This window comes from Marinobacter maritimus (assembly GCF_007671675.1).
Taxonomy (GTDB): Bacteria; Pseudomonadota; Gammaproteobacteria; order Pseudomonadales; family Oleiphilaceae; genus Marinobacter; species Marinobacter maritimus.
This window is the reverse complement of record NZ_VCGW01000002.1, coordinates 172,475-228,521: the sequence shown is the minus strand read 5'-3', so window position 1 is coordinate 228,521 and position 56,047 is coordinate 172,475. Positions and strand designations below refer to the sequence as shown.

Genomic DNA, 56,047 nt, shown 5'->3' with positions numbered 1-56,047 from the left:
ATGGCGTCCAGATACTGGCGGCCTTCATCCGTCAGCGCGAGCGTGCGGCCACTGCGCCAGAACAGTTTTTCACCCAGATAGGTTTCCAGCTGTTTGATCTGATGGCTCACCGCGCTCTGGCTTACCGCCAGCTCCTCGGCAGCCATGGAAAAGCTGTTGAGGCGGGCAACCGCTTCGAATACGGGCAGGGCTTTGAGAGGTGGCAGCTTCATTATCTATTTATCTAATAGGTGAAGAATAAACATCATTTTATCGGATATTAAAACTCAAATAGACTCAATCTGTCACTTGTGTCATTCCAACTCGAGATTGAGATTCGATCTCACGAAGAGTGGTATTGCTCCAGGCCAGCGCTACCAAGCCTTGGGCGACCATTTCTGTCATATCAGGATAAGTGCCTCACAATTTTAACGTGAGATTCAGGCTGTTTTTGTCTCGTTTTGGCTTGTGTCAGTCCGCTGTTGTGAACCGGATTATCTGACAGTAAGCGGCACTAAATTACATTCACCCAGGCTCGATACAGCTCACACCTGTCGAAGTTGGAACATCAGAGGTCATCATGTCAGGGAAAACCGTCAACAGCGCCATACTGCTTCTAGTGATCGGCAATGCCATGGCACTGGTCTCCGACGTGTTCATCAAGCTTCTGGAGCCGGGCGCGCCGATTTTTCAGTTTGCGTTTGTACGCTGCATGCTCACTCTTGTGCTCCTGCTGCCACTGGCGCGCAAGATCGACCGAACCAACCTGTTTGCCGGCATAAAGGTACATGCCATAAGGGCTCACGTGCACCTGGTGGGACTGTTGTGCATGATAGTAGCCCTGAGCAACCTGCCACTCGCCACCGCCAACGCCGTATTTTATGCAGCCCCGATTCTGGTGATGGTGTTCTCGGTGTTTATCTTCCGGGAAGTCCTGTCACCCCTGAATGTGTTTGCGGTGTTCAGTGGTTTTGCCGGCATTATCGTTATCCTTCGCCCGGTGGAGTTCAACTGGGCGGCTGTTGCTGCGCTTGGGTCGGCGATCACACTGGCCATAAATGCGGTCATGGTCCGCAAACTGCCAAAAACCCAGACCACGGTACACAAGCTGTTTCTCAACTACTTGCTGGTGATTCCGGCATCGGGACTGCTTGCCTTGTGGGAGTGGCAGCAGGGCGCGTCCTGGGATCCGGCAATCCTGTTTACCGCAGCTGCGTCTGCATTTTTCATTTTGGGTTACAACATCGCTGTGCTGCTGGCCTACCATCAAGTAGACGCCAATCAGGTCACCAGCGCCGAATACACTGGCCTGATCTGGGCGGTGCTGATTGGCTGGATAGGTTTCAATGAGGTGCCAGACCTTTGGTTCGCTGTAGGCAGCGTCATGATTATAGTGCCGCTGATTATGGTGGGGATGCGTTCCCGTCAGCGGAGCCACCGAGTATTACGAGCTCAACCGCTGAATGGTTGATACCCTCGGCACATAGAGATGCCAAGGAATAACCTGCTACTAACTGGCAGGACCTGATACGGGGTCCGGATCACTTCTCAGCGTAGGAGGTGACACCAAAGCTGAATGCAACGTGCCAAAGGTTGATTTGCGGAGGCACACAACTGAAGCTACGGTCGCTAAAGCGAACGTTCAGATTTGGGAATAACGCCGTGGCTTTGCGGCGTGCCGGAGCGCTAGCTAAGGCGCGTCCGACAGCAGCCGTTGGTTAAATACTTGAATGCGCATTGGCGTGCGCATACAATAAGTCGTGCATTAAACAGTTACCTGGAGGCTCTGATGGCCGAACTCTACAATGCAACCGCACCCAAAAAGGCAGCTAACCTCTCCATCAATAGCGATCTACTGCGCAAAACTCGGGAACTCAACATCAACCTGTCTGCTACTCTGGAGCGAGCCCTGAAAGAAGAGCTTTCCAAACGCGAAGCAGCACAATGGGTTGAAGAAAATCGCGCTGCAATAAAAAATTACAACGATTTTGTCGAACAACATGGATGCTTCGGCGACGAATTCAGGGAGTTCTAATGTCACAGTTCGATGTGTACCCCAACCCAAGCAAAGTCAGCAAAGCTCATTATCCTTACCTTGTCGATATTCAAAGCAGCCTCCTGAGCGAATTGGCAACTCGAATCGTTATCCCTTTGGGCAAACGCTCCGCCTTTGGTGGCGAATCCATGCAAGGACTCACGCCGGGAATCAGCTTTGCCAATCAAGAACTTTTACTGCTAACCCCACAAATTTCCTCTGTGCCAAAAAAGCATCTCAAAAACCCGGTTGGTTCCCTCTCGCATTTCAGAGACCAGGTTGTCGGAGCTCTGGACCTTGCTGTCACTGGCATTTAACATTTTTGTTTAGCTGAGGTCAGTCAATCGTCTTGGTCGCAAAACGAACATTCAGATCCGAGTCCGAAGGCCTCGGTTTGACGCTAGGGTGTGTCATGCATATCGGAGGAAGTCCACCTAACTATCAGAGGTGCCAACTATTCTTGGGTAACTTGGCCAGCAAACGCCGATACGAGGAAATCAAAGACTCGCCTGATTCGACGGTTAGTTCGTAATTCATTGTGAGTAACTAGCCATAGGTCAATGTTTATCAGGGGCAAGTCGGAGATAACGACACGCTCAACCAGTGGCTCGTTATCTCCGATTTCCTCTAAGGTTACAGTGATGGCCACTCCTTGTTTGACCAATTCCCACTGAACCATGTGACTATTTGAAATAACGGGAAAATTCTGCTTGGTTAGGGTAAGCCCTTGAGAATTAAGCAACTCCATGAGGCGGCCAGGATTCTCAGTATCAATGAAGTGGGCCTTGTTCAACTCGTCGATCGTAGGAGGATCACCCAGTTGCTTCAGATAGCTTTTTGCGGCGTAAAGATGGCCTTGAACACTGCACAGTCGTTTTGCAATCAACTCCGGCTGTGTCGGACGAACACTCCGGATAGCAATATCAGCCTCTCTTCGATTGATGTCACGTTGTTCGTTAGTTGAATGTATTTCGATCTCGATGCCAGGCTCCAGCTTCCGCAACGCCTTGATCATGGATGGCAGCATAAACGTGGAAAGGAGTTCTGAAGCGGTAATGCTAACGTCGCCCTCGATTTGGTCTGATTTACCCGAAGCTGATAAAGAAAACTGGTTAGCGGCATCACCCATCAGTCGCACATGTTCTAACAATTTGATGCCATTGGGCGTTAGCTCCAGGCCTCGACCTCTTCTGGTAAATAAATCGAATCCAATTTCACTCTCCAGCGCCGCTACCTGTCGCCCAAGGGTAGGTTGCGTCATTCCCATTGACCGGGCTGCCGCGGCCAGGGAGCCTTCTTCCGCCGTAACCAAAAAAGCCCGAGCACGGTTCCAGTCGAATGTTATTGATTTCCAATCCATACAAATATGCATACCTGAAGTCCAAAATTCATTGTATTGGTTTCATTGATGCATTGGTAGGATTGTCGACTTCAAATCACATTAAGAGGATTGGTAGCGATGAAATCACCTATTATCGCACTGCTAGCAGTAACACTATCGCTCGGCGCATGTGCGAGCCTGATTCAAACTGCCTCCATTTCCGAAGCCTATAAACATTACCAGCGTGAACAATACGATCGTACGTTGGAACTGATCACACAGGCAGAAAACGCAGAGGCAATGTCAGATGAAACGAAAGCAGAATTGACCTATTTAAAAGCAATGACTTACGAGGGTCTCGGTGACGGAGAGACCGCCAACACCCTTTACGAATACCTGGCCCAGGAGCACAGCAATTCGCAATACGGGTACATGGCTATCAAGAAATTGAATGGCAACTAATCAACGTCAGTCATCCAATTTCTAGCAAACAGTTACCCGAGACTCTTCAGATGAAAGACATCATTGTTTGGGCCATACATGCACCTGCGGGAACGGTCGTATTGGTGACAGCTGTCCTTGCCATGTTCGTTAAGAAAGGGAGTGCACACCATAAGAAAGCAGGTTCCTGGTTTACGGTATCCATGATGATCATGTTGGCTTCGGGTATTGCAACGGCTTACCTCAAAAATTCAATTGATGACATGATGTTGGGCGGAATAGTGATGTATACCGTGTTCACCGCCTGGTTAGCCGCCCGCCATAAAAAGAATGAACCTGGTCTGATGGAAATAACTGCTTTGATCTGGGTTATCGGTTTCGCCGTTACCGCATTTTTTATCAGTATGGGTTGGCGAGAGGTACAGGCGCCCATTGCCTATGTGATGTGGGGTGGTTTGGCGATTCTGCTTGCATTGGGGGATATTCGTAACCTTTACCATTCAGGGCTTTCTGGCACTCAACGTATTATTCGCCATGTCTGGCGCATTGGCTTTTCACTGGTATGGGCAGCATTAGCATTCACCGATAAAATCGTAAAAATGATGGGCGCTAATATCAAGAGCATGCAGGGAGAACAGCTGTTACTCATCGTGGGGATACCAACCATGCTCATACTGATTACCACTTTATATTGGGTAACCAGAATCCTGTTTTTTTCCGACAAGAGGCTTACGTTATCCGGCAATCCAACTGGATAAAAGGCAATGTCTGAAATAGGTCGAGACTTCATGGGCGGCCGCGACAGCGGAGCCTTTTGAACGGACCGCCGGGAACCGCCACTTGATGCGATCTAAGCACGCAAATATGGTTGACTATCCAAGCGGTATTGGTCGCAAAGCGAACATTCCGGTCTGCCGATAAATGCGTGTTAAGCGGCCTTCGTTTGAGGCCCGCAGGTGTCTTAAATTAATAGGGGAAGTCCAATCATAGACTAGGAGTGTCCACTGCACCGGGGGAAGTCCACACCCGTTTCAAAAGCGTCCATGGAAGCGGGGTAGAACCCCTTTTGATCGGAGGCGCTCTTAACAACGATCTGAATGCTGATGCCACATAGTGCAATAACATAAGTTCAACCGAAATCCTTTGACAGCCTCCCAGAGGGCAGATAGCTTGCTATCAAAGGCATCAAGATCAGAGTCTTGGCTATCAAAAACACCACAAAAACGGAAGGCAGTTGATGATTCTTGAAGATCACCTTTTGTATGTCGATATCACTCAGATATGTGGAATCGGCTGTGCGTTCTGCATGTATGCTGATAAGCACGAAACCGGCAGCAACATGGAACTCTCTATTCTGGCCAGAGAGAATCTTGGTAGGTTAATCAACTCCCCCTCAGTTAAGCGTATCTCGATCAGCGGAGAGGGAGAGCCACTCAACAACATTAAGACGTTTCACGAGATCCTGGGTCTGTCCGGAGGTGGCAAAGCTTTTGAATTCATCACAAGTGGATTCTTCCCGCACGACAAGATGGCTGAGTTTTACGAAAGAACCAATCGAATCGCTGCTAGCCAAGGCGACACATGCAACATTCGATTGAGCACCGACAGCCATCATATCGAAAGAGTGAAGTGGCGGGCACATGGTTTCAGCATCAACTATCTACTAACTCATCGACCATCGAATCTAACCTTCTCCTTCCGATCAATCGATGCCGACCGCAGCTTTGCGCGTGACTATCTCATATCCGAGCTAAATGACTGGGGGATGCAATCGACGATCGAGCCCCGCGGTGCCTTGGAAGACGCCTTAGTGGTTGGGGGTACTACCTTCTCTATTGACTACAAAAACCTGGTGCATCCATTGCCGAACACCCCAGCTGGATATCTAGATTTGTATGGATACATAGAAGCAATTGAAAATAAGACTAAGAAACGATTCACACTAGGAAGCATGAACAAAGCGCCCACGGCAAACGGGATGGATGTTACTGTAAAGCCGGATGGAAACGTCTACTTTTACGGCCTTGAAAATAGGTCTATAGGCAACATTCATAGCGATGAACTGGATTGGGAGGCTCTTTCAAACCATGTCACTTGCACTCCTTTAGTCAGAAATTTGTACACGCAGCCTTTGGCTGATGTCCTTGATCAGCTAAGCGATCAACATCTCGTTCGGTCAATCGTTGAGAAAGCGAATAACCCGTATTGGCTGATCAAAGAAATTGAGCACCATAAGGGGCTGCTGGCAGAAATCGAATCATTATGATCGACTCTCACTCGCACACCATGTACTCGAAGCACGCAGAAGGCACTGTCGATGACTTGGTATGTGCAGCCATATCTGCGGGGATCGAAGTCCTCACGATCACAGACCATGCGCCATTCCCCGTCGATTCCGACAATCGTCTCCTAGAGACGGAACTCGACCGGTATTTCGAGGATATCGAGCAGGCTAGACAAAACTTCAGAGGACGGATTCAAATTCTTTCAGGACTTGAGTTCGACTATATGCCGGGCACAGATGAATATAATCGGAACTTACAAAGCAGATATGACATAGATTTTGCCATCGGTTCAATTCACTATGTTCGCCTTTCAACAGGCGAACTGGTAAGAGTTTGGGACTTACCTCGACTCGCGGATCCAGATTTCGTGGATCATTACTTTGATAATATGGAAGGGTTGCTGAGCTGTGGTCTTTTTGATGCAGTAGGGCATGCAGACACATTACTAAGAGGGGTTCAGGCCAATGTAGTCGATCAGAGATTCGAAAGGCTTTTGCCTCTTTTTCGTGAATACGATATATCGTTCGAACTCAATGCCTCAGGACTCCGAAAATCTTCGTTCGACCCTTGTAGTGGCGCAAAAATAGCTGGATTGTGGTCATACCCAAGTTTGGGCCTTTTACCAAAACTAATCTCTCATCATACCTCGTTCACCATCGGGGCAGACGCCCACACCCCCCGAGACGTAGGTGCCGGCATCCAAGAGATGCTAAACGTTCTCCAGCCAGCTGGGCTTCACACAGTGAGTTACTACGAACGCCGAAGGCGAGTCGACGTGCCGGTAAACCGCCTGAGACCAGACGCATCTACCAGAAAACCAATCGCCTAACTAGTAAGTGACTAAATTGTGACAATCAAAAATCCGGACACGGGCAGTCAACCAAGCTTATACGAGATTTTGGAAAAGCCCTCTCATGTTCAACTCGAGTTCTTTGAGCATAACCGATCCAAAAACGATCCTAGCTACGCTGAGAAAGGCTTCCGATCTTTGGCTGCGGGATTGTTTGCCAGCGAACATATCAGCATGGATCAATACGTCTCCATTTTTGGTGGCCACGCTTTGAACTATTTGACCGAGGTAGCTCCCGGTGCCTTTAATTACATGGGTACCGGATTGGACGCGGACGAACTGGTAGTATCGTACAGCCGAGCAAAGCATGGAAGCATACAAGACATCAATGCACTCGCCTTTTCAATAATCAATTACCTCTCAGCTCAACTGGATCAGCCAGAATCCCATTGGGCTAGGCTCTTTCGCGAAGCCAAAGAACGAAACGATACGGTCGTTATGATGACGACGGGTTGGCGAAATGTTCCTTCAACTTCGAACGTCCTCTATTCCATTGTCGTCCGAGAGATCAATCTCAAACTCGCTAATCTTGAACTTCCCACAATTGTCGAGGTGAGGCTGCCTAGAATCGCACCTCCCTGTGAGAACTACGGAGCTCTCTCGGCGGAAGAGCGCGAAATCGTGAATCGTACCCAAGATCACGTTATCCCTGCAGAAAATTTTTATCGCTGGGGAGGGGTGCACGTAATTTTCGGAGACGATGTTCTGGTTACCGGGGCCACGGCAGATAAGGTTCTTTATGAATCCACTATCAATGGAGCCAAGTCCTTCCAATCAATCTACCCAATCGCTATCGACCCACGGCTATCACTTTCACAAGCAAATATTGAGGAAAGACTTAACACCGCTTTAGTTAAAGAAGTTCTTGATGAAACAGTTTACTCAATACTCAGCAGTTCAGATTTCCAACCAATTCTTCGAACCGTTCGCTTAGTCTTTTCAAAGAAGAATCAGGCCAAGCTCAGTGAGTTTTTGCCGCAATTACCTATAAAAAATCTGCTGGAGCTCTACAAAGCGGCACTAGGAAGCGAGCTCATGAGGAGAGAGGACACAAGACCATCTCTTAGATTGCTGAGGAAATATCTCTATGACGCTGGACTACTCGATTCAAAAGGACTGTCTACTGAATGGTAACTTCAGCAGGGAACGCCATCCCAAAATATGTGACGTATTGGGAAACGGCCCCCGGGAGCCGCATTCCTCCCTGGGTCGCGTTAGCTATCGCATCTATGCGAAGGGCTTTAGGAGATAAGTTTCTTCTACTTACCACCTCCAATGCTTCACAGTATATTGACTCCACCACCCTAGAAACCAATTGGGCATTCAACCCTCTTCCCTTTAAAATGAACTCTGGAATCGAATCGATTGTTGCCAAAAGCGACTACATTCGGCTGGCATTTGTCTATAGGCATGGAGGTGCGTGGTTGGATGCCGATACGCTCTTATTCCATGACCCAAGCGGCAATCTTTTCCCCAACGGGCTCACGGAAGAGCTTCATTGGTACAGCGAAGCGCTATTCGGGTCCAAGCCAGGCAATCCAATCCTCGGTGAAGCTATTGAAAAGGGGTTTATTAAAAACAAGCACGACTGGGGTAATCCGGGAGAAATCCGAGAGATAATCGCTGAGCAGGAAAGCAATTTGCATCCAATCCCTCATTCCAACGTGGATCCAGGCTACAGACCTTCCTATAACTTCTCTACTTGCGAGGTTATGAGCCGCCGAGATGTCGAACCGGAAGACTTCCTCTTAGCGAAGCCATCATTGCTCAAACTCTATAACACCTATTTCACTCGCACCTCCAATCACATTGAGTCCGTTTCAGATTTTTTGGAGGGTGGGACGCTACTTTCCAAGCTATTCCTTCACATTGACGGCGATCCGGGTTACTGGATCGGAGAAGCTGAACGACTGGAACAACTGGTGAGCCGATAAGTTACGGACAACAGGAATGCCATTCCTAGTAGGAATCCAAGTCCACATTGAGTTCTCGTTTCTCGAACTTAATCCAAGGCTCTAGCGTACTCATTACCTCTAGGCTACTGAATAAATTCATATTTTTAACGCCAGTTCGATCGTAGCGAGAGGTATCATGATAGCTAAGAACAACCGCAACATTGTCACATAGCGGTGGCAGCCAAGGGTTGGGCTCTTTTGTATAAGGGTATATGGCAATTAACTTCTTCCCCAGCCCCACCGCTAAATGAACAATTGCGGTGTCTACGGAAATTACGACTTCAACCTGACTCATCAAAAAGGCGACATCCTGAGGCGTATCAACATCGCTCAAAGCAAGTACATTCGAGAGATTGATTTCCTCAACAAGTTTCTCAGCCTTTGGTCTGTCCGAATTATTGCTGAGGACGCCGATAATTTGTTGCGGGTATTTTTTGGCGACTCTGCAAAGCAGCTCTAGCGATTTTTCGTGGCTGATACTCTTATCCGGACGGCTTGCGTACGGGTTGAACAAAATTTCTGGCACATCTACCAATCGCTTGGGGTTCTCAGGCCAAGGTATCACATACTCGTTGTTAACCGATTTCAAACCCAGATCACGAAGTATTGCTTCATACTTTAAGGCAAATGATTGCCCTGCAGTTCGCGCATTGAACTTACGGTTCACACATAGCAGCGCATCGTCCAGTGAATAAATGAGCACAGGTTGGAGCAAATAGAAAAACAATATTTCACTCGGCTGAACTCTACCAACCAAATGAACCACCGCATCTACTTGCTCCAGTTGTTTAGCTATTGTCCGGAGCTCACCAAAACTGGGATTTGGACTAGTTGCGATAATGTGCTCTACCCCAAAGTCCTTGGTATATAAAGGTTCTAGCTCAGGTGTGGTAAGAACCGTAACTTTGGCGTTCAGTTTTTTCGCTTCTCTATAGAAGAAGGATGAAACTATAGCATCCCCTAATTTGTTATCCCATCGAACGACGAGGATATGAGGTTCCAATCCTAGATTATTCTCCGCCAGTCGCTTGTCGCATACTGTTCTTATAGCCGCGCGAGATATTGTTTTTAAGAGCTTTTTTAAAACCATGTTTTAAAGTAGGCACTCCCTGTTCTTGAGCCAGGGCAGTTACTTAAGACTCTAAGGAGGCATAACCCAATTTCCCACATGCTCACAGCCTCAAACAGATCTCTGACTGTTCATTAGGCAGCCTTCGGTTCAACCAGGACCGTCTAGTACCCTGCCCTACCCCAGCACCTTTATTACCAAGGTTCGCTTTTGTTTAAAGGCGGATGTAATTGTAGTGGTCAACTAATCCCGGACAGTATTTTGAGGTTTTCCTCAGCTGCAACGGGCGGAATGCCATCATTGAATGTGTGAGGTCGCTGCCGGTTGTAATAGTCCATTAGATAGCCACCAACATCTTTTTTGGCCTCAGGTAGATTCCGATATCCCAGGGCCGGTATCCATTCAGATTTCAGGCTCCGGAACAGCCTCTCTATCGGTGCGTTGACGCTCCTATGTCACCACACCACGCCTGATTCGGCCGGTTTACCGTAAACTCACGAGCCAGATGGTTCGGGACATCCGGTCGCTCAACGGTCGCCTGCTTGTAGGCGTGAGGGCCCGGCTGCTTACAGATCAGCCCCAGCTCACTCATCAATCGTCGAACCTTGAAGCGGCCGACGACAACGCCTTCCTCGCTGAGCAGACCATTTCAACAGGCATTCGCTCACTCAACTGGTCTATCAGCACGTACGATTCATGTCGTCCGACATCAAGAGAGCGGTGCTTTTTTAGTATGTCTTTCTCCTGTTCAAGACGCTTGCAGCGGGCTTCCAGCTCCTGAATACGGCGCTGCTCCGGGGTTAACGCCTTGCCCTTCGGAGTGACACCGTCACGCTCCTCGGTCAGTTGGTTAACCCAGCGCCGGATAGCGCTTTCACCAATTCCCAGGGACACGCTCGCCTGGGGAATCGTGTAACCTTGATCCAGCACCAAGCTGGCTGCTTCCTGTTTGAACTCAGGAGAAAAAGAACGTCGCTTTCTGGTCATCAGACACCTCGTTTATGGTGGCGATCTTACCACCTACGTTGGTGTCCGGAATCATTGAACCACTACACCTGCCCGGGGGTTCAATCCCGCCCCTCGCCCACGATGGCTGGCTCAAGAGTCTGCCTTTAAGAATGCCTCTATAGAAAATGTGTGCGAACACTCATCACCCAGTGCACGCAAAGATTCTGCAAGTCTCAACAAATATTCAGAATTAAGGCCGCTAGGGCCAACGGCTGAAGCAATCTGACGGGCTATATCCGCTTCCGGAGCATGGCCAAGGAACGCTTCATTGTCCTCTGTGGCAATGTAAACCAACCCCTCGCCATGACTGCCGTTATTGAACGTCAGGGTTGTGGTGAATCGCAGGTAGCCATTCTTCTCCCGCACATCCAAATACTCAAACACTATCGGTGACACCCGGAAAGCCATGCCTTTGCATATGGCTCCGGGCTGTTCAATAAGCGTAACCACACGGCCCGGAGCTTCCGGCGTACCGCGGTGATCGTGAGATCCCTGCCAGAACCGACGTGCCCAGCCGTGGATTGAAGCGGGGCGTTGTTCCAGAAACGGGAAATCCACTTTGTAAATCAGCGAGCCATAACCGAACAGCCAGATCGATTCTATGCCGGAGAAGTCCTGCCGGTTTCGGTTGCGCTCTATGGTGTCGTTGGACATCGCGCCTCCTTAGGCTCCTATCAGACCCGTACTGGAGATAAAGCCGGTAATGCCTGTCAGAACAATTTCTGCGGCCATGGCCGAGAGTACCAGGCCGCTGATTTTAGAGAGAATGTTGAGGCCAGTTTTACCCAGGGCCTTTTCCAGATACCCGGACAGATGCAGCAAGATACCCAGGATCAGCAGACCGGAAAGTAGCCCAAACAGGCCCCCGGCGACTTCCGGTACATTCTTGAGCTCAGCGCCGTATACCAGAATGGCACCGATGGTGGCGGGACCAATCATCACCGGAACCGCCAGTGGCACCACAGCGATGTCGTCGCGATCTTCCTCCGGCAGGCCAGTGGCGTGGTTGCGGGTGCCGCTAGTGACCAGGCTGATGGCGGTCAGGAACAGCAGAGTGCCGGCACCAATGCGAAAGGAATCCAGAGTAATACCAATGGCACTGAACAGCACCGGCCCACCAAAGAACAATATTACGCCCATAACGGAGGCCGCGATGCATGCCCGGCGAATAATCGAGACTTTTTCGGCCGCAGGCAGCCCACGGGTCAACGCGATAAACATGGATACCGCAAAGAAAGGGGCCAGCAGAAACAGAAAGCGGATCGTACTACTGATATACGTACTGAAAAACATCTCGAACATCGAAAAAAGTCCTGGCGGGTGCAAAAACGCGAAGCATAGCGCCTTATCCGGATGCCTGCCGTACGCAACAGAACGTATGGCAGGCAAAGTCTTGAACTTGCACTAGGATGTAGGTAGCTCACATTTGTTTCAGGGGTCCAAACAGAGGGCGTTTGCATCATGAAGATTGGTATTCCGAAAGAGATATTTACAGACGAGCGACGGGTTGCAGCAACACCGCCATCGGTACACAAGCTGATTGCTTTGGGCTACGAAGTCGCGGTTGAGTCCGGTGCGGGCGAAGCGGCGCATTACCGCGATGAAGCCTATGAAGCCGTTGGTGCGACCATTGCCGCCGATGCCCACTCGTTGTGGAGCGGCGCGGATTTCATTCTGAAGGTTCGCGCTCCCATGGAGAACCCGGCGCTGGGCAAGCATGAAGCCGATCTGATGAAAGAGGGTGGCTTTCTCATCAGTTATATCTGGCCTGCTCAGAACTCTGAACTTCTGAGTAAACTTGCGGCCCGAAAAATCACCACATTCGCCATCGACAGCCTGCCCCGGATCAGCCGCGCCCAGAAAATGGATGCACTGAGCGCCATGGCCAACATCGCCGGATACCGCGCTGTGGTGGAGGCGGCCAATCACTTCGGGCGCTTTTTCACCGGCCAGATAACGGCAGCAGGCAAGGTGCCGCCAGCCAAGGTAATGGTTATCGGGGCTGGTGTAGCAGGGCTTGCGGCGGTGGGCGCAGCTAACAGCCTGGGAGCTATCGTGCGGGCGTTTGATACCCGGCTGGAAGTGAAGGAACAGATTGAAAGCATGGGTGCCGAATTTTTGCAGCTGGATTTTGGTGAGGAAGAAGGCAGCGGCACAGGCGGTTACGCCAAGCAGATGAGCGATGAGTTCATCAAGGCAGAAATGGCGCTGTTTGCCGAGCAGGCCAAAGAAGTCGACATCATCATCACCACCGCTCTGATTCCCGGCAAGCCGGCGCCCAAGCTGATCACTGCCGAGATGGTGAAATCCATGAAGCCCGGCAGTGTGATAGTCGATCTGGCATCAGAACGCGGCGGTAACTGCGAACTCACCGAGCCGGGCAAAATTGTCGAGCAGCACGACGTCACGTTGATTGGCTACACGGATCTGCCCAGTCGCATGGCCAAAGTGGCCAGTGATCTCTACGCCACCAACCTTTTCCACCTGATGACTGAACTGACGCCAGAGAAAGACGGCCAGCCCCAGGTGAATATGGACGACGACGTGATTCGGGGTCTTACCGTTGTGCTGGATCAGGATGTGACCTGGCCACCGCCACAACCGCAGACACCAACGAGCCCCAAACCCGCGCCGGGCACTGAGGAGCCGTCAGCAGAACAGAAAGCGGCCGCGCACAAGGAGTCTCAGCGCCGCAGCCTGATTGGCAAGGGTGCTGTATTGATTGTCACCCTTGCTGCGCTGTATGGCGTTGGCGCTCACGCACCGGAGAGCTTTCTCAGGCACTTTACGGTGTTTGTGCTGGCCTGCTTCATTGGCTGGCAGGTTGTCTGGAACGTAACCGCCTCCCTGCACACACCCCTGATGAGTGTAACCAACGCCATCAGCGGCATTATCGTGATTGGTGCCATGTTGCACCTGGCCCAGGCAGAAAACGTCGCGGTCGGAATCATGGCGTTTGTGGCGGTGCTGATTGCCAGCATCAACGTAGGGGGTGGCTTCCGGGTTACCCATCGCATGCTCAAAATGTTCCGCAGATAGGAGGCGACCACCATGAGTACAGGACTCGTCAGTGTGGCCTACGTGGTCGCCAGTGTATTGTTTATTCTCAGCCTCGGAGGCTTGAGCCATCAGGAATCGGCGCGCCGGGGCAACCTTTACGGGGTAGCCGGCATTCTCATTGCGCTGGTGGCGACCATGGCCAGTGTCAGTGACAGCGGGCTCATCGCCATCGTGATCTCGGTGTTGGCTGGCGCCAGTATCGGCATTGTCATCGCCAACAAGGTGGAAATGACCCAGATGCCGCAACTGGTTGCGCTGCTGCACAGCTTTGTGGGTCTGGCGGCTGTGTTGGTGGGCTTTTCCGGCTACATAGACCCGTTGATTCACACCACAGGTGCCGAGCACACCATCAAGTTGGTGGAAGTGTTTGTGGGCATCTTTATCGGCGCCGTGACCTTCACTGGCTCATTGGTGGCCTGCGGCAAGCTGGATGGCCGTATCGACAGCAAAGCCCTCACCTTGCCAGGCCGACACCTGATGAACCTCGCTGCAATCGCGGTATCGGTGCTACTTGGTGCCTGGTTCCTGGGTACCGACAGTATGGCGTTGGGCATACTTGCCCTGGTGCTGATGACTGTAATAGCCGCCGTTTTGGGGGTTCATCTGATCATGGCCATTGGCGGTGCCGACATGCCGGTGGTGGTGTCCATGCTCAACAGCTATTCCGGATGGGCCGCAGCGTCCATAGGCTTCATGCTGGGCAATGACCTGCTGATCGTAACCGGCGCGCTGGTGGGCAGCAGCGGTGCCATTCTAAGCTACATCATGTGCAAGGCCATGAACCGGTCATTTATCAGCGTTATCCTTGGCGGTTTTGGCCAGACCAGCAGCAACTCTGCCGCAGCGGGCTCTGACGATCAGATGGCCGTGGAGATCAGTGCAGACGAGGTGTGCGAGGAACTGCGCAATGCCGATTCAGTGATTATCGTGCCGGGTTACGGCATGGCCGTGGCTCAGGCCCAGAGCGGGGTCAGTGATATGACCAAACTGCTGAGAGAGCGCGGCGTGAATGTGCGTTTTGGCATTCACCCGGTTGCCGGCCGCCTACCCGGCCACATGAACGTGTTGTTGGCAGAGGCCCATGTGCCCTACGACATAGTGCTGGAAATGGACGAAATCAACGCGGACTTCCCGGCGACAGACGTGGTGCTGGTTATCGGCGCCAACGACACGGTGAACCCCGCCGCAGCAGAAGACCCGGGCAGCCCGATCGCCGGCATGCCAGTGCTTGAAGTCTGGAAGGCACGGCAGGTGGTCATTCTCAAACGGGGTATGGCCACAGGCTATTCCGGGGTGGAAAACCCTCTGTTCTTCAAGGACAACGCCCGCATGCTGTTCGGAGATGCCAAAGACAGCATCGACAAGCTGGTGAGCGGGCTGAGAAACTAAGCCAAATAAACCCTGATATATGCGGTACCCGGATCTTCCGGATACCGCATCAACAGAATCGTTACTCGGTGGTGTTGTAAACGTAGGACGACACCGTGCCGTCGGGATTGAAGCGTACAACCAGATCCGTGGTTTCCGCATCACCGAAGGCTGACCAACGGTATTTGCCGTAGGTCCAGGTGCGTTTCCCGTCTTCAACACCGGTGCGCCAGGGCTCACCAAACATTTCCTGAATGTCCGCCCGGGTGGTTTCATTCACCGTAATCTGATCGATATTGTGCGTGGAAAAGTCTTTGCCTACGGTGGCACAACCGGCAAACGCCAGCAGGCTCGCAAGCATCAAAACTGAAAGACTGTTCTTCAAAGACATTGCCTTCCCTCCTGTAAACTTCTAGCCATAAAAAAACACCCCCATCATACGCTCAGGCAATGGGGGTGTGCTGTTACAGAGAGGAAATATTCTGTCCGGGTTCAGTACAGTTTGGCTAGGGATTTGCGGGCAAAGTCGTCCACTTCACCAAGCCGTCCTTCCTTCACCTTTGTGAGCCACTCCGGATCCTGCAGCAGCGCCCGACCGACAGCAATCAATTCGAACTCATGATTGTTCATGCGCTCTGCCAGTTCGTCGATACCCGACTGCTCAACCGACTCTTGCTTACTGGCCATGGTGCCGCTGATGAAATCTTCGGTCAGTCCAACGCTGCCAACAGACATGGCGGGCTTGCCGGACAGCTTCTGCGTCCAGCCTGCCAGATTAAGGTTGGAACCTTCAAACTCCGGCTCCCAGAAACGGCGGGTTGAGGCATGGAAAATATCCACGCCTGCTTCAACCAGCGGCTTGAGGAACTGTTCGAGTTCTTCCGGGCTATTTACCAACCTGGCATCGTAATCCTGCTGCTTCCATTGGGAAAAGCGCAGCATGATCGGGAAATCAGGCCCCACCTGGTGACGAACCGCTGACACAATCTCTACGACAAAGCGCAGGCGGTTTTCCATGCTACCGCCATACTCGTCATCCCGCTGGTTCGTGCCTTCCCAGAGAAACTGGTCCAACAGATAACCGTGGGCGCCATGAATCTCTACGCCGTCAAACCCGAGCGCTTTGGCATCCTGCGCGGCATCGGCAAACGCAGTGACTACGTCCTCGATGTCCCCTTTGCTCATTGCCTTGCCATTAGGCTTGCCAGGCGCAAACAGGCCAGACGGGCTATAGCCGGGAACAGACGGATCGGGGTCAGTGCCTTCCTTGCGCACGGAACCGACATGCCAAAGCTGCGGGAAGATTGCACCACCGGCTTCGTGCACTGCATCTACCACCTTTTTCCAGCCTGAGAGCGCCTCGTCACCGTGAAAGGCGGGCACATTCGGGTAGCCGTTGGCACCGGGATGATTCACTGTCGTGCCCTCGGTAATGACAAGGCCCACACCGGCCTCTGCGCGCCGCCGATAGTAGGCGACCACGTTCTCACCGGGAACACCCTTAGGTGAGAAGTTACGGGTCATGGGCGCCATAGCAACCCGGTTGCGAAGCGTGAGGTTGTGAATTTCGAATGGCTCAAACATGGGGCCAAGATTCATGGTCATCAGTAACTACTCCCTGAAAAGAATCGATGTTAGCGATTGATGTTGATTACAGCGACTCGGTAGCCTTGATAGCTACCTCACTAATCTGGTCTCTTAACGCAACTCTATTTAATCTGGTTTTAAGATGCAACCTTATTCTGTACACTTCATCTCATGGCCAGAAAACGTTTTGATGACTCCAATTGCTCCGTCGCCCGCGCCCTGAATCAGGTGGGGGACTGGTGGTCGCTGCTTATAGTGCTGCACGCCATGTACGGCACCAGGCGTTTTGTGGATTTTCAGCAGGAGCTGGGTATCGCCAAGAACATCCTGTGCGACCGTCTTGCCCGCCTCGTGGACAACGGGGTGCTGAAAAAAGTGGAAGTTGGCGAGCACGGGTCCCGCTTCGAGTACCGGCTTACCGAAAAAGGCCGGGATCTGTTCCCGGTGGTTATTGCCCTGCGCCAGTGGGGAGACAAGTGGAACCCTGCACCGGATGAGTCACCACTGGATTTGCGCGATCGGGCAACCGGGCAACCTGTCCAGACCGTTCAGGTACTAAACGCGAAAGGTGAAACCATCACGGTACGAGACGTGTTTGTGCCTGGCGTCGACTTGCCCGGCAGCAAAAAAAGCCCCGCGTGACAATCCGAAAAAATACACTGCTCACCAATTTCTTGAGTTGCGTCAATCCGTCGCGCTAACTCAAATCATCCATTCGCGATTATTGCGCTATATCAAGTTCCCTATCTCTGAGGCCTTTAATCTGGGCGCAACAACGATTCAGGTTAAGGAGATAGATATGTCCCGTACGTTCAAACTCAGTGTTATCGCAGCCGCCGTTATGGCCGTTGCACCCGCCGCTCAGGCTTTCGAAGCCGGTGATTTCATTCTGCGCGCAGGTGCTGTGCACGTGGCGCCGGATGATTCAAGCGATGCAATCACTGTTGGCGGCTTACCCGCACTCGGAACCGATGCTCGTGTCGCAGTGGATTCCAATACTCAGCTCGGTATTCGCGCAACTTATATGTTTACAAGCAATATCGGTCTGGGCCTGTTGGGGGCGACTCCGTTCAAACACAACATCAGCGGGGCCGGGGATCTTGAAGCAGCGGGCAAGCTTGCTGAAACCAAGCACCTGCCACCAACCCTGACACTGCAATATTTCCCGATGCACAGTTCGTCCGCACTACAGCCTTTCGTAGGCGTGGGTGTGAACTACACTAACTTCTTTGAAGAAAAGACTACTGGCGCTCTATCCGGCCTGGATATCGAACTGGATGACAGCGTAGGCGTTGCTGCTGAAATCGGGCTGGACTATATGCTTAGTGAAAACTTCGGTTTGAACGCAGCTGTGTGGTGGGCAGACATTGATACCACGGCAAAAGTTGAAACTCTGGACGAATTCGACGTCGAGATCGACCCCATGGTCTACATGGTAGGTTTCACCTACAAGTTCTGATTCCCGAAAACGACAATGCGGAGCCGAAGCTCCGCATTGTTTAATCAGTTGCCTGTTGCCTGAAAGGCTTCAAACACTCTTTATGAAGTCTGGCTCTGGGCAGAACGTCCACGCTGACCATTGCCACTCTGGCTACGACCCCCGCTACGCCCGCCGGGCTTATCGCCAAAGCTGCGGGGTTTACCTGCCGGCCGACCGTTACCACCGCTGCGATTGCGAGCCTTGCTCGGATCCGCCTTGGCTTTCGGTTTGAGCGCCACATTGTTCTTGGGCTCAAAACCTTCCATTTCCTTGCGCGGCAGCTGCTTCTTGATCAGCTTCTCGATACCTACCAGCATCTTGAGTTCATCGGCACTTACCAATGACAACGCGTGGCCACTTTCACCAGCGCGGCCGGTCCGGCCGATGCGGTGCACATAGTCTTCCGGCACGTTAGGCAACTCAAAGTTAACCACTTGCGGTAGCTGTTTGATATCCAGACCACGGGCTGCGATATCAGTGGCAACCAGTACGCGCACCTGGCCCTGCTTGAAGTCTGCCAGAGCGCGTGTGCGGGCGCCCTGGGATTTATTGCCGTGTATGGCCGCTGCCGTGATGCCGTCTTTTTCCAACTTCTGGGTCAGGCGGTTGGCGCCGTGCTTGGTGCGGGTAAATACCAGCACCTGTTCCCAGCTGTTATCACGAACCAGCTTACTCAACAGCGCAGTTTTCTGGCTCTGATCAACAGCGTACACAGACTGTTTTACCGTCTCAGCGGTGGTGTTTCTGACCGCCACATCGATTTGTACCGGGTTATTCAACAGTCCTTGAGCTAGCGCACGAATCTCACCGGAGAAAGTCGCCGAGAACAGCAGGTTCTGACGCTTGGCTGGCAAGAGCGCAAGAATCTTCTTGATGTCACGGATAAAGCCCATATCCAGCATGCGGTCGGCTTCGTCCAGCACCAGGATTTCCACTTCATTGAACTTCACAGCGTTCTGCTGATACAGATCCATCAAGCGGCCAGGTGTGGCAACCAGCACATCCAGGCCTTTGCGCAGCTTCATCATCTGCGGGTTGATTTTTACACCACCAAAAACCACAGCGGCCTTGGTGGGAACATATTTGCTGTAAAGATTTACGCTGTCGTGAACCTGCGCGGCCAGTTCCCGTGTGGGCGCCAGGATAAGTACGCGGGGGCCCTTACCTGTGCGAGGCTTATCCGCCAGGCGCTGCAGCAATGGCAGTGTAAAGCCCGCAGTCTTGCCTGTGCCCGTCTGGGCTGCAGCCATAACATCCTTACCGGAAAGTACGGCAGGAATGGCCTGGAGCTGAATGGGAGACGGGGTATCGTAACCCTGGTCGGCGGTGGCACGGACCAGCTGCTCGGAAAGACCGAGTGAAGAAAAACTCATATAGGATTAACTCTTGATTGTTCTGCCTCCACGAACACCGTTCTCGGCGAATGTGGGCAGATGCCATGAAGATTCATGGAATAAAAGACGACTACAGTCACGCGCCGGTAATCGGGGTGACGTCCTCTGACAGGTCGTATGGATGGTTCGCAAAAAGGCTCAAAGCCTGGAACTGCGGAATCCCTAGAGGCAGGATGCGGCAAACCTTAACAGAGGCTTGCGGAATTAGCCATAGGGGATTGTAGCCTTATACCCTCACCGCCGTGACACCCGCGGCAAGCAGGCTGGCAGCAATCAGCCCGACAAGGGACAGCCGGAGATTCCAGCGGAATGAGGCATCCATGGCTGCATAGCCCGTCAAACGCTCCATAATAAGCGCATTGGCGGCAAACGGCGTACCGAAAGCGGTAAGCCCCCACCCCGTTACCATGCCAATACCCAAGCCAAGCAGCGCCCTTTCCGGCCAGATGGCTCCGAGAATGCCCCCTGCAAGGGTACCAACTACAATGGGGTTAATGCCGGCCAGGCCGGCCGCAAAGAAAACCCAGGGTACACAGGCTGCGATCACAGGCCAAAGCCAGTTGGGCAACGTCGGATCCCCACTGATCTGCCCCAACACTGCCCCGCTGATAACCGAGCCAAGAAACGCAGACCCGCCCACAATCGCCAACTCATTGCTGACGCTGGACATATTAACCAGGGGTGGGTTTGTTTTACGTATCCAGGCCAATAACCTCGCGCCAATCACCGCAACCATACAACTGAGCGTAACCGCATGGGCATAACTGAGCTGATACCGCTGACTGAACAGGAACACGCCAGCGCAGATAGCCAGGATGAGAGTGCCAAATCGTAACCAGGGCGCCACGCCAGCTTTGTTCACGGGGGCATCCATTTGCTGAACGCTTTCTGACTCACGCCAGATCAGCCCGCAAAGAACGAGCGCGGCCGAGAACGGAACGGTAAATAACAACAAATCAAGGCTGCCGAGGCCAGGCAAAAGCGTAAGTGTCAGCACCACAGAAATCGATAGCGGAGAAAACGTAGGCGATACACCAAAGCCTCTTAAAACCGCACGGGCCGCGTTACGAGTAGCTGGCGAGTCTCCGTTGCTGCGAACTCGCTCACCCACCAGGCTGCCGACGATGGCCACAGAACCGAAATTCAGAGGTATGGAAACAACCGAGGTACCGAATGCAAGACTCAGGTATCGAACGACTGGGTTGCCTCCGAACAGGCTGATGGAAATTTGTTGTAAGTCACTGGTGCGACCAAGCACGGAGGACAAGATCATCACCGCCAGTACCAGCCCCGCAAGACGGCTCATATTCCCCGCCGCCGCGCCGATCAGGCCAGGATCACGCCCCAAAGCGAACACCAGCGCCAGTCCCGCCACGAGAAAAACGGCCTTGGGTACACGACGCATGTCCTGCCACCCCAAAACGACAGCCAGGCTGACCGCCCCGGCGCCAAGACCTGCCATACCGGGAAGCAACGCAAGAATGGCGGCTATGAGGGCGATATAGGCTAAAGCGGAACGTATCGGCTGCAAGGATGCACTTCCTAAACGGCAAAACCAGGGGAGCTAAGGGCTCAGTGCACTACCGGGTATCCGCAACCATGGCGATACCCGTAGCTTGCTTGTGGCTTTATTTGTCTGAAGGTTGCGCTGTCAACGGGTTGCGGCGCTGGAGAATTTCGCAAGGGCACCGCTCACTTTTTCCAACACAGCGTCACAGCCTTCAATGGAATGCCTGGTTTTCAGATATTCTGGGTCGTTGTAACCCAGCCAGACCTGACCACCTTCATCCTCCCATATCAGAGCTTTCTGGGGCAGATCCACTGCGACACTCTGCGCGCACTGCATCAAGGGTGTTCCCACTTTCGGGTTACCAAAAATCACCACCTCGGTCGGTCGCAGTTCCAAACCTGCTGACTCGGCGCCGGCGGCATGATTGATCCTGTTCATGATTTTCATGCCATTTTCACTCAAAACCGCTTCAAGCTTGTCGGCGGTAGCCGCTACGCTGTGGTTACTTTTCACCACAACCAAGCCATCTGCGGCTTGGGTCACGCCCCAGCACAGCAATAAAATGAGAGGTAAAATAATAATCCTGAAGACGTTCATTGGGGGGGTTCCTTTTGGCGACGTACAAACTTCATACTAGACCAATCAGACCCTATCAAGCGATCCGGATAATCAATCGGGGAGTATAATTTCATCTAACTACGTGTTAATACGTAGGCCTCCCGCGTTTCGCCTTTAAAAAGGGTCGCTAACAGACAACAAGGAGCTCAGCCCCACCGTGGGGCTGAACACAGCTATGTTTATACGAATTCTGTCGTGTCTTTTCTTACTCGCGTTGGGTATCTCCAGCCAGATTCACGCCCAGGAGCAGCCTCTGAAAATAGGCATCACCAAGGTTCCACCGTTTGTCATGCAAACAGACGATGGTCGCTGGGAGGGAATCAGCATCGACCTCTGGGAAGATATTGCTGCAGGCATGGAGCGGGAGTTTGAATGGGTCCCCCTGAGCTTCAATGAGCTGCTCGGGGCCGTAGAGAGCGGTGATATCGACGTGGCGGTCGGTGCTTTGACCATGACGGCCGACCGCGAAGCCCGTTTCGATTTCAGCCACCCTTTCTATCAGACAGGCCTGTCTATTGCTGTTCCTCCCGTGCCGGAAACGAGTCTACTAAGCAGCCTTAAGGCGCTAATAAGCTGGAAGTTTCTCAGCGTGGTACTCGCCCTGGGCGCCCTGTTGTTGGGCGTCGGTTTTCTACTTTGGCTGGTTGAGCGACGCCGTAACCCGGAGCAATTCGGGGGGTCAACTGCAGAGGGTATTGGCTCAAGCTTCTGGTGGGCGGCGGTCACCATGACAACGGTGGGCTACGGTGACAAGGCACCGGTATCACTTGCAGGCCGGCTGATCGGCCTGGTCTGGATGTTCGCAGGTTTGATCATGGTGGCAAGCTTTACCGCAGCCATTACCTCTTCATTGACCGTAAGCAACCTGCGTTCGGGCATTCAGGGCGCGGATGATCTGCCCGGCAAAGTGGTGGCCACCATTGCCAATACCGCCAGCCAGCGTTATCTGGAGGAACAACGGGTTCGCTACCAGACTTACCCGGATCTCACGTCCGCCATGGTGTCAGTAGCCAAAGGCGAAACCGATGCCATCGTGTATGACCGCGCACTGATGCAGTATCGGAACCTGCAGCTGGGCCAACAAAAGCTGACGGTCCTCCCGGGGGTGTTTGCAGAGCAGCTTTACGCACTGGCGCTGCCGGATGACAGCCCGCTTCGGGGGCCAATATCCCAGCAGGTTCTCCGGGTAACAGAAGGCGAAAGCTGGGAAGGCATCCGGGCGGCTTATCTCGGCAAGAAATAACTCGTTGCAAGACACAGAAAAGACTGCTTCCTGCAATTACTCAGCCACCAAACAGTGCCGAGCGCAGGGGCCGGAAAAACCCACGGGATTCGCCCTTCCGGTTTGCGGTCAGCCTGCCATCAAACTCGATGTAGCCGTCTTCAATTGAGTCAAACCGCAGAGTTTTTACATCCTCCAGGTAATTTTGAGAAGATTTCCACGGGCCGTGTGTGCCTTGGCGCGGAAGACGATCAGCAGCGCGCTTGATGTAACCGGCGTCCAGTGAGCCCATTACGGTATCCTCACCCAGACTGTTCCCGGTATCTCTGGCCACGGCCACGCGAATCCCGCGCCGATCCATGTGGTTAATCAGGCGGCACAGGTACTCACTGGCGATATCCACTTTCAGGGTCCAGGAAATATTGGTGTAACCAAAGATCATCCCCGCATTTGGTACGCCTTCAACCATCAGACTCTTGTAGACAACCTTGTCTTTCAGAACGACGTCCTCGCCGTCTACCTTCGGCTTGATCCCACCGAGCATCTGAATATCCAGGCCAGTGGCCGGAATGATGATGTCAGCATCCAGGTGCTCACCAGACTTCAGTTGAATACCGGTCTCGGTGAAACGCTCAATATGATCGGTCGCAATCGACGCCCGGCCCGCTTTCATTGCTTTGAACAGGTCGCCATCTTTTACCACACACAGACGCTGATCCCAGGGATTATAGTCTGGCGTGAAATGACGCATGTTGGTCTGGTCATCCACCTGACGTTTGATAATGCTCAGGAACAAGCGGCGCATAGCTTTCGGGCTTTTGCGGGAGCGCTGATACAGAAACCGGGAAATCGAGATGTTGCGAGCCCGGGTCAGCCGATAAGCAGCTCTGGCGGGCAATGCCTTCTGCAGGGTGAGTGCCATTTTGTCCGTTGAGGGCAGCGGCATCAGGTAGGTCGGTGAGCGCTGCAACATGGTCACATGGCCCGCTTTCTCGGCCATGGTTGGCACCAGTGTAATCGCCGTTGCACCGCTGCCGATAACCACCACCTTCTTGCTGGCGTAATCCAGGGATTCGGGCCAATGCTGCGGATGAACGATCTGGCCTTTGAAATCCGCCTCACCGGGAAAATCCGGTTTATAGCCCTGGTCATAGTTGTAGTAGCCGGTACACCCGATCAGAAAGCTCGCGGTATAGGCTTCCGTCTCGCCAGTCGCCTCATTCACCGCAGTCAGTTTCCAGCATTTATCCAGGCTGGACCAGTCAGCGGTTTGCACCGAAAGACCATAGCGAATATGCCGCTCAACATCATGTTCTTTTGCAGTTTCACTGACGTAATTTTTAATGGAAGCGCCGTCCGCCAGCACCTTGCCACCTGTCCAGGGGCGGAAATTGTAGCCGAAGGTAAACATGTCGGAATCCGAGCGAATGCCAGGATAGCGGAACAAGTCCCAGGTGCCTCCGAGTGACTGGCGCCGCTCCAGAATGGTGAAAGATTTGCCCGGGCACTTTTGCTTCAGATGGCAGGCCATGCCGATGCCGGACACCCCGGCTCCAATGATCAAAACGTCAAAATGCTGTTCGCTCATAACCAATCTCTCAATTTCACTGTCGTTATTCTGGTAACGCGTTGGAAATCAAGATAGCGCAGCCGGGTATCCGGCGAAATTGGCCTGCACGTTCTCAGGTCGCGGTTGTTTGGGCCAGTCTGCGGACAGCATTGGCCAGTTCCCTGACCAGCTGCCCTGCCAGCGCAAGCATCGACAAAGAGGCACAGTGTAGAAACCATGCCCGCCCGATCAGTCGTGGTGGCCGATGGGACCTTCAGTAAACAGGAACTCGCGCAAGTGCTTGTCCATCACAGGATCCTTGCGGCGAATCCATTCCAGCACCATGGCTGCGTGTTCCTTTTCTTCATCGCGGTTGTGTTCAAGAATCGCTTTCAATTCAGGATCCTTGCAGGCATCCACTCGCTGGTTGTACCAGTCCACCGCTTCAAATTCTTCCATCAGAGAACTGACCGCGCGATGCATTTCGCGGGTTTCATCCGTCAGTTCGCCTACCGGTTCGTGGTAACTGTCGTTCGCCATAACGGGTTCCTTATTTTCAGGTCAGTGAGGTATCGTTTTATCACAATGATACGCTTTGACAATAACCGAAAAACAGCCGCTGAAACACCCGGCGTCCATTTGAGCAACTTCGCTTCCTGTGGCAAAGTCAGATGCCAAAACAGCCCGGGTAGCCACTCCATGAAAACCGTTTTTTCACCTCTGCACAGTCGTCGCTCCGTCAAAACCGAACTGGATGGCGGTGTTCTGATTGAGCCCCATGAGAAGCCCTCCCGTGCAGAGACCATTCTGGCGCGAGTAAAATCCCAGGTTCTTGGTGAAGTGCTCGAGCCGGAAGAGTTTGGCCTTGATCCGGTCAGAAGGGTGCACAACGCAGATTATGTAGCGTTTCTGCAACACTGTTGGGCTGACTGGGTGGCTGAAGGCAAGCCCGGCGAAGCTATCCCCGCTGTGTGGTGTGGCCGTGGCATGCGGCCCCGTGTACCCAAAGATATTGACGGCCGGCTTGGTTATTACAGTTTTGCGGCCGAAACCTCGATCTCTGATGGCACATGGGAAGCCGTGTGTGCCTCTGCCAACGTTGCACTGTCCGCTCAGAAGCTCGTCGCCAATGGCGAGCGCGCCGCCTTTGCCCTGTGCCGGCCGCCTGGCCACCACGCCCACGCCGACCTGTTTGGCGGTTACTGTTTTTTCAACAACGCCGCTATCACCGCGCAGGCGTTTCGAGATCAGGGCTACCAACGGGTTGCAATTCTGGATGTGGACTTCCACCACGGTAACGGCACCCAGGCCATCTTCTATGATCGCAGCGATGTACTGACCATCAGCCTGCACGGCGATCCCGACCTGGTTTTCCCACACTTCCTCGGGTTTGAAGATGAAACCGGAGAAGGCGAAGGTGACGACTATAACCTCAACATTGTTTATCCTCCGGGAACACCCTACAGCGTTTGGTGCCGGGGGCTCGAAACCGCCTGCGAGCGCATTGCGGCCTTTCAGCCGGACGCGTTAGTCATCGCTCTGGGTGTGGATACCTTTGAAGAAGATCCGATCTCGTTCTTTAAACTGAAATCGGCAGACTACGTGTCTCTGGGTAAACGAATTGAACAGCTGGGGCTGCCCACAGTATTCACTATGGAAGGCGGGTACGATGTGGACGCCATTGGCGTGAATGTTGTAAACGTGCTCAAGAGCTTCGAAGGCCAATGATTAACCGGGGCTGGCCGGGATGCGGTTCAGCCCTTGAAACCCTTGCCAACGATATAGACTTCCCGGGAGCGAGAGCGGGAAGAGTCCGGCTTTCGCGTCACAACTTTATCGAACACGGCTCTGACGGCTTTCAGATACTCATCGTAACCTTCACCCTGAAACACCTTGGCCACAAAGCTGCCTTTGGGTTTGAGCACCTGGCTGGCCATATCCAGCGCCAACTCTACCAGATACATCGAAGATGCCTGGTCGGAAACCGTCACCCCGCTGATATTCGGAGCCATATCGGAAATCACCACATCCACCTGGCCATCGCCCAGAGTTGTCATGATTTCTTCAAACACCGAATTTTCAGTAAAGTCACCCTGAATGAACTCCACACCGGCAATGGCATCCATGGGCAGTATGTCAGAAGCCAGCACCCTGCCCTTATGGCCCACCAGATTAACCGCCACTTGCGACCAGCCACCCGGAGCAGAGCCGAGATCCATTACCACCATGTTGGGGTGAATCAGCCGGTCCTTCTTGTTGATTTCAAGAAGTTTGTAGCTGGCCCGTGAGCGATAGCCGTCGACCTGCGCCTGTTTCACGAAGGGGTCGTTCACGTGCTCTTCAAGCCAACGGTTACTGCTTTTGGATCGGGCCATAGGGGCTCTTAAAAAGGGTCGTCAAAAAGGGGCAATCAAGGCTTCATTGTACGTGTCGCGCGCCCTTCCGGCAAAACCCTGACATCCGGGCCGGGCGCACGTACAATTGCCGCAACATTTTCCGATTTCTTTATACCCGGCAACCAGCCCGCCATCGGCGGCCAGAGCCGCGCAGGACTGATTATGATCCGCCTTACCGAACTGGCGCTGCCGCTGGAGCATCCCGAAAGTGCCTTGAGAGCCGCTATTATCGAGCGTCTGGGCATTGCCGACGCCGATCTGGCGGAGTTCACCGTGTTCAAGCGCAGCTACGATGCCCGCAAGAAAAACACCGAGATCAAGTTCGTTTACATTGTTGATCTGAAGGCGCGCAACGAAGACGCCATTCTGGCCCGCTTTGAAAAAGATCAGCACGTGCGGCCGGCACCGGATACCGCTTATTACCCGGTCGCACAGGCACCCGCTGGCCTCACCGAACGCCCGGTGGTGATCGGGTTCGGCCCGTGTGGCCTGTTTGCCGCCCTGATTCTGGCCCAAATGGGGTTCCGGCCCATTGTGCTGGAGCGCGGCACTGACGTACGCCGTCGCACCAAGGACACCTGGGCCTTGTGGCGGAAAAAGCAGCTGTCACCGGAATCCAACGTGCAGTTTGGTGAAGGCGGTGCGGGCCTGTTCTCGGACGGCAAGCTTTACAGCCAGATCAAAGATCCGAAGTTCTACGGCCGCCAAGTGATGCGTGAATTTATCCGTGCCGGTGCCGCCGAAGAAATTATGTATGTCAGCAAACCCCACATCGGCACCTTCAGGCTGACCGGCGTGGTAGCCACCATGCGTGAGGAAATTATCCGCCTCGGTGGCGAGATCCGCTTTGAAAGCAAGGTCACTAACCTGCGCACCCGCAATGGCCGCGTTGAAGGCGTAGAGTTGGCCAGCGGCGAGCGCCTGGATAGCCGGTATGTGATTCTGGCGCTCGGTCACAGCGCGCGCGATACCTTTCGCATGCTCCAGCGCAACGATGTGTTTATTGAAGCCAAACCCTTTGCCATCGGCTTTCGTATCGAGCACCCGCAATCGCTTATCGACAACGCTCGCCTGGGCAAATACGCCGGACACCCCGCCTTGGGCGCAGCGGACTACAAACTGGTGTACCACGCGAGCAACGGGCGCGCAGTCTACAGTTTCTGCATGTGCCCGGGAGGCACGGTGGTGGCTGCGACCTCCGAACCCGAGCGGGTTGTCACCAACGGCATGAGCCAGTATTCCCGCAATGAGCGCAACGCCAATGCCGGCATTGTAGTGGCCGTGCATCCCGAAGAAGACTTTCCAGGCGGCCCGCTGGCCGGAGTGGAATTTCAGGAGGCCCTGGAGTCCCTGGCCTATACGCTCGGCGGCAGTGATTACTGCGCGCCTGCCCAGCTGGTGGGAGATTTCATCAAACGCAAACCCTCCACCGAGTTGGGCGACGTCGAGCCGTCCTACAAGCCCGGCATCAAACTGGGGGACCTGGCGCCTTCCCTGCCGGCGTATGCCATCGAAGCCATTCGCGAGGCATTGCCGGCTTTCGGCAAGCAGATCCGGGGCTTTGACCGGAAGGACGCCATCCTGACCGGCATCGAAACCCGCACGTCCTCACCGGTGCGCATCACCCGCGATCGCACCAGTCTGCAAAGCCTGAATACTCGCGGCCTTTATCCGGCAGGCGAAGGCGCAGGCTATGCCGGTGGCATTCTTTCGGCCGGCGTAGACGGCATCAAGGTGGCCGAAGCACTGGCCCTGGCCATGCTGGAAGATCTGGACACGAACAGCGGAGCCCCATCGTGAAGCTGGAGGACATCAAAAAACTGCACCAGAAAAAATACCGTCAGGCGTTGGGCCACTATCTGGTTGAAGGCGAACACCTGGTGCTGGAACTGCAGAAAGCTGCGATGCGCCAGCCCGAGCTGAACGCGGCCGAGCTGTATGTAACCGGTGCGTATGAGCATTGGCCAAGCTCGTTCAGAACCCATCATGTCAACGAGCGCCAGATGGCTCTGCTCGCCGATACCCAAACGCCCCAGGGGATTCTCGCCGTAGTGCCCATGCCGGACAAAGACATTGAGCCTGCATCGAAACCCGGCGAAAAAGCGGTTTACCTGCATGAGGTTCAGGACCCTGGCAACCTCGGAACAATTTTACGCACTCTGGCCTGGTTTGGCGGTTTTCGCTGCCTGCTAAGCCCCGGCAGTGTAGACCCATACAACCCGAAAGTGGTGCGCGCCAGCATGGGCGCTATCTTCCACGTACCGCTGGAAACAGAGGTGCCCTTGGGCAGCTTGAGCAGCCGTTACCACTCGGTTGCCTGTCTGGACCTGAACGGGGACAAACTCACAGCAGAATCATTCCACCAGCACGACTGCTACCTGTTTGGTAACGAAGCCCGCGGCGTTCCGCCGGAAGCACTGGCCCAGCTGGGCGCAACGCCTTACACCATCCCGGGCAAAGGCGAAATCGAGTCACTTAATTTGGCTTCCGCAGTCAACATGTGTGCTTATGAGCTGTTTCGGGGCGGCTGACCGGCAAGCATGATGCATTTCGGCAATCACCGTGGTCGTTATCGCCATTGCCTGTAGCTTGCTAATCAGCGATGATCCGGGGTCTGTTCCCTAACTGGATAGACAACAACAATGGAACACTACCTCCAGCCAACTGAATTTTTTGACTACAACCAGCCCGAACTGAAAGCCTGGATTGCGGCCCGGCTGGAGGGCGTACCCGAAAATAAGGTAGAGCAGGCGAAGGCCCTGTATCTGGCAGCCCGGGACAACGTGAGCTACAACCCCTACGTTTTCCGCCCCGAACCCGAAACCTTCAGCGCCAGCTATGCGCTCAAAACCGGCGAAAGCTACTGCATTCCAAAAGCTGTATTGCTTGGCGCAGCGGCAAGATCAATTGGTATACCCAGCCGCTTGGGTCTCGCCGATGTGCGCAATCACCTCTCAAGCCCAAAGCTGATCGAATGGCTGCGCTCGGACATTTTCCGCATGCATGGGTTTATCGAGCTTTATCTCAACGGCCGCTGGGTGAAGGCCACCCCTGCTTTCAACAAGCAGCTGTGCGAACTAATGAACGTAGAGCCACTGGAGTTCGACGGTGTGAACGACTCCATTTTTCAGGAATACACCGAGGCAGGGGAAGCACACATGGAATACGTGAACGATCATGGGGTTTTCCACGACGTCCCCCACGATTTTATTTTATCTGGAATACGGAACGCTTATTCTCATTTGTTCCCCGAATCGGGCGATGAGCCCGCACGGGCACCGACCGATAGCTTGGAAGCTGATCTAGAGTAAGCCGCAACGAGAGCATTGGTGAACCCGTCCATCAGGTCATCGGCGCTTTGCCGGGCGCCAGGTTCCCCAACATCAACCACGCGGCTGAAACGACGAAAATCCACGTTTCGCCAGTGTTCCGGCTCCATAATCTTCTCTACGATGTCGACGTTATCGATGGTGGCAGGTTTAAGCTGGTAGCTGAGTACCGGAGGGGATGTATCGTCCGAAAAGTCGAACCCATGGTGATAATCGTGCAGCAACAGGAGGGCCAGCCCGCCACCCATAAAATGGCGACCAAGACTGACAGCCAACTCACCGCTCCGGATCGCCTCAAGAGCCTCGGGCTCCCAATCCACACCACCGACCAGAACATCTTCACCGGGACGTTTTCCCGCCTGCTTCGCCGCGTCAATAGCACCCAGCGCCATGCCGTCACTGGCACTCCAGATTGCCGCAACCTGCGGATAGCGCTTTAGCAATACACGCGTTTTTGTCTTTGCCAATTTACGGCTCCATTCTGCATCCACCAGCTGCAAGATATAGCTTCGATTGGCACTAGCAGCGTCTACAAGCCCCTGCTGCCGGTCCTTGGCGGCAGACGAATCCAGTGTTCCCGAGAGCGCGACGAGCGGCAGCGACTGCCCTGGCCCGGCCAAGCCCAAACGTTGTGCCTGCTGCTCAAGAATGGTTGTTAGCGTGCGGCCGGCACCAACGTTGTCAGGTGCCAAATGCCCAATCCAGTTCGGAAGCGTTTCTCTTGGCCCCCCGACGGAGGCCTTGGTAGCAGCCGGAACTCCCGTATCGATCGTGAACACCTTGACGCCCATCTCATTCGCGTATGTGAGCATCCGGGTAGATACCTGCTCCTTGAACATGAACACAAGGTAATCCGGTTTGTTTTCACGTCCGAGCACGTCTTCGGCGATACGAAGATAGCTGTACCGGTGGCTGTCATGGTCGAACAGGACCTCAAGATTCAGATCCAGGTCGGCTGCCACTTCCACCATGAACTCCGAAACCAGGTACCAGAAACGGGAGTCATCCGGCGACAAAAACACAACACTGGGGCCCGGGTTGGCCTGGGCCACCCGTACCATATGGAAAAAGCCCATTAAGAGAAACAGAAAAAAAATCAGCAGCAGGGCTAGGCGATGCACCATATAAACACTCACCCTCCATGCAGTCCTGCAACGATATCAAATAGATGCGCCTAAATTACCGAGCAGCGCAAGCCCACGCAAGCAGCAAATCCGAATGAATGCCTCATTTCACAAACTCTGTTGAGGAAAGAAGGAAGCGCCTATACCAGAAAAGGGCGCAGGATCTCTCCAGCACCCTTTCAGCTTTGCTCTGTAGCGCTCTCGCTTTAATCCACAGAATTGCGAATCAGGAAGTCAAACGCACTCAGTGCGGCTTTCGAGCCTTCGCCCATGGAAATCACAATCTGCTTGTAAGGCACCGTGGTGGCGTCGCCGGCCGCAAAAACTCCCGGAATTGAGGTTTCGTTACGGTCGTTAATGATGATTTCACCGTGCTGGCTCAGCTCGATATCGCCTTTCAACCATTCAGTGTTGGGCACCAGACCGATCTGAATAAACACGCCTTCCAGAGCCACATGGTGGTTTTCACCGGTGTTGCGGTCTGTGTAGTTCAGGCCATTCACCCTTCCGTTTTCACCAACCACTTCAGTGGTTTGGCCAGACGTAATAATGTCCACATTGTTGAGGCTGCGCAGCTTTTTCTGCAGCACATCGTCTGCGCGCAATTCAGCTCCAAACTCGATTAACGTCACATGGCCCACAATGCCTGCCAGGTCGATCGCCGCTTCTACACCGGAGTTACCGCCGCCAATCACCGCAACATGCTTGCCCTTGAACAACGGGCCGTCACAGTGCGGGCAGTAAGCCACGCCTTTGTTGCGGTATTCATCTTCGCCTGGAACACCCAGAGGGCGCCAGCGAGCGCCAGTGGAAAGCACAACCGTACGGGCCTTGAGCGACGCACCGTTCGCCAGGCGAATCTCATGGGGCATTCCGCGCTTGGTAGCCGGAATCAGCTTTTCTGCGTGTTGCATGTTCATGATGTCCACGTCGTATTCTTTAACGTGTTGTTCCATGGCTGCAACCAGCTTCGGGCCCTCGGTGTAGGGCACAGAAATCAGGTTTTCGATACTCATGGTATCCGCTACCTGCCCGCCGAAACGATCAGCTGCCAAGCCAGTGGAAATGCCTTTACGAGCTGCGTAAATAGCCGCTGCGGAGCCAGCCGGACCGCCACCGATCACCAAAACCTCAAAGGTATCTTTCTGGTTGATCCTCTCGGCCTCTTTCTCGTCGGATTTGGTATCCAGCCTGGCCACAATTTCTTCCAGGGTCATACGGCCCTGCCCCCAAGGCTCACCATTCAGGTAAACGCTGGGTACAGACATGATTTCGCGCTTTTCCACTTCGTCCTGGAACAGGGCTCCGTCTATCGCCGTGTGACGCACGCCCGGGTTCAGAACGCTCATCAGGTTCAGAGCCTGGACCACGTCAGGACAGTTCTGGCATGAAAGCGAGAAGTAGGTCTCAAACTCGAAGTTGCCGTCCAACTGCTGAATTTGCTCGATTACGTCCTGCGACGCCTTGGATGGATGGCCGCCCACTTGAAGCAAGGCCAGAACCAGAGACGTAAACTCATGGCCCATGGGAATGCCCGCGAAGCGAACACCCATGTCAGTGCCCACGCGGTTTATAGCAAAAGACGGGCGACGCACGTCCGTCGATTCTTCCGTGCGCAGACTGATCTTCTCGGACATCGGCTCGATTTCTTCCAGAAGCTGTCTCAGCTCCTGGGACTTATCACCGTCATCATAGGCAGCAACTATCTCAATTGGCTGCTGCAATTTTTCCATGTAGGCTTTCAGTTGCTGCTTGATATTGGCATCCAACATGTAACGATTCCCCTGTAAGACTCTTTAAACCGACAGTCTGAATTTCTGGATTCAAAATGATCTTTGATTCGGATATGTTCAAAAGATACGGGTTGGCAAAAAAATGCTCAAATTAATTGATTCAAACCAATTGATAGCAAACCGCTATAGACCGATCACTTACCTCGCCTGTAAATGAACAAATAGCGCATATCCATAAACGCCCGACCCCGGTACCATATCAAGAGGCACTGCTACGCCACCCCTTGCACCCAGGACAAGCAACACATGTTTCCAGACCGCTTTCACTCAATCCAGGACGGACGCGTACATATTTCTGCATCTCAGGCCAGCCTGTTCGCCAAGGAGGTGGCCGGAGATTTCAATCCGATTCACGACCCCGATGCGCGCCGGTTCTGTGTCCCCGGAGACCTGCTTTTCGCCGTAGTGGTTTCACGTTTCGGGCTCTCCCGACACATGACCTTCCAGTTCCGCGCCCTGCTGGGGGACGGAATACCTCTGGAATTCCGGGAAAGCGGTGAAGAAACCATTGAAGTGTGCGATCAAGGTGGCAAGGTCTATCTCGAAGTAACCCGCAGTGGCGACGTAACCCGGGATAAGCAAGTTATCGAAGAATTTATTCGCTGCTACGTGGCAGCCTCTGGCAAAAACTTCCCCCACACCATGAAACCGTTGATGGAATCGAAGGGTGTAATGTTCAACCCGGACCGCCCCATGGTGATGTATGCGAGCATGAGCCTGACCATGGACAGCCTGGATGCTGCATCCCCGGAGCTGGAACTACACAATGCCGACCTTGAGGCGAACGGCAAGCGTGGCAATGTCATGCTTGAATACCGACTGATTTCTGACGGCAAGCCGGTGGGTGAAGTGTCGAAGCATCTGGTTCTGGGCGGGCTGAGACCTTACTGCCCGGATGCCATGGCCGGTATCGTTGAAGAATTTTATCGCCTTAAAGCACGTGGCTCCCACTACGGTATCGACACCGTAGATTCGTAAACCGCAGACGCTAAAAACCCCGGAGGCCCGGGGTTTTCTATCAGTAGCAGGCCCGTTACACGGGCCTGCACTGCGTGCTTTCGGCTGAATGAAAACTTAGATCTTGCCAACCAGATCCAGTGAAGGAGACAGTGTCGCTTCGCCTTCCTTCCACTTGGCCGGGCAAACTTCGCCGGGGTGCTTGCGCACGTACTGGGCAGCCTTCACTTTACGCATCAGTTCGCTAGCATCACGTCCAATACCTTCTGCAGTGATTTCCATCGCCTGAATCACGCCGTCCGGATCAATCAGGAAAGTAGCGCGGTCTGCAAGGCCTTGGCCTTCACGCATTACGCCAAAGTTGTTGGTAATGCTACCGTTCTGGTCGCCAACCATGAAGTAGTTGATCTTACCAATGGTCTCAGAGCTGTCGTGCCATGCTTTGTGGGTAAAGTGCGTGTCGGTGGACACGGAGAATACTTCAACACCCATTTTCTGCAGTTCTTCGTAATGGTCTGCTACGTCGCCCAGCTCGGTGGGGCAAACGAAGGTGAAATCTGCAGGATAGAAGAAAAAGATCGCCCACTTGCCTTTCACATCCGCTTCGGAAATTTCTACAAACTCGCCCCGTTTGAAGGCGGTTGCGTTAAACGGTTTGATTTCGCTATTGATCACGCCCATTAGAAACACTCCTGTTGGTTAGTTTGCGTGTTAATGAATCTACGGCGCCCATAGTAGCCAATGAGCCAAATTCAGTAAAATTGATTATCTTCAATCTAGCTATAGGGGGTATCTATCGACTGTTGCTGCTGTGCTTCACCAGCTTCTACCAAGGCCCCACTACATAGCCAAGCTTCTCGGGAAGCCAGAGCGCAATTCCGGGGATCAGCATCACCAGCAGCAAGCTCACGCTCATCGCGGCAATAAACACCAAAGCCCAGCCCACTGTATGCTCCAGGCGAATATTTGCAATACGTGTTGTAACCATCAGGTTGACCGCTACCGGCGGGGTAAATTGGCCAATGGCGATGTTCATGGCCAGCAAAATACCAAACCACACCGGGTTCCAGCCAAAATGGTTCATCAATGGCAAGACGATGGGGATGAGGATCAGGTAGATCGACACCGCATCCAGCAGCATACCGGCGATCAACACAAGCACCATCACCAGGCCCAGCAACACCCAGCCGTTGTCCGAAAGAGACAGCAGCGCATCTGCGAGGTGCTGGAAGGTACCCAGCGTAGTGCCCGCCCAGGCAAAAATGCCTGCCAGCGCAATAATGAGCATGACGACACCAGACGTCACCGCCGCGTCGGTCATCAGATCAAACAGGCTGCGCAAACTCAGATTTCGGTATACCAGGCAGCCTACAATCACGCCGTAAGCCACTGCAACCACAGCGGCTTCTGTGGGTGTAAACAAGCCTGAGCGCAGGCCACCCAGAATAATTACCGGGGCAAACAGGGCCGGCAGGGCCGCCTTGAAGCTGGGCCAGAATGGCGGGCGCTCAGAAGTTTCGGGGTTCTCCCAGCCAAATTTTCGAGCGAGGTACAGCGCCGGCACCAGCAACGACAACCCGGCCAGAATGCCCGGAAACAATCCGGCGGCAAACAACGCTCGCAAATCCACGCCAGGCACCACAATGGAATAGAGAATCAGCGCAATGGAGGGCGGAATCAGGATGGCGGTAGAAGACGACGCCGCGATCAACGCGGCAGAAAAAGGCTGCGGGTAACCGGCTTTGCGCATACTGGGTAGCATCACCATGGCCACCGCTGCCGCATCTGCCGGCCCCGAACCACTCATTCCGCCCATGATCAGGCATACCAGCACCGCAACAACCGTCAGGCTGCCGTGGCGAGGGCCGATGATCGCCTGGGCAAAGCGCACCAGGCTGGCCGCTACACCAGCACGCTCAAAAATAAGACCGGTGAGGATAAACAGGGGTATCGCGATCAGCGGATACTTCGACACACTGTTGTAGGTATTGGTGCCAAAGGTGGCAAGCATGTCGGGCGACAAGCCAGCGACGATCCCCACCAACCCACCAAACCCCAACGCAATGGCGACGGGAACGCCCAACAACAAGGCCACCAGAAAACTGCCGACCATCAGCAGGTCAGGACTCATGGATGACCTCCGGGTCTTTCTTGCCGCGCATGCGGTCAATGAAGTTCTGAGTCATCCGGAAAATAATCGCCGCCGACATCAGCGGCAGCCAGATCACATAAATCCAGTTTGGTAAGCCCAACCCCGGAGATAAAGACTCCCAGTCGTATTCCTGCATCGCAAAAATAGCGCCATACCAGGTGGTTACCCCCATAACCGACACACCCACCAGCCACTGCACAACAAACAGGCCCTTCAGCGCAGCGGGCGGCAGATAATGCTCAATCAGCTCGATCCGGATGTGTTGATTACTGCGGGCGGCCACGGCTGCGCCGGCGAACGTAAGCAACACCAGAAGAAAGACAGAGAACTCTTCGGTGAACGCAAAGGAGGCATCGGTGGTATAGCGGACAATCACATTACCCAGGCTGATGACACAGATTGCGATCAAGGCCAGGGATGCCAGCCAGGCTTCCGGCCGGAACTTCGGGGGACGGGAGGGCATGATTACTCCGTTTCAGAAAAAGCACCCACCGGAGCCGGCGGGTGCCTATACAGCAGCGAGTTACTGCTTGCGGTTGGCGACAGCAGACTGAGCCTGCTTAACCAGGTCTTCACCGATGCGCGGTGTCCACTTTTCATAGACTGAACGAGTCGCCCCAACAAACGCATCGTGCTGCGCCTGGGTCAGTTCAGTTACGGTTACACCACGCTCCTTGATGGCCTGCAGCGTTTCCTCAAGCTCGGCGCGGGATTTTTCAATCTCCCACTTGCCGGCATCGACAGCCGCCTGCTTCAGAAGTGCCTGGTCTTCTGCATTGAACTGGCCCCAAACACGGTTGCTGACCGCAAACACCAGCGGATCGGCCATGTAGTGCCACAATGTGAGATGCTCCTGCCCTACCTGGTCAATACGCGCCACGTCAAAAACCGACAGCGGGTTTTCCTGGCCATCGACCGCACCGGTGGTCAGTGCTGGCTTGGCATCCGCCCAGCTCATCTGTGTCGGGTTAGCGCCCAGCTCGGAGAAGGTGTCCTGGAACAGTGGCGAGCCCACAACACGGATTTTCAGGCCTTCCAGATCCGCCGGCTCGCTGATAGCGCGCTTGGAATTGGACAGTTCACGAAAGCCGTTCTCGCCCCATGCCAACGGTGTTACGCCGCGCTTTTCAATCGCTTCGAATACGGCTTTACCAGCATCGCCCTGAGTGATGGCATCGATGGCCGCGTTATCCGGCATCAGGAATGGCAGGGAAAACAGGTTCAGTTCCGGAACCTGAGGCGACCAGTTGATGGTAGAGCCCACGGCCATATCGATCAGCCCTGAACGCATGGCAGAAAACTCTTTGGTCTGATCCCCGGAGACCAGCTGGGAATTGCTGTAAATCTTCATGTTAATGCGCCCTTCCGAGCGCTCTTTCACCAGCTCGACCCATTTATCGGCAGCCTGACCCCAGGGAAACGCCGACGGCAGTACGGTAGAAACCGTGTATTCATCTTTGTATTGTGCGTTCACCGCGGAGCTGAGCAGCAAAGTGGCCGCAGCAACGGCGATCAAAGAACGGGATTTCAGCATCTTGTTTTCCTTTTTATTAGCAAGGGAGAGTCTGCGGCGGAGCAATGGACACGTCGCAGCAATAGAGGATTATAGGAGTGGGTGTTGTTGCGACGCAAAACAAAAACCACGGAGAAAGGCCAAACACACAGAAATAGAAATTGCCGCCCCATTACAGATCTGTTGTTTTTGTTCACGCACCTCCATAGCCGTCTACAATTGAAGGGATGTATCGCCGACACCAACCAACAGTGGCAGCCATGGAAAGCGAAGATCAATACGAACGCAGCCCGAGCAACCCAGACAATAGAATTTCATCCGAGAAGGCGCTGATTGAAGCGGTTAATGTCCGCAGCATGTCACTGGTGATCCTCTCCAGCATAGCCACGATTTATTTCATTAACTGGGCACAATCGGTACTGCTTCCACTGGTGGTTGCCGTATTAATCAGCTACGCGCTGGATCCCCTGGTATCGATGCTTGATCGCTTGAGAATGCCCCGGCCACTGAGTGCGGCAATCGTATTGATTACCTTGCTCGGCGCTATTGGGGCGACAAGCATTCCCCTGCAGCGTGAAGCCATGGCGATGCTGGATAAAATCCCGGTCGCCATCAACAAATTTCAACGCAACGAAGCAGCCAGACCGAATAAAGAGGAAGGCCTGGTGGAAAAAGCTCAGGCAGCTGCGAAGAAGATCGAGGAATCTGCAGCGCAGGAACAAAGTGACACTCAAACCGCACATCAAGGTGTAACGCCCGTGCGCGTGGTAGACAACCCCATGGATATCCAGCAATACGTTTTGAAGCGCTCGCCTGCCGCGCTGGTGCTGATATCCCAGTGTTTCTCAGTGTTATTGCTGGTGTACTTCATATTAGCCATAGGGTCGCTGTACAAGCGCAAAATCGTGAAAATCTCTGGCCCTTCCTTCGGGCGAATGCGCAAGGCCGCCCGGATCATGAACGACTTTCACCATCAGGTGCGGCGATTCCTTTTCGTAATGCTGCTCGGCGCCCTTTTTGTCGGCATATTGACCTGGGTGGCTTTTCTCGCCATGGGCGTGGAACAGGCTATGTTATGGGGCGTGGTTGCCGGTGTAGCCAGCGGCATCCCCTATCTCGGGCCATTTCTGGTGCTGGTTGCTACCGGCGTAGCAGCATTTATCCAGTTTGGTGAGGCCGACATGGCGATCATCGTCGCTGGAACGTCACTGGGGATCACAAGCATTCAGGGATACCTGCTGACCCCCTGGCTAACCAGCCAGGTTTCGAGCCTCAATGCCGTGGTTATTTTTATCGGGCTGCTTTTCTGGGGCTGGCTCTGGGGGCCCGTGGGGCTGATCATCGCGACGCCAATTCTGATGATTATTAAATCCCTGTGCGACCACGTTGTAAATCTTCGCCCGGTAGGGGAATTGCTGGGCAAATAGAACCAAAACAAACGGCTGAATAAAAATCGGGAGACTCAACATGCTCGATACTCAAATCCCTGTACTGGACATGTTTATCCGGCTTCTTGCGGCGGCTGGCCTGGCGCTGATACTGGGGCTGGAGAGAGAGCTAAGAGGCAAGGCCGCAGGCTTGCGCTCCCACATGCTTGTTTCGTTGGGCGCTTCGGCTTTTATTATTATGGGTATGCACATTCTGTTCGCCACGGCAGAAGGCGACCCCTCAGCCCGTGTCGATCCAACCCGCATAGTGGAAGGTGTCATAGGTGGCATAGGGTTTCTCGGGGCCGGCAGCATTATCCAGAGCCGTGGCAGCGTTCAGGGCATCACCACCGGAGCTTCAATCTGGATGGCCGGCGCCGTTGGCGTGGCCTGCGGCCTGGGCATCTTTGCCCTGGCTGGCATGGTGACCTTGATGGCACTGATTATCATGGCGGTACTCGGCCGGTTCGAGCATGAGGTTATCAAGGGTAACTGAAACGCATTCGGCTGGCCCGGTTATCACCCGAGTTTTCTGTAATCCATTTCGCTCAGAGGTATTGGCCGGTAAAAGTGCGATTCTCCTTTGTCGGCTTTGAGCCAGCCTGTCATCGCAGAGAGCACGTCAATCTGGCTGGGATAATCATCATAGCGTTGCGCGCTCCATTGCCCTTGGTTGTGAACAAAACTGTCGAAGAGCGTCATCTGAATATCGTATTTGGGAGTGCTTTCCCCGTCCGCTAACTCCTCATGAACCTGAATCGTTACTTCTGCCAGCGATCCTGCCTGGGGGCAGCTGATTGAACACTGTCGGGCATCCAGGTCCACCCGGATAACGCCGTTTTTGTACCGCACCAACATCGAACGCTCTTTCACCGCCATAAACTTACCTGTGCGCACATTGATTGCAGTGGCAGCACCGGGCCTTGAGCGCAATGAGACGTAGCTGGCGCCATAGTCATTCAGGGCAAGCGATTTGCTGCCCAACCGCTCAGGCAAGTTTGCAAGTACGTGCCACTCAGCCAGCAAACCTTCCAGTTGCAATGGCTCGTCCAGCACATGACTCAGTAGCGTTATGGGGTGTATCAGGGTCTCAAAGAACAGGCCACCGGTCTCCTTTGCCAGACTCCACTCGCGGGGGTCCTCACCTTCAAAAAAGGTGATATCAACGCCAACAAGCTTCCCGAGCTGCAGGCGCAAATAAGCAAGCGCATCGGCCCCTGCAGTACGATCTTCCGGGCTGCTTTTCACGTTTATATCGAGGAACCGGTGATACTGCGGATTCAACGTAAGGAAATAGTTGAGGGGCAGTGCTTTTTCCAGCCAGTAATAACTGAACAAAAACCCTCGTTCCATCAACTGATCCTGACACTGGCGGAGAACCGCCAGCTCTGCTGCTGTGCCGACCAAAGGCTTTTCAACGCCAAAAACTATACCTTCCTTTGCCATAGCTGAAACGTATCCGAGATGGCTCGCAGTAGGCGTTGCAACAATCGCGTAAGACGATCGTTTTTTGATGAACTTGACCACCTCCTGTATCTTTTTTTCACTGCTCGAACCACTCGTCAATAACTGAAAAGCCACGCCATCTTTCCTGAGCTGCTCTCGAAAGCTCTCATCAATGCAATCGCTGATGATGGCCACCTGGCCGGGTGAGTATAGATTCTTCCCGATCAGCGCGGGGAGCATGCGATGCTGAACCACATCACCCGCGCCGATAATCGTGATGTTCGGTCGCCGGCCAACGGGAATTGCAGGAATCAGATTAATAATGTTGGCAATAATGAGTGCCGTGTAGATGTATCCGAACGTGCCTATCGTCAGCTGTGCCGCCTGAGTTGCCTGATACCCCTCGAAATCCAGGTTCAGCGCGAGGGCCAGCACTTCAGACACACTGACTCCGAGAAGCCCCGCCAAAAGGAAAAACTGGGTCGCCAGTACAAATGGCAATGCAATGAAATACTCGGCCTCGTTGAATATGGTCAGGTGTTTTTCGATAAGAATCCGAAGCAGCATGTAGTAAAAAACCCACATCACCGATTCAAACAACAGCAATGCGGCAATGAAATCCGACACCAGGCTCAGATGTGCGTTTACCGAGTCTGGAATGCCGGGCAGGGCCGGCGTGGCAGACAGTACAAAATAAAAGACCAGCGACAGGCCCAGCACAACCAGCAAATAGCGCTCTGAGTGCATTGCATGGAAATCAACCCGCTCTTTCTCATCGTTAAGAGCCGCCTGCCGTTTCCGGAAGATGAGTTTTATCCACTGTAGCGGCGACAAGATTCTGAGAACAAAAATCAGCCAGTAAATAATCGATGCAAAGATGCTGCGGTGCTTACCCCAGGTATAGGATTCGTAGTGTGGCTTGGTGCTGACTTTCGAGAACAAATCCATCGGATTGAATTTTTCACCTGGCTGGTATGGCGGTTAATTATGGCGCGAAAGTGCTTTGGCGCTCGCGCTCTTTCAAGTTCAGTTGCAACATTCCACCGCTTACGCCGCTTGAAATCAATGTGATATGTTGTCCTTTAAGGCACGTAAAACTACTTATACATTGAGAAATCAAACGCCGAGGTCTTTCATGGCTCATAAGCTGCGCATGTTGGGGGGAGTGCTTCTTCCGCTGGCTTTCATTATTACGACTGGCTGCAACCAGAGCAACTCTGGTTCTGACACCGGTGCCAAGCCAACAGACCAGCTGGCACCTCCCGAGCAAACAGGCATATTGGAAGTTGCCACGCGCAATGGCGCCACTACTTACTACCTCGACCGCAATGAAAACCCGATAGGCCCGGAATACAGCCTGGTATCACAGTTCGCCGCCAGCAAGGGATGGACGGTTAACTGGACCCAGTACGATTCAACCGCCGCCGTTCTGAAAGCACTGGAATCCGGCAACACTCACATGGCCGCGGCCGGGCTGACTCACCTGCCATCGCGCACAAAAAAGTTCACGCGTGGCCCGGCCCATACCGAAATTATCGAACAACTGGTGTGTCACCGGGAACTGCGCCCAATGCCCCGCAAACCTGACAGCATAGCCAACGTTGGCATTTCCGTAACAGCTGACTCCAGCTATGTGGAAACACTGAACAAGCTTGCCAGCGAACACGAAGGCATCACGTTTTCCGAAGATAGCAGTAAGACAACAGAGGTGCTGCTGTCCGACGTAGCAAGACAAGACATCGATTGCACCGTAGCCGACTCCAACATTGTTCAGGTGATGCGCCGCCACTTCCCACACCTGGAAGTCGCCATGAATCTGACTCAGGGCAGCAACCTTGGCTGGTATCTGCCGGCAGGCTCTGATGAGCTGGCTGGAATGGCGCGTGAGTGGATGAACAGCACCGAGGGCAACGAAGCCATGGGCTACGTCGAGAGCCGTTACTATGCGTACATTGGCGAGTTCGATTTCGTGGATCTGAGAGCGCTCAACCGCCGTATCAACGACCGCCTTCCAGGTTTCATCAACCGGTTCTCAGAGGCCGAAGCTGCCACAGGTATGCCGGCTGACCTGCTGGCGGCGCTGGCCTATCAGGAATCTCACTGGGACCCTTCTGCCATATCACCCACCGGCGTTCGCGGCATTATGATGTTGACACGGAACACGGCAGAATCCCTCGGCGTGATGAATCGACTCGATCCTGCTGCCTCCATTGATGGGGGCGCCCGTTACCTGGCCGATCGCCACCGCCGGTTGCCGGATACCATTCCGGAGCCAGACCGAACGTTTCTCGCACTGGCCAGTTACAACATTGGCCGCGGCCATCTTCTGGACGCCCGTCAACTGGCGCGGGAGCTAGGCAAAAACCCGGATTCCTGGGACGATATGAAAAAAGTACTGCCGCTGAAGGCCGACAAACGCTACTACCCGAGTACGCGCTACGGCTACGCTCGGGGCTATGAACCCGTGCATTATGTGCAGCGCATACGGAACTACCGTGACGTTATCCGCACGGCATTCGAGTAGCCCTCAATACACTTTACCCGCCCCTTCGGGGCGGGTTTTGAAGCGCTTGTGCAGCCATAAATACTGATCAGGCTGTTCTCGAATGGCGTCCTCGATATACCCGTTCCAGGCTTCGGTATCTTTTTGCTTATCGGCCCCGAAATCAGCCTGTACCGGCGAGAAGACCACGCGATAGCCTCCACCTGGCATCCGCAGGTGGCTGACGCAGACGACCGAGGCACCGGATACTTTGGCGATATAGCTTGGGGACGTAATACACCCTGTTTCCACGCCAAAAAAAGGCACGAACAACTCGGTTTTCCCGCCGAAATCCTGATCGCAGGCGAACCAGATTTCGCCACCCTTTTTAAGGAAAGAAACCATCGGCCTCAGCTCACGTTTGGCAAATGCCCGGATCCCGAAATGGCGACGACGGCCGTTTTCGATCATCCGATCAATAACGGGATTTTTGTTAGGCCGGTATACGTACCCCGGGTTTTCCAGGTGGCAGGCAACCAGCGGCAAAGCGAAGTCAAAAATACTGTAGTGCCCGCCAATCAACAGCACACCCTTGCCTTTGCTACGGGCTTCTATGAGGTTTTCCAGCCCCTGCACTTCGGCCGCCTTGCAATAGGGCAACGTATCTTGCCACCAGGCGTGGGTACTCTCGAGAAAACCCCGGCTACAGGCGACAAAATTGTCCTGCGCCAGCTGGCTCCGGGCTTCCTGATCAAGCTCGGGAAAGCAGATGGCGAGGTTGCTGTCAGCAACCCGAGCGCGGGATTTCAGTTTGGTGCTCAAAAAAAGGCCCAGCCGCTTCCCCAGTGTCTGCTTGGCAGCCATCGGTAAAAAGGACAGCAGATACAACGTAAAAACCAACCCCCAGGACGGCCATAACCGAAAGCGCCAAAGCGACGTTTTTTTATTTTTGGGTGATCCTGACATACATCACTGCCTGCTAAAAGATAGCCAACGAGCGTGACATACTTCTGCTCAACACTGTAGTTGCATTTGTTAACGAGCGTGTTCGATCAGGCAACTGGCCTCGACAGCCCGAGATGGTCGCGCAAGGTACGGCCTCTATACTCGGTGCGAAAAAGGCCACGCCGCTGCAGTTCCGGCACCACCTGCTCAATAAAATCCTCAATACCCTCAGGCAAAGACGGCGGCATCAAATTGAAACCGTCGGCGCCCTCGTTGTTGAACCAGTGTTCCATTTTATCGGCAATCTGCTCCGGCGTGCCTACCATGGTGCAGTGGCCGCCACCCGCGGCAAGCCGGCCCAGCAACTGGCGCAACGTGGGCTGCTCAGTCTCGATAATGCGCAATATGGTGCTGTAACGCCCCTGCGGCCCGCTAAACTCCTCCAACGAAGGCAAGGCCGGCACCGGCGCGTCCAGATCCCAGCCTGAACAGTCCTGATCAATGAACATGGACAGCTGGCGTAAAGACGCATCGGCGGGCAACAGCTCATCCAGCTCACGCTGCTTCGCCAGCGCCTCTGCCTCAGTAGCGGCTACGTAGGTAACCAAACCAGGCATAACCGGCACCGTAACATCACGCCCGACCGCCTTGACCCGCCGCTTTATATCGCGGTAATAGCTTTGCGCCGCCGGCAAATCGTAGGCTACCGCGTAGATGGCTTCGGCACATCTGGCCGCCAGCTCCCGGCCCTGCTCCGAGGCTCCGGCCTGAAACAGTACGGGGTGCCCTTGCACCGGCCTGGGTACATTCAACGGGCCATCCACCCGAAAAAACTCACCTCGGTGATTAATCGGCTGCACTTTATCCGGGTCAGCATAATGACCTTTTCGATCAAACATCAGGGCATCGTCGGCCCAGGAATCCCACAACCCGAGCACCGCCTGCACAAACTCGTCAGCCCGGCGATAGCGCTCGGCGTGGCCGGGCATGGCTTCATAGCCGTGGTTGCGTGCTTCCACATCAAACATCGAGGTCACCACGTTCCAGCCAATTCGCCCGCCGGATATGTGATCCAGCGAGGCCACAAGACGGGCCGCGTGAAACGGGGTGTAAAAGGTGCTGGAAACGGTGCTGATGAAGCCAATATTGTCGGTGGCGCGGCTCATGGCCGAGATGGCAGTAAGGGGCTCCAGATACCACCAGCTACCATCGGAGACATTACCCACCGTGTTGCTGTCGGCGAAAAACACGGCATCCAGTTTGCCGCGTTCGGCGGTTTGCGCCAGGCGCTCGTAATAGCGGATGTCGCCCAGCTGCTCCACCGCCGATTGCGGATGGCGCCAGGCAGCCCGATGGTGGCCGCAGCCCATCAGGAACAGGTTGATGTGCATTATGGGATGCTCGGACTGTGAAGCGCCCATCAATTTTTCACCAAGCCGCCATCGACCACCAGGTTCTGCCCGGTAACCGACCGGGCCCAGGGCGAGGCAAAAAACAGCGTGGCGTCAGCAAACTCCGCAGGAGTGGTCACCCGGCGCAGAGGGGTGCTGGCAGCAATGAAATCAAACACTGCCTCAGGCGTGGCAGCCGATGCGTCCGTGGTGCGCAGCAGACCACCGGATACCATATTCACGGTAATGTTATCTGGCCCCAGATCTTGCGACAGGGTGCGGGTGAGCGACAGCAACGCCGCTTTGCCCGCCGTGTAGTCGTGGTAAGGCACTACCGGGTTCTGGAAAAGGTTCGTACCCACGTTCACAATGCGCCCAAAGCCCGCCTCACGCATGCCATCCAACGCAGCCTGAGTGGTGTTCAAAGCGCCACCGACTACACCTGAAAACTGCTGATTCAGGTTCTCCCAGGTTAACTGCGCCACATTCGGACGCGCATCGCCATTGAATGAAAAATCCGGCAAGGCGTTGTTGATTACCGTGGTCACCGGCATACCAAAATGCTGCCGGGCTTGCGCAAACATCGCTTGTACCGCGACGCTGTCGGTAACATCCGCCTGCACCGCCAGCGACCGATCCGGCGTTTCGCTGGCCAGCTTTTTCGCCGCTTCGGCACTGTTGCGATAATTGACGACGACCCTGGCTCCTTCCCGCAGGAACGAGCGTACCAGGTGCTCGCCTAAACCACGGGCAGCGCCGGTGACCAGCACCAGCTGTTGATCAAAACGCAAAGAATGTTGCATAGACACCTCAAAAGTGAGGCGAAGGTATGAATAGGCAGATGCGGCACAGTATCTTGTTGTTGCCGGCGGCTGACATCCCTTCGCCAGTGTGAACTGGATCAGGTTCAACGGGTGTTATCTCAGCCCTGCAAGCAGGACACCCCGTGTCGAGCCAAAACCATACCACACCGGATGCGCGGATATGTAGGCCAGGATACCTGCAATTGACAAGTACTCTCAGACTTCCTACTCTGTCGGCACTCCTGGGGGGGCCGGCGTACCGGCTGAGACTCCGCATGCTGTGCGGTAACCCTTCGAACCTGATCCGGGTAATGCCGGCGAAGGGAAGGAACGCGCCCGCTGCACCCATGCCTGTGTGTCTTTTTCTTCCTTCGCGACTGTCCCGGTGGCAAACCACTTCTGGTGATTGCGTTATCCGCCTGCAGAGCAAGGAAGACAACCAATGTTAAGCTCCTCTACCGCACTTGTCTGGCTGGTTTTATTTGCGGCCCTGTTTGCCATACCCGGCCTGATATACGCCCGCCGCAAGCAGGATAAGCTGGACGACTTTCTGGTTGCCCGTAACAGCCAGAGCAGCTCTGCCACTCTGCTGACGCTGCTGGCCACCACTCTGGGAACCTGGATTCTGTTTGGCCCGGCGCAGGCTGCAACCTGGGGCGGGATTGGCGCTGTTACCGGTTACGCCTTGGGTGCACTGGCGCCGCGCCTGATTATGATCCCCTTGGGCAATCGCATTCGCACACTCATGCCCGAGGGCCACACCCTCACCGAATTTGTACTCGGCCGCTACGGCCGGGTGATGTACGGTTTTGTACTGGTCATCATGATTTTCTACCTGTTTATCAGCCTGACGGCAGGCCTGACCGCCATCGCAAAAATGGTCTCCCTGCTGGCGCCAGTTCCATTGTGGCTTACCGCCACAATTGTGATGGCCGCAACCCTGCTCTACACCCTGTACGGCGGGCTGCGTGTCACCATCTTTACTGACCGTGTACAAATGCTGGTTATTCTGCCTTTTCTGGTTCTGCTGATCGCCTTCGGCTGGCAAGCTACCGGTGGTCTGGCCCCGGCACTGCAGGGCCTGCAGACAAAAGCGCCGCACCTGCTGGATCCATTCGACATCAACGGCCTGAAATCCGGCCTGACGTTTTTTATTGCGGTGGTGCTTACCGGGCTGTTTTACCAGGGAACCTGGCAACGCATCTTCGCCGCCCGTGATAACAAAGTCATTCGTAACGGGTTTATTATCAGCGGCCTGCTGAGCTTCCCCATTATCTTCATTATGGGCTTGTTCGGGCTGGCGTTTGTGGGGCAAGGCTTGCCTGGGGACGGCTCGGTTGCGCTGTTCAGCGTGCTACTGGCAGATGTGCCATTGTGGTTTGCCATAGGCCTGTTGCCCTTCGGGCTGGCCCTGATCATGAGCAGCGCCGACTCCACCATCAGCGGGCTGACCAGCATTATGGTTATAGACTTGCGTCGGTTGCTGCCCGAACTGAGTAACCATAACCTGCTGTCACTGTCGCGCTGGCTGATTGTGCTGCTGTCGGTGCCGGTGCTGTTCGTCGCGGCCCAAGGCTACAGCGTGCTTTACCTGTTTCTGCTGGCAGACTTGCTGTGCTGCGCCGCAGCCTTCCCGGTATTTTTTGGCTTTTACAACGCCCGCTACCAAAACTACAACGCCGCCCTAAGCACTTTGGCCGGCCTGGTTGCCGGGCTTTCAGTGTTCCCTGCACCGGGTGCTCCCACCACTTACCTGCTGGAGTCATTCCTGCTTGCAGCCTTAGTGCCTGTCGCTGTGTCGTTGCTGCTCTTGCTTCTACCCAAAGGAAAACTCTTCGATTTTTCCATACTGGCGCAGCGCGTTCGGAATCTGGAGGGGTAAAAAGCTGCGGTGCTTGCGTACGGAACAACAAGTCCTTCCCGTTGTTTGTGATTGGGGCCATACTGATTGTTCTGCGTGGTCGGCTTCGTAATCTCCTTTGATGCCAACGCACGCATTAAACAGGGGTACGTGTAATGAGCAAAGGACAAGACAAAAAAAAGGACACGAAAAAACAACCGCTTTTAACCGCAAAGGAAAAGAAAGCGGCCAAGAAATCAAAGAAAAATGAAACAAACGTACTAGGGAATTAAAAGAAGCATCAGGAGCGAAAACCGCCCCTCATGCAATTGCCTGGTGTTATTCAGGCTTGATTGGCTGCAATGTTCGCTTGGGGTGCATGCCGTTTACCATGCCCATGAACGGTGGATGGATCGAATAACCCACCATGCTCAGCAGCTGCTCAGGAATTTGAGAAAGTGTGCTCTGGCTAAGCTCAAGAAAGAAGTTCTCTTGCGGCCTTAACCAGGGCTCGCAATACTGGCAAGTTACCGCCAGACGATCCGCATTCGAACGGTTGGCTCCTCCACCGTGCCAGAGCGTTCCCAAAAAGAACACAACTGAGCCCGCAGGCATCACTGCCGGTATCGCCTTAGCCCGGTCAGTGACAATTTCCTTCCCCAGGTTATGGCTTTCAGGAATAACCACGGTAGCGCCATTTTCTTCCGTAAACTCGTCAATCGCCCAAACGGTGGCAGCACCGAAGGGTGGCCGTGGGCGTGGAACCGGATAAAACCCATCATCGTAGTGCAGCGGCTGGGCCGATTCGCCAGGCAGTATATTGATAACCTGGGCCTGACTGAGCAGATAATTTGGCTGAAATAACCGGTCCAGAAGCCCCGTAATGCGGGGATGCGTTGCAAGCAAGTCAATTACCCGCGTTTTCTCCAGAACATTGTAGAGCCTCTGTGTCTTTACGCCTTCAAAGGTGTTGCGCCCGGACTTTCCAAGCAGCGGCAAAGCAGAATCACGAATCAGTTCAAGCTGCGAGGCGGTCAGCAGATCCTCAATGATGACATAGCCGTTTTTCATAACGGCCTCAAAGTCCCGGGCAACCATGTCTTTAAGTGCTTCCGGCGTATTGGCAGCGTCAGACCGAAACGATTTGTGCGTAGTAGCAAGATCTTCCGTAAGCTCCAGGACTGATTCGATCGTCTTTTTGTTGGTCATCCGCATCGCTCTCAAAAAAAGGGGTCATTCAGGGCATTTTATTAACGCGCATTATTAACCGGCTGAGCCCATACACGTTGCCGATCTCAGGGGTTATCGGCATTACAGTATGAATTAACCGCAACACAGGAAGCATTGTCAAACAAAGATCCCTATGACACGGTAGTTTGCGAGTTAACGGATTGCTGCAGGAATGGCAAGCCGGATGTTCCTTTCATTTAGGCGGCATTTTTACTATGTGCCGCCGTGTCAAAGCGAGGAAATTGCGATGAATAACGACATCATCGAAGGCAACTGGAAGCAACTTAAAGGTAAAGTACGCGAGAATTGGGGCAAGTTAACAGACGACGATTTGGACGAAATCGCCGGCCGCCGCGACCACTTTATTGGTAAAGTCCAAGAGAAGTACGGCATGAAGAAAGACGAAGCTGAGAAAGAATGGGAAAAACTTTCCAACTTCTAGATTTTCACAGCCGTCAAAGTAAAAAACCGGCGCCCGCAGCAATGCGGGCGCCGGTTTTTTTTCAGCTGCCCTTCAGCTGACTGAAGGAAGATTGCCACCCAACATGTTTTCAACCACGGCAGCGTTGTAGAAAGCCTCAACCGTCTGAATTTTGTCGTCTCGAACACGAAACCAGAGTGCAAGCCGCACATCACCGATCGGTTCAAAGTTGGTCCGGTAATCCAGGATGGCGAACACGTGCTCTCCGTCCACACCGAGTTGACGGACAATCAAATCCTTTTGGATAGCCGCCATACCGAACTGGTAAGACATCATGTCGTCCCGGCTGAGGAACCGCATATTCGGCCCCACGTATTCAAACCCCTCTGCAACCAGCAAGGTCTTTGCCTCATCAAAACGCTGAGCATGAATATCTGCAATGAACTGCGCCACAAGGTTTTTCGGCTGCATGAATAAACTCCACTTCTAATACAGGGATAATTTGAACGACCGCAGTGAGCCAAAGCAGCGGCTCACTCGCACTAAAGGCTACTTCGAACAACCTGCTGCAGTTGTTGCCGCCTGCGTGTACGCTGATAATAGTCGTTTACGACCACTTCGGCACACGTTACTGGTGCTCACTGATACGACGGTGGCTCCGGCAAAAACACCAGTATGAACTTCAAACCTCGGGCACATTCCTGTGAGCACACACAATCGAAGTGAAAAACATCAAACCAGACCGGATCGCAAAGGCCTGCACCCGAGAAATCTGCACAAGCAGGGCTATGATCTCCCCTCCCTCGTGGAAAGTTACGCGCCACTTGCCCCACATGTGACAACAAATGCTCACGGCAATCTCTCCATAGCATTCGCAGATCCACTGGCAGTAAAAGCCCTGAACGCCGCACTATTAAAGCAATACTACAACATTAATGATTGGGATATTCCAGAAGGTGCGCTTTGCCCACCCATCCCGGGCAGAGCCGACTATATCCATTGGATAGCCGAACTGCCTGGGCTTGGTGAGCCCAAAATCACCCTGCTCGATATAGGAACCGGAGCAAACGGAATATATCCGCTACTGGCCTGCCAAATCTATGGTTGGCAATGTGTGGGTAGCGACATCAATACTCAATCGCTCGAGAATGTAGCTTCGATTATCGCCAACAACCCCTCTGTGAAAGGCCGTTTTACGCTGCGCACCCAACACGACAAAAATCGAATTTTTGACGGGATCATCCAGGCGGGAGAATTCTATGACGTCAGCGTGTGCAACCCACCCTTCCATGCCTCACAAGACGAAGCAGTGAGAGCCAGCCAGCTTAAACTCACCAAGCTTGCCCGTAATCGCGGTGAACAAAAACCAGCGTCCAGATCCCCCACTCTAAATTTCGGCGGCCTTGAAGCCGAGCTTTGGTGCAAGGGAGGTGAACGACTGTTCCTTAAAAAACTGATAAAAGAAAGCCAGATGTTTTCAACTCAATGCCGCTGGTTTACGAGTCTGGTTTCGAAAGTGGAGAACGTGAAGCCTGCGAAAAAAATGATTCGCAAGCTTGGCGCGATTGATATTCGAGAAATAGAAATGAAGCACGGAAACAAGATAACGAGAATATTGGCGTGGACTTTTATCTGAAGTTCACTCTGGCGCGGATTGTTATATCTTTGAATTAACGTAAGAACAGCCGTGCCCGGTTCAAAGACTTAAAGTTCGGTACCAAGCATGACGCTGAAAGGCTGACTCGCCAATATTGTCTTACCCAATTCGGACAGGTCGCTCATAATTCGCAAATCCTGCTGATATAACGCCTCGCATCAGCGCAGCGGAGGTAACCAGAACCGGCCACGCTTTTAGCGTCCAGTTGACTGCCTGGCTATTCACTGTTCGGACCCTGCTCAAAATATTGAGGTAGTGACGCCCATGACTGCACCCTCAACGCTAGTGACTACAATGTATTACAGCATAGTCGACAAAGGTGCGGCGAAAGGATTTAACGCTGGCAGCATGCGCGCCCTTGGCGTGGAGCCAAAGGCGCAAAGTAAAGTGCATGGCCGGTTAGGCATTTCTGGCGACGCCCATGAGTACATCCAGCGCGTTACCGTCACTTTGCAGAGAAAAGGGAACCGATGTGGAACACTCAGAAAATCCAGCCTCTGTCAGTGCCGATTTAATCTGTTGCTCTGTAAATCCATATCCTTCATCTCGCTCTCCTTTGAGCCAATCCCACTGCACCAAGCAACCACCTTTGTTAAGTAGTTGTTTCAAAAGCTTTAGCGCTTTTGCGTAATCGGGCACAAAGGCCAGTGCTGAGGAAGCTACGACAAGATCAAATTTTGGTGACAAGAGACTATTATCGTTGATCAGGTTTTGGTCTAGTTCTGATGCGATTGTTGCCACATTCTTCAGGCGCTTATTTTCGAGTACTGAAATCATCTTTTGCGAAGGGTCGAGAGCTACCACTGAGCTTGCTGTGTTAGACAACCTTTCGGTAAGCAAACCTGTGCCACAACCAAAATCAAGAATGCGACACCCCTCTAGCTCCACAGTATTTTTCAAGGCAAGGTAAGCATTATCGGCATAAGCAATGACGGCTTCATTGCTATCCCAACCAGCTGCGTATTCATCCCAACTTTCACTCATTCCAGAATATCCTCTCGCCTATCTAATTTTTGCCTAACGCTCCGCTAATGTGCGCCGCCTGCTGCGTCACCATTGAGCGGCTTGTTAGCAGATTCTGCTTGAAGGCGCTCAACGAGCCACACCTTGATGATTGATTGGCGGGTAACACCAACACGCGCGGCCTCACGATCCAACGACTCTACGACCCAGGCAGGAAAGTCCACATTGATTCGCTTTTGTTCCAGGTTGGAGCGACGGGCCGTGGACAGGTCAAGGTCTTCAATAATATCTTCCTGGCCTTCGTCGAATTTTTTATCGAAGTCTTTAGCCTTCATAGAGCTCAACCTCCTTCTTACGGGAACGCCTGACTGAAATCAGACGAATACGACCTTCCCTGTATGTGACGATAGCCGACCAATACCTTTCATCAATCTTACCTATCAGCGCGAACCTTGGACCATCTTCTGATTTCGCGCGAATTTCCAGCAGATACGGGTCTTTCCATAGCTCTTGGGCGGCGACGAAATCGATACCATGTTTGTTCAGATTGGCCTGACTTTTGGCTTCGTCGAATTCAAACTCTTCCATGAGTACAAATTATTCCTTTTTTACTCAGCCTTCAAGATTTGGAAGGCCTAGAGCAACTGCTAACGCCTGCATAAACGGCGGCTGAAAGCCATCCGGTGGAGGTCCATCGGGCCGGAACGAGCGTAATTGACTTGTTACGTGTCATCGCTGGTTGAAACCAAGTGAATGATATTCGATGGGCTAGATACCCAGAATGCTCTAAACCCATTCGGAAGCGACTCGATCTCATCCCTACGGTGACAGCCTTGCTCTTTAAGGTAATCAGAGGCTTTACCGATATCACTAGTAACGACTTCTAGCCATATTTCAGACTGACTCAAACCTGGCATGCAGTCTAGCCAAAGCACTTTGTCGCCAAATTCAAATTTGGGGGTGTCGTCCGCATTGCTTCCCGTAATTTCTTTGAATCGCAAGACTTCTCGGTAGAAACGGACGGTATTTTCGTACTCGTGCGCTGGGATTTTCATCGCTATGTTTTTGCCTGGCTCAAACTCTAAGTTCATGATCAGATCCTTAACTTGGGGAACACATTACGCCCGCCATCACCGGTGACAAAACTGGAGCGAAGCGGAGGGTTTGGCATCCGGTGCATGGCTTGGTTATGTGATGCCTGACTCCCAAGCTATCAGGACATGCATCTACCAGCCATCCAGTTTGATCCCATTTTCCCGGAGATATTCGCCTTCTTTTTCCAGATATTCATCTACCCATTGAGAATAGTCTGACTTCTCGTTGTTAAACGGCTTAGCTATGTAACGCCCAACCTCAATCGCATTCTCGCTCCGATTCATAATCCACACTACAACGGTCCCGCCCGGCGCCAGTCCAAAAACCAGGGCGTCCCGAGGGTATTCCGCTATCTCTCCAAAGCTCTCAAAAGGTGCAATTTCCTTCATCTTTTCTTCGATTTCGTCAGCGTTTTTCAGGTGAATCAGAGCTTCATAGGATTGCTGTTCGGCAAAGGAAAACCACTTGATCAACACCAGCTCTGGCATAGCTTGCCACTCAGCATGCTTCCCCGACGACTCTCTCCAGCAACAAGTGATTACACCAATTGGAGCTCTCCAGCCAATGTCTTCGGAACGAGATTCAAAAATCAACGTATTGACCCACGCATCGTAATGCTGGGGTACCACAACAGCGATACTTCTATACGTGGACTCAGGACCATTCTGAGGCCCTTCGGAACCTACTTGTTCCGAACACCCCAGAAGCACCAAAACATAGATGCTGACCGCTAGATGTTTAATACTCATGATATTGGCCCTCAATCCACTGTCCTCTATTTGGATGCACGGCGCGTTTGCCGTATTTGGCTGGTTTAAAGGGATAAAGCGGCCCAAGCCTCAAGTAATGATCCGAATGGTGAATGTATCGTTGCTTAAGCAACGCCCGGGATTCTGGGGTCACCAGTAGGTCGCTGCCATGCCAGACATGGGCCGCCAGATTTCTGGCAACGGTCATTAATTCTTGCGGTATTGAGAGGCCTTCTACTTCTGGGTTTATGGACTGGAAGGGCACACCCGCGTCGACCGCCAGCTTGTGCATCAGGTACAGCGGAATCCGGGAGTATTCGCCCCGAACCTCCCGGTCCAGCCAAAGACGTAGCGTAATGTCACCGCCGGGCAAACCGGGTGGACGCTCCTGCTCAATCTCCAGTGTGGCCAGCGGATTCAGTGACCCAATCCAGCACTCACTTTTAATCAGTGCCCGCTCCTGCAACATGCGCGAAAATTCGAAGCTCGCTTGCGGATTGCGGCGGTCTTTCCCTTTGACCACCAACGGTGGATGGACTTCGACCCGTTCATGAAAACGATCCGAGTAACCCCCCACCGATATCGGAATGAGCCCCCGGCAACACCCACTCGCTGAAATGGTCCGGCAGGTTGCCGGACTCACCCCGCAGGCTGTTCAGTGAAAAATTGTGGCGACGCTCATCCCGCGCCGCAAACTGGACAACCCTTTCAGCATTTTCCGGTCTCAGGTTGACGTTAATGCGTCCGGCTTCTGAATCATGTGCAGAGAAGTCCAGATTGCCAAGATCGGCAATTCCCGCAACGGTATCGAACAGGCCCAGAAAGCGAACGGTGATCTTCTTCGGCCATGGAAAACCCGCTTGCTTGAAGGCTTTGGCCAAAGCCCTGTTTTCATCGTTTACCTCCCGGCTAATAAAGTGTCGGGCGGTAGCAGCTCCACGACTAAAGCCAAACACATCGAGAACCAATTCATCGATTCGATCAGTAACGTTACGTTTTAGTTGAAAGAGAAAGTAACTGCAGCCTTCGTCAATTTTTTTGAGTATCCCTTGCTCACCAAGACCAAGCCCCATGCTAGGGCTGTCGTCTGATTCGCCGGACTTTGTACCTACACCTGAAACGTAGGTTGAAATGCGGTGAACTTGTTCCCATTCGTCACCCTGGAGTTGGCCCTGCTGATACATACGCTGCAGCTTGGAAACATTGGTTTCAGTGTTGAGGTAACTACCCTCCATAATCTGCGACACTTCACTACTGCAATCTTCTTCTGACATGGCCCCGGCAGCATTTGCCGTCAGGCATTCATCTACTTGCTTTTGATAGGCTTGAGTGTTGTTTCGGTTGTTACCTGTGCCATCAAAAAAGAATCCTGCCTCTACCCGGACTTTGGAACGCGCCTCTTCTTCGGGCGAGTCATTCTGGGATTCGTCAGGCAAGCCTTCGTCAATTAGCGCTCCTTTCTGCGCCGCTTTGCGCACAAACTCCTGTGGATCTTTGTCCAGCAACTCTTTGGCGGCCGGAGTAAGCTGGCCTTTATCATCCAGTGCGCCAGCCATGGCGAAGTCCACAACCGGTGCGGTAGTGGTGGCAACGCCCAAAATCA

General features: G+C 53.6%; 57 protein-coding genes, 1 pseudogene and 2 riboswitches (2 of these 60 cut by a window edge). Of the genes and pseudogenes, 25 read left to right on the top strand and 33 right to left on the bottom strand.

Going from position 1 to position 56,047, the window contains the following annotated elements; genetic code table 11:
* Window positions 1–212, bottom strand: the 5' end (the start) of a protein-coding gene (locus FFI90_RS08170; RefSeq protein WP_144777476.1) for a LysR family transcriptional regulator. It extends 736 nt beyond the left edge of the window; the window shows 212 of its 948 coding nt (coding positions 1–212); its start codon is at window positions 210–212; its stop codon lies off the left edge, out of view.
* A 347-nt stretch (window positions 213–559) separates the two neighbouring features.
* Between FFI90_RS08170 and FFI90_RS08165 the strand changes: the two genes are divergently transcribed.
* From FFI90_RS08165 to FFI90_RS08155, 3 genes are all read left to right on the top strand, one after another.
* Window positions 560–1,450: a DMT family transporter gene (locus tag FFI90_RS08165; RefSeq protein ID WP_144777474.1), complete on the top strand. Its 891-nt coding sequence runs from the start codon at window positions 560–562 to the stop codon at window positions 1,448–1,450.
* Window positions 1,451–1,768: 318 nt separating this feature from the next.
* Window positions 1,769–2,014 carry a type II toxin-antitoxin system CcdA family antitoxin gene (locus FFI90_RS08160; RefSeq protein ID WP_144777473.1) on the top strand — a complete coding sequence of 82 codons (246 nt, stop codon included), beginning with the start codon at window positions 1,769–1,771 and terminating at the stop codon, window positions 2,012–2,014.
* Entirely contained in the window at window positions 2,014–2,331 is a 318-nt protein-coding gene (locus FFI90_RS08155; protein WP_144777471.1) for a CcdB family protein, read from the top strand. The genes FFI90_RS08160 and FFI90_RS08155 overlap by 1 nt, the downstream gene beginning before the upstream one ends.
* Window positions 2,332–2,468: 137 nt before the next feature.
* Here the strand turns inward: FFI90_RS08155 and FFI90_RS08150 are convergent, their stop codons facing one another.
* Window positions 2,469–3,374, bottom strand: a complete 906-nt coding sequence (locus tag FFI90_RS08150; RefSeq protein WP_186317943.1) for a LysR family transcriptional regulator — start codon at window positions 3,372–3,374, stop codon at window positions 2,469–2,471.
* A gap of 99 nt (window positions 3,375–3,473) precedes the next feature.
* On the opposite strand from FFI90_RS08150, the gene FFI90_RS08145 reads away from it, so the two are divergent.
* From FFI90_RS08145 to FFI90_RS08120, 6 genes are all read left to right on the top strand, one after another.
* Window positions 3,474–3,797: a hypothetical protein gene (locus FFI90_RS08145; protein WP_144777468.1), complete on the top strand. Its 324-nt coding sequence runs from the start codon at window positions 3,474–3,476 to the stop codon at window positions 3,795–3,797.
* Between the two features lie 50 nt (window positions 3,798–3,847).
* Complete coding sequence (locus FFI90_RS08140) at window positions 3,848–4,534, top strand: hypothetical protein (RefSeq protein WP_144777466.1); 687 nt, start codon at window positions 3,848–3,850, stop codon at window positions 4,532–4,534.
* Between the two features lie 479 nt (window positions 4,535–5,013).
* Window positions 5,014–6,042, top strand: coding sequence for a radical SAM family protein (locus tag FFI90_RS08135; protein ID WP_144777464.1), 1,029 nt, complete (start codon window positions 5,014–5,016; stop codon window positions 6,040–6,042).
* Window positions 6,039–6,890, top strand: a complete 852-nt coding sequence (locus FFI90_RS08130; protein ID WP_144777463.1) for a histidinol-phosphatase — start codon at window positions 6,039–6,041, stop codon at window positions 6,888–6,890. The genes FFI90_RS08135 and FFI90_RS08130 overlap by 4 nt, the downstream gene beginning before the upstream one ends.
* Window positions 6,891–6,908: 18 nt before the next feature.
* A complete protein-coding gene (locus FFI90_RS08125) occupies window positions 6,909–8,045 on the top strand; it encodes a phosphoribosyltransferase family protein (protein WP_222120501.1) in 1,137 nt (378 codons plus the stop codon).
* Entirely contained in the window at window positions 8,039–8,845 is an 807-nt protein-coding gene (locus FFI90_RS08120; RefSeq protein ID WP_144777461.1) for a capsular polysaccharide synthesis protein, read from the top strand. The genes FFI90_RS08125 and FFI90_RS08120 overlap by 7 nt, the downstream gene beginning before the upstream one ends.
* A gap of 25 nt (window positions 8,846–8,870) precedes the next feature.
* On the opposite strand, the gene FFI90_RS08115 is transcribed toward FFI90_RS08120, so the two are convergent.
* From FFI90_RS08115 to FFI90_RS08100, 4 genes and pseudogenes are all read right to left on the bottom strand, one after another.
* The gene (locus tag FFI90_RS08115; protein WP_186317942.1) at window positions 8,871–9,869 is read right to left on the bottom strand and encodes a glycosyltransferase family 9 protein; all 999 of its coding nucleotides are present in this window, start codon (window positions 9,867–9,869) and stop codon (window positions 8,871–8,873) included.
* Window positions 9,870–10,174: 305 nt separating this feature from the next.
* Window positions 10,175–10,922: pseudogene (locus tag FFI90_RS08110) on the bottom strand (transposase).
* 111 nt (window positions 10,923–11,033) lie between these two features.
* A complete protein-coding gene (locus tag FFI90_RS08105) occupies window positions 11,034–11,597 on the bottom strand; it encodes a gamma-glutamylcyclotransferase (protein ID WP_144777458.1) in 564 nt (187 codons plus the stop codon).
* A 9-nt stretch (window positions 11,598–11,606) separates the two neighbouring features.
* A complete protein-coding gene (locus tag FFI90_RS08100; RefSeq protein ID WP_144777456.1) occupies window positions 11,607–12,245 on the bottom strand; it encodes a MarC family protein in 639 nt (212 codons plus the stop codon).
* 159 nt (window positions 12,246–12,404) lie between these two features.
* Between FFI90_RS08100 and FFI90_RS08095 the strand changes: the two genes are divergently transcribed.
* Both FFI90_RS08095 and pntB read left to right on the top strand, forming a co-directional pair.
* Window positions 12,405–13,982 (top strand): Re/Si-specific NAD(P)(+) transhydrogenase subunit alpha, encoded by a 1,578-nt coding sequence (locus FFI90_RS08095; RefSeq protein WP_144777454.1) that lies wholly within the window; start codon window positions 12,405–12,407, stop codon window positions 13,980–13,982.
* A gap of 12 nt (window positions 13,983–13,994) precedes the next feature.
* Window positions 13,995–15,392 (top strand): Re/Si-specific NAD(P)(+) transhydrogenase subunit beta, encoded by a 1,398-nt coding sequence (gene pntB / locus FFI90_RS08090; protein WP_144777452.1) that lies wholly within the window; start codon window positions 13,995–13,997, stop codon window positions 15,390–15,392.
* Between the two features lie 61 nt (window positions 15,393–15,453).
* Here the strand turns inward: pntB and bamE are convergent, their stop codons facing one another.
* Together bamE and FFI90_RS08080 are read right to left on the bottom strand one after the other, a co-directional pair.
* Window positions 15,454–15,762, bottom strand: coding sequence for an outer membrane protein assembly factor BamE domain-containing protein (gene bamE, locus FFI90_RS08085; protein WP_144777450.1), 309 nt, complete (start codon window positions 15,760–15,762; stop codon window positions 15,454–15,456).
* Window positions 15,763–15,863: 101 nt separating this feature from the next.
* Complete coding sequence (locus FFI90_RS08080; protein WP_144777448.1) at window positions 15,864–16,976, bottom strand: NADH:flavin oxidoreductase; 1,113 nt, start codon at window positions 16,974–16,976, stop codon at window positions 15,864–15,866.
* 153 nt (window positions 16,977–17,129) lie between these two features.
* Here FFI90_RS08080 and FFI90_RS08075 point away from each other — a divergent pair, with 153 nt between their 5' ends.
* Window positions 17,130–17,600: a winged helix-turn-helix transcriptional regulator gene (locus FFI90_RS08075; RefSeq protein ID WP_144777447.1), complete on the top strand. Its 471-nt coding sequence runs from the start codon at window positions 17,130–17,132 to the stop codon at window positions 17,598–17,600.
* 157 nt (window positions 17,601–17,757) lie between these two features.
* Complete coding sequence (locus FFI90_RS08070) at window positions 17,758–18,417, top strand: OmpW/AlkL family protein (protein ID WP_144777445.1); 660 nt, start codon at window positions 17,758–17,760, stop codon at window positions 18,415–18,417.
* A gap of 80 nt (window positions 18,418–18,497) precedes the next feature.
* On the opposite strand, the gene FFI90_RS08065 is transcribed toward FFI90_RS08070, so the two are convergent.
* The 3 genes from FFI90_RS08065 to FFI90_RS08055 form a co-directional block, all read right to left on the bottom strand.
* Window positions 18,498–19,811: a DEAD/DEAH box helicase gene (locus FFI90_RS08065; protein ID WP_144777443.1), complete on the bottom strand. Its 1,314-nt coding sequence runs from the start codon at window positions 19,809–19,811 to the stop codon at window positions 18,498–18,500.
* Window positions 19,812–20,058: 247 nt separating this feature from the next.
* Window positions 20,059–21,363: a hypothetical protein gene (locus FFI90_RS08060; RefSeq protein WP_144777441.1), complete on the bottom strand. Its 1,305-nt coding sequence runs from the start codon at window positions 21,361–21,363 to the stop codon at window positions 20,059–20,061.
* Window positions 21,364–21,483: 120 nt separating this feature from the next.
* Window positions 21,484–21,939 (bottom strand): DUF302 domain-containing protein, encoded by a 456-nt coding sequence (locus FFI90_RS08055; protein ID WP_144777439.1) that lies wholly within the window; start codon window positions 21,937–21,939, stop codon window positions 21,484–21,486.
* Window positions 21,940–22,117: 178 nt separating this feature from the next.
* Here FFI90_RS08055 and FFI90_RS08050 point away from each other — a divergent pair, with 178 nt between their 5' ends.
* Entirely contained in the window at window positions 22,118–23,203 is a 1,086-nt protein-coding gene (locus FFI90_RS08050) for a transporter substrate-binding domain-containing protein (RefSeq protein ID WP_246123439.1), read from the top strand.
* A gap of 40 nt (window positions 23,204–23,243) precedes the next feature.
* Here FFI90_RS08050 and FFI90_RS08045 read toward each other — a convergent pair whose 3' ends face one another.
* Window positions 23,244–24,770 carry a flavin-containing monooxygenase gene (locus FFI90_RS08045; RefSeq protein ID WP_144777437.1) on the bottom strand — a complete coding sequence of 509 codons (1,527 nt, stop codon included), beginning with the start codon at window positions 24,768–24,770 and terminating at the stop codon, window positions 23,244–23,246.
* Between the two features lie 210 nt (window positions 24,771–24,980).
* Window positions 24,981–25,271: an encapsulin-associated ferritin-like protein gene (locus FFI90_RS08040; protein WP_144777435.1), complete on the bottom strand. Its 291-nt coding sequence runs from the start codon at window positions 25,269–25,271 to the stop codon at window positions 24,981–24,983.
* A gap of 159 nt (window positions 25,272–25,430) precedes the next feature.
* Here FFI90_RS08040 and FFI90_RS08035 point away from each other — a divergent pair, with 159 nt between their 5' ends.
* Window positions 25,431–26,459 (top strand): histone deacetylase family protein, encoded by a 1,029-nt coding sequence (locus tag FFI90_RS08035; protein WP_144777434.1) that lies wholly within the window; start codon window positions 25,431–25,433, stop codon window positions 26,457–26,459.
* Between the two features lie 26 nt (window positions 26,460–26,485).
* On the opposite strand, the gene rlmE is transcribed toward FFI90_RS08035, so the two are convergent.
* Window positions 26,486–27,106, bottom strand: a complete 621-nt coding sequence (gene rlmE / locus FFI90_RS08030) for a 23S rRNA (uridine(2552)-2'-O)-methyltransferase RlmE (protein WP_144777433.1) — start codon at window positions 27,104–27,106, stop codon at window positions 26,486–26,488.
* A gap of 183 nt (window positions 27,107–27,289) precedes the next feature.
* Here rlmE and FFI90_RS08025 point away from each other — a divergent pair, with 183 nt between their 5' ends.
* The 3 genes from FFI90_RS08025 (at window position 27,290) to FFI90_RS08015 (ending at window position 30,438) form a co-directional block, all read left to right on the top strand.
* Window positions 27,290–28,927, top strand: a complete 1,638-nt coding sequence (locus tag FFI90_RS08025) for an NAD(P)/FAD-dependent oxidoreductase (protein WP_144777432.1) — start codon at window positions 27,290–27,292, stop codon at window positions 28,925–28,927.
* A complete protein-coding gene (locus tag FFI90_RS08020; protein WP_144777431.1) occupies window positions 28,924–29,658 on the top strand; it encodes a TrmH family RNA methyltransferase in 735 nt (244 codons plus the stop codon). Before FFI90_RS08025 ends, FFI90_RS08020 begins: the two co-directional genes overlap by 4 nt.
* Before the next feature lie 111 nt (window positions 29,659–29,769).
* A complete protein-coding gene (locus FFI90_RS08015; protein WP_144777429.1) occupies window positions 29,770–30,438 on the top strand; it encodes a transglutaminase-like domain-containing protein in 669 nt (222 codons plus the stop codon).
* Here FFI90_RS08015 and FFI90_RS08010 read toward each other — a convergent pair.
* On the bottom strand, window positions 30,366–31,580 hold the full coding sequence (locus FFI90_RS08010; protein WP_246123437.1) for an ABC transporter substrate-binding protein: 1,215 nt from the start codon (window positions 31,578–31,580) through the stop codon (window positions 30,366–30,368). The two genes, FFI90_RS08015 and FFI90_RS08010, sit on opposite strands and share 73 nt — an antisense overlap.
* A 206-nt stretch (window positions 31,581–31,786) precedes the next feature.
* Entirely contained in the window at window positions 31,787–33,352 is a 1,566-nt protein-coding gene (ahpF, locus tag FFI90_RS08005; RefSeq protein ID WP_144777427.1) for an alkyl hydroperoxide reductase subunit F, read from the bottom strand.
* 267 nt (window positions 33,353–33,619) lie between these two features.
* On the opposite strand from ahpF, the gene FFI90_RS08000 reads away from it, so the two are divergent.
* Window positions 33,620–34,351 carry a DUF3581 domain-containing protein gene (locus FFI90_RS08000; RefSeq protein WP_144777426.1) on the top strand — a complete coding sequence of 244 codons (732 nt, stop codon included), beginning with the start codon at window positions 33,620–33,622 and terminating at the stop codon, window positions 34,349–34,351.
* Window positions 34,352–34,447: 96 nt separating this feature from the next.
* Here the strand turns inward: FFI90_RS08000 and ahpC are convergent, their stop codons facing one another.
* The 4 genes from ahpC to FFI90_RS07980 form a co-directional block, all read right to left on the bottom strand.
* Window positions 34,448–35,011 carry an alkyl hydroperoxide reductase subunit C gene (gene ahpC, locus FFI90_RS07995; protein WP_144777424.1) on the bottom strand — a complete coding sequence of 188 codons (564 nt, stop codon included), beginning with the start codon at window positions 35,009–35,011 and terminating at the stop codon, window positions 34,448–34,450.
* A 145-nt stretch (window positions 35,012–35,156) separates the two neighbouring features.
* Window positions 35,157–36,461 carry a TRAP transporter large permease gene (locus FFI90_RS07990; protein ID WP_144777422.1) on the bottom strand — a complete coding sequence of 435 codons (1,305 nt, stop codon included), beginning with the start codon at window positions 36,459–36,461 and terminating at the stop codon, window positions 35,157–35,159.
* Window positions 36,451–36,945: a TRAP transporter small permease gene (locus tag FFI90_RS07985; protein ID WP_144777420.1), complete on the bottom strand. Its 495-nt coding sequence runs from the start codon at window positions 36,943–36,945 to the stop codon at window positions 36,451–36,453. Before FFI90_RS07985 ends, FFI90_RS07990 begins: the two co-directional genes overlap by 11 nt.
* Window positions 36,946–37,005: 60 nt before the next feature.
* Window positions 37,006–38,016 (bottom strand): DctP family TRAP transporter solute-binding subunit, encoded by a 1,011-nt coding sequence (locus tag FFI90_RS07980; RefSeq protein WP_144777418.1) that lies wholly within the window; start codon window positions 38,014–38,016, stop codon window positions 37,006–37,008.
* A 239-nt stretch (window positions 38,017–38,255) separates the two neighbouring features.
* Here FFI90_RS07980 and FFI90_RS07975 point away from each other — a divergent pair, with 239 nt between their 5' ends.
* Both FFI90_RS07975 and FFI90_RS07970 read left to right on the top strand, forming a co-directional pair.
* Window positions 38,256–39,422 (top strand): AI-2E family transporter, encoded by a 1,167-nt coding sequence (locus FFI90_RS07975; protein WP_144777416.1) that lies wholly within the window; start codon window positions 38,256–38,258, stop codon window positions 39,420–39,422.
* A 40-nt stretch (window positions 39,423–39,462) separates the two neighbouring features.
* Entirely contained in the window at window positions 39,463–39,918 is a 456-nt protein-coding gene (locus FFI90_RS07970) for an MgtC/SapB family protein (RefSeq protein ID WP_144777414.1), read from the top strand.
* A gap of 23 nt (window positions 39,919–39,941) precedes the next feature.
* Here FFI90_RS07970 and FFI90_RS07965 read toward each other — a convergent pair whose 3' ends face one another.
* Entirely contained in the window at window positions 39,942–41,816 is a 1,875-nt protein-coding gene (locus FFI90_RS07965; protein ID WP_144777413.1) for a hypothetical protein, read from the bottom strand.
* 187 nt (window positions 41,817–42,003) lie between these two features.
* On the opposite strand from FFI90_RS07965, the gene mltF reads away from it, so the two are divergent.
* Window positions 42,004–43,392 (top strand): membrane-bound lytic murein transglycosylase MltF, encoded by a 1,389-nt coding sequence (mltF, locus tag FFI90_RS07960; protein WP_144777411.1) that lies wholly within the window; start codon window positions 42,004–42,006, stop codon window positions 43,390–43,392.
* A 3-nt stretch (window positions 43,393–43,395) separates the two neighbouring features.
* Here mltF and FFI90_RS07955 read toward each other — a convergent pair whose 3' ends face one another.
* The 3 genes from FFI90_RS07955 to FFI90_RS07945 form a co-directional block, all read right to left on the bottom strand.
* Window positions 43,396–44,316 (bottom strand): lysophospholipid acyltransferase family protein, encoded by a 921-nt coding sequence (locus FFI90_RS07955; protein WP_144777410.1) that lies wholly within the window; start codon window positions 44,314–44,316, stop codon window positions 43,396–43,398.
* An 86-nt stretch (window positions 44,317–44,402) separates the two neighbouring features.
* On the bottom strand, window positions 44,403–45,716 hold the full coding sequence (locus tag FFI90_RS07950) for an LLM class flavin-dependent oxidoreductase (protein ID WP_144777409.1): 1,314 nt from the start codon (window positions 45,714–45,716) through the stop codon (window positions 44,403–44,405).
* A complete protein-coding gene (locus FFI90_RS07945) occupies window positions 45,716–46,489 on the bottom strand; it encodes a 3-oxoacyl-ACP reductase (protein ID WP_144777408.1) in 774 nt (257 codons plus the stop codon). Before FFI90_RS07945 ends, FFI90_RS07950 begins: the two co-directional genes overlap by 1 nt.
* Window positions 46,490–46,547: 58 nt before the next feature.
* A riboswitch (TPP riboswitch) is annotated at window positions 46,548–46,643 on the bottom strand.
* Between the two features lie 80 nt (window positions 46,644–46,723).
* Window positions 46,724–46,832: riboswitch (TPP riboswitch) on the top strand.
* Window positions 46,833–46,931: 99 nt separating this feature from the next.
* On the opposite strand from FFI90_RS07945, the gene FFI90_RS07940 reads away from it, so the two are divergent.
* Window positions 46,932–48,371, top strand: a complete 1,440-nt coding sequence (locus FFI90_RS07940) for a sodium:solute symporter family protein (protein WP_144777407.1) — start codon at window positions 46,932–46,934, stop codon at window positions 48,369–48,371.
* A gap of 297 nt (window positions 48,372–48,668) precedes the next feature.
* Here FFI90_RS07940 and FFI90_RS07935 read toward each other — a convergent pair whose 3' ends face one another.
* The gene (locus FFI90_RS07935; protein WP_144777406.1) at window positions 48,669–49,538 is read right to left on the bottom strand and encodes a phytanoyl-CoA dioxygenase family protein; all 870 of its coding nucleotides are present in this window, start codon (window positions 49,536–49,538) and stop codon (window positions 48,669–48,671) included.
* A gap of 268 nt (window positions 49,539–49,806) precedes the next feature.
* On the opposite strand from FFI90_RS07935, the gene FFI90_RS07930 reads away from it, so the two are divergent.
* Window positions 49,807–50,001: a CsbD family protein gene (locus FFI90_RS07930; protein WP_144777405.1), complete on the top strand. Its 195-nt coding sequence runs from the start codon at window positions 49,807–49,809 to the stop codon at window positions 49,999–50,001.
* Window positions 50,002–50,073: 72 nt separating this feature from the next.
* On the opposite strand, the gene FFI90_RS07925 is transcribed toward FFI90_RS07930, so the two are convergent.
* Window positions 50,074–50,451 carry a nuclear transport factor 2 family protein gene (locus FFI90_RS07925; RefSeq protein WP_144777404.1) on the bottom strand — a complete coding sequence of 126 codons (378 nt, stop codon included), beginning with the start codon at window positions 50,449–50,451 and terminating at the stop codon, window positions 50,074–50,076.
* A 232-nt stretch (window positions 50,452–50,683) separates the two neighbouring features.
* On the opposite strand from FFI90_RS07925, the gene rlmF reads away from it, so the two are divergent.
* Window positions 50,684–51,616, top strand: a complete 933-nt coding sequence (rlmF, locus tag FFI90_RS07920) for a 23S rRNA (adenine(1618)-N(6))-methyltransferase RlmF (protein WP_144777403.1) — start codon at window positions 50,684–50,686, stop codon at window positions 51,614–51,616.
* Window positions 51,617–52,036: 420 nt separating this feature from the next.
* On the opposite strand, the gene FFI90_RS07910 is transcribed toward rlmF, so the two are convergent.
* The 7 genes from FFI90_RS07910 to FFI90_RS07885 form a co-directional block, all read right to left on the bottom strand.
* On the bottom strand, window positions 52,037–52,621 hold the full coding sequence (locus FFI90_RS07910) for a class I SAM-dependent methyltransferase (protein WP_144777402.1): 585 nt from the start codon (window positions 52,619–52,621) through the stop codon (window positions 52,037–52,039).
* Window positions 52,622–52,665: 44 nt separating this feature from the next.
* Window positions 52,666–52,935 (bottom strand): type II toxin-antitoxin system BrnA family antitoxin, encoded by a 270-nt coding sequence (gene brnA, locus FFI90_RS07905; RefSeq protein ID WP_144777401.1) that lies wholly within the window; start codon window positions 52,933–52,935, stop codon window positions 52,666–52,668.
* Complete coding sequence (locus tag FFI90_RS07900) at window positions 52,925–53,188, bottom strand: BrnT family toxin (protein WP_144777400.1); 264 nt, start codon at window positions 53,186–53,188, stop codon at window positions 52,925–52,927. Before FFI90_RS07900 ends, brnA begins: the two co-directional genes overlap by 11 nt.
* 134 nt (window positions 53,189–53,322) lie before the next feature.
* A complete protein-coding gene (locus FFI90_RS07895; RefSeq protein WP_144777399.1) occupies window positions 53,323–53,691 on the bottom strand; it encodes a VOC family protein in 369 nt (122 codons plus the stop codon).
* Between the two features lie 135 nt (window positions 53,692–53,826).
* The gene (locus FFI90_RS07890; RefSeq protein ID WP_144777398.1) at window positions 53,827–54,444 is read right to left on the bottom strand and encodes a DUF2931 family protein; all 618 of its coding nucleotides are present in this window, start codon (window positions 54,442–54,444) and stop codon (window positions 53,827–53,829) included.
* Complete coding sequence (locus FFI90_RS20320; RefSeq protein ID WP_246123435.1) at window positions 54,434–55,021, bottom strand: hypothetical protein; 588 nt, start codon at window positions 55,019–55,021, stop codon at window positions 54,434–54,436. The genes FFI90_RS07890 and FFI90_RS20320 overlap by 11 nt, the downstream gene beginning before the upstream one ends.
* Window positions 54,993–56,047, bottom strand: partial view of a phospholipase effector Tle1 domain-containing protein gene (locus FFI90_RS07885; RefSeq protein ID WP_246123433.1) — the 3' portion only. Its footprint extends 256 nt past the window's final position; the window shows 1,055 of its 1,311 coding nt (coding positions 257–1,311); its start codon lies off the right edge, out of view — the gene reads right to left on this strand; it ends in the stop codon at window positions 54,993–54,995. The genes FFI90_RS20320 and FFI90_RS07885 overlap by 29 nt, the downstream gene beginning before the upstream one ends.

Coding starts and splice junctions, on each gene's coding strand:
- FFI90_RS08165 (WP_144777474.1), top strand. CDS start 560: ATGTCAGGGAAAACCGTCAACAGCGCCATACTGCTTCTAGTGATCGGC.
- FFI90_RS08160 (WP_144777473.1), top strand. CDS start 1,769: ATGGCCGAACTCTACAATGCAACCGCACCCAAAAAGGCAGCTAACCTC.
- FFI90_RS08155 (WP_144777471.1), top strand. CDS start 2,014: ATGTCACAGTTCGATGTGTACCCCAACCCAAGCAAAGTCAGCAAAGCT.
- FFI90_RS08150 (WP_186317943.1), bottom strand. CDS start 3,374: ATGGATTGGAAATCAATAACATTCGACTGGAACCGTGCTCGGGCTTTT.
- FFI90_RS08145 (WP_144777468.1), top strand. CDS start 3,474: ATGAAATCACCTATTATCGCACTGCTAGCAGTAACACTATCGCTCGGC.
- FFI90_RS08140 (WP_144777466.1), top strand. CDS start 3,848: ATGAAAGACATCATTGTTTGGGCCATACATGCACCTGCGGGAACGGTC.
- FFI90_RS08135 (WP_144777464.1), top strand. CDS start 5,014: ATGATTCTTGAAGATCACCTTTTGTATGTCGATATCACTCAGATATGT.
- FFI90_RS08130 (WP_144777463.1), top strand. CDS start 6,039: ATGATCGACTCTCACTCGCACACCATGTACTCGAAGCACGCAGAAGGC.
- FFI90_RS08120 (WP_144777461.1), top strand. CDS start 8,039: ATGGTAACTTCAGCAGGGAACGCCATCCCAAAATATGTGACGTATTGG.
- FFI90_RS08105 (WP_144777458.1), bottom strand. CDS start 11,597: ATGTCCAACGACACCATAGAGCGCAACCGAAACCGGCAGGACTTCTCC.
- FFI90_RS08100 (WP_144777456.1), bottom strand. CDS start 12,245: ATGTTCGAGATGTTTTTCAGTACGTATATCAGTAGTACGATCCGCTTT.
- FFI90_RS08095 (WP_144777454.1), top strand. CDS start 12,405: ATGAAGATTGGTATTCCGAAAGAGATATTTACAGACGAGCGACGGGTT.
- pntB (WP_144777452.1), top strand. CDS start 13,995: ATGAGTACAGGACTCGTCAGTGTGGCCTACGTGGTCGCCAGTGTATTG.
- bamE (WP_144777450.1), bottom strand. CDS start 15,762: ATGTCTTTGAAGAACAGTCTTTCAGTTTTGATGCTTGCGAGCCTGCTG.
- FFI90_RS08080 (WP_144777448.1), bottom strand. CDS start 16,976: ATGACCATGAATCTTGGCCCCATGTTTGAGCCATTCGAAATTCACAAC.
- FFI90_RS08075 (WP_144777447.1), top strand. CDS start 17,130: ATGGCCAGAAAACGTTTTGATGACTCCAATTGCTCCGTCGCCCGCGCC.
- FFI90_RS08070 (WP_144777445.1), top strand. CDS start 17,758: ATGTCCCGTACGTTCAAACTCAGTGTTATCGCAGCCGCCGTTATGGCC.
- FFI90_RS08065 (WP_144777443.1), bottom strand. CDS start 19,811: ATGAGTTTTTCTTCACTCGGTCTTTCCGAGCAGCTGGTCCGTGCCACC.
- FFI90_RS08055 (WP_144777439.1), bottom strand. CDS start 21,939: ATGAACGTCTTCAGGATTATTATTTTACCTCTCATTTTATTGCTGTGC.
- FFI90_RS08045 (WP_144777437.1), bottom strand. CDS start 24,770: ATGAGCGAACAGCATTTTGACGTTTTGATCATTGGAGCCGGGGTGTCC.
- FFI90_RS08040 (WP_144777435.1), bottom strand. CDS start 25,271: ATGGCGAACGACAGTTACCACGAACCGGTAGGCGAACTGACGGATGAA.
- FFI90_RS08035 (WP_144777434.1), top strand. CDS start 25,431: ATGAAAACCGTTTTTTCACCTCTGCACAGTCGTCGCTCCGTCAAAACC.
- rlmE (WP_144777433.1), bottom strand. CDS start 27,106: ATGGCCCGATCCAAAAGCAGTAACCGTTGGCTTGAAGAGCACGTGAAC.
- FFI90_RS08025 (WP_144777432.1), top strand. CDS start 27,290: ATGATCCGCCTTACCGAACTGGCGCTGCCGCTGGAGCATCCCGAAAGT.
- FFI90_RS08015 (WP_144777429.1), top strand. CDS start 29,770: ATGGAACACTACCTCCAGCCAACTGAATTTTTTGACTACAACCAGCCC.
- FFI90_RS08010 (WP_246123437.1), bottom strand. CDS start 31,580: ATGGTGCATCGCCTAGCCCTGCTGCTGATTTTTTTTCTGTTTCTCTTA.
- ahpF (WP_144777427.1), bottom strand. CDS start 33,352: ATGTTGGATGCCAATATCAAGCAGCAACTGAAAGCCTACATGGAAAAA.
- FFI90_RS08000 (WP_144777426.1), top strand. CDS start 33,620: ATGTTTCCAGACCGCTTTCACTCAATCCAGGACGGACGCGTACATATT.
- ahpC (WP_144777424.1), bottom strand. CDS start 35,011: ATGGGCGTGATCAATAGCGAAATCAAACCGTTTAACGCAACCGCCTTC.
- FFI90_RS07990 (WP_144777422.1), bottom strand. CDS start 36,461: ATGAGTCCTGACCTGCTGATGGTCGGCAGTTTTCTGGTGGCCTTGTTG.
- FFI90_RS07985 (WP_144777420.1), bottom strand. CDS start 36,945: ATGCCCTCCCGTCCCCCGAAGTTCCGGCCGGAAGCCTGGCTGGCATCC.
- FFI90_RS07980 (WP_144777418.1), bottom strand. CDS start 38,016: ATGCTGAAATCCCGTTCTTTGATCGCCGTTGCTGCGGCCACTTTGCTG.
- FFI90_RS07975 (WP_144777416.1), top strand. CDS start 38,256: ATGGAAAGCGAAGATCAATACGAACGCAGCCCGAGCAACCCAGACAAT.
- FFI90_RS07970 (WP_144777414.1), top strand. CDS start 39,463: ATGCTCGATACTCAAATCCCTGTACTGGACATGTTTATCCGGCTTCTT.
- FFI90_RS07965 (WP_144777413.1), bottom strand. CDS start 41,816: ATGGATTTGTTCTCGAAAGTCAGCACCAAGCCACACTACGAATCCTAT.
- mltF (WP_144777411.1), top strand. CDS start 42,004: ATGGCTCATAAGCTGCGCATGTTGGGGGGAGTGCTTCTTCCGCTGGCT.
- FFI90_RS07955 (WP_144777410.1), bottom strand. CDS start 44,316: ATGTCAGGATCACCCAAAAATAAAAAAACGTCGCTTTGGCGCTTTCGG.
- FFI90_RS07950 (WP_144777409.1), bottom strand. CDS start 45,716: ATGGGCGCTTCACAGTCCGAGCATCCCATAATGCACATCAACCTGTTC.
- FFI90_RS07945 (WP_144777408.1), bottom strand. CDS start 46,489: ATGCAACATTCTTTGCGTTTTGATCAACAGCTGGTGCTGGTCACCGGC.
- FFI90_RS07940 (WP_144777407.1), top strand. CDS start 46,932: ATGTTAAGCTCCTCTACCGCACTTGTCTGGCTGGTTTTATTTGCGGCC.
- FFI90_RS07935 (WP_144777406.1), bottom strand. CDS start 49,538: ATGACCAACAAAAAGACGATCGAATCAGTCCTGGAGCTTACGGAAGAT.
- FFI90_RS07930 (WP_144777405.1), top strand. CDS start 49,807: ATGAATAACGACATCATCGAAGGCAACTGGAAGCAACTTAAAGGTAAA.
- FFI90_RS07925 (WP_144777404.1), bottom strand. CDS start 50,451: ATGCAGCCGAAAAACCTTGTGGCGCAGTTCATTGCAGATATTCATGCT.
- FFI90_RS07910 (WP_144777402.1), bottom strand. CDS start 52,621: ATGAGTGAAAGTTGGGATGAATACGCAGCTGGTTGGGATAGCAATGAA.
- brnA (WP_144777401.1), bottom strand. CDS start 52,935: ATGAAGGCTAAAGACTTCGATAAAAAATTCGACGAAGGCCAGGAAGAT.
- FFI90_RS07900 (WP_144777400.1), bottom strand. CDS start 53,188: ATGGAAGAGTTTGAATTCGACGAAGCCAAAAGTCAGGCCAATCTGAAC.
- FFI90_RS07895 (WP_144777399.1), bottom strand. CDS start 53,691: ATGAACTTAGAGTTTGAGCCAGGCAAAAACATAGCGATGAAAATCCCA.
- FFI90_RS07890 (WP_144777398.1), bottom strand. CDS start 54,444: ATGAGTATTAAACATCTAGCGGTCAGCATCTATGTTTTGGTGCTTCTG.